This window comes from Mesonia algae (assembly GCF_003253545.1).
Taxonomy (GTDB): domain Bacteria; phylum Bacteroidota; class Bacteroidia; order Flavobacteriales; family Flavobacteriaceae; genus Mesonia; species Mesonia algae.
The window spans coordinates 556,931-614,601 of the sequence record NZ_QKYV01000001.1 but is presented as its reverse complement, the minus strand read 5'-3'; the positions used below and the strand labels follow the sequence as shown (position 1 = coordinate 614,601).

The 57,671-nt window shown below is 32.7% G+C and carries 61 protein-coding genes and 1 pseudogene (2 of these 62 running past the window's edge); 8 read left to right on the top strand and 54 right to left on the bottom strand.

Features of this window, described 5'->3' with window-relative positions:
* From dut to LX95_RS02815, 19 genes are all read right to left on the bottom strand, one after another.
* A protein-coding gene (dut, locus tag LX95_RS02905; RefSeq protein ID WP_111539911.1) for a dUTP diphosphatase crosses the window boundary here: on the bottom strand, nucleotides 1-248 show its 5' portion. 184 nt of this gene lie to the left of the window's left edge; only the first 248 of its 432 coding nucleotides appear in the window; its start codon is at nucleotides 246-248; its stop codon lies off the left edge, out of view.
* Nucleotides 249-254: 6 nt separating this feature from the next.
* A complete protein-coding gene (locus LX95_RS02900) occupies nucleotides 255-1,685 on the bottom strand; it encodes a lipopolysaccharide biosynthesis protein (protein WP_111539910.1) in 1,431 nt (476 codons plus the stop codon).
* Between the two features lie 148 nt (nucleotides 1,686-1,833).
* Nucleotides 1,834-2,697: an ATP synthase F1 subunit gamma gene (atpG, locus tag LX95_RS02895; protein WP_111539909.1), complete on the bottom strand. Its 864-nt coding sequence runs from the start codon at nucleotides 2,695-2,697 to the stop codon at nucleotides 1,834-1,836.
* A 125-nt stretch (nucleotides 2,698-2,822) separates the two neighbouring features.
* The gene (gene atpA / locus LX95_RS02890; protein WP_111539908.1) at nucleotides 2,823-4,403 is read right to left on the bottom strand and encodes a F0F1 ATP synthase subunit alpha; all 1,581 of its coding nucleotides are present in this window, start codon (nucleotides 4,401-4,403) and stop codon (nucleotides 2,823-2,825) included.
* Between the two features lie 51 nt (nucleotides 4,404-4,454).
* On the bottom strand, nucleotides 4,455-5,000 hold the full coding sequence (gene atpH / locus LX95_RS02885) for an ATP synthase F1 subunit delta (RefSeq protein WP_111539907.1): 546 nt from the start codon (nucleotides 4,998-5,000) through the stop codon (nucleotides 4,455-4,457).
* A 16-nt stretch (nucleotides 5,001-5,016) separates the two neighbouring features.
* A complete protein-coding gene (locus LX95_RS02880; protein WP_111539906.1) occupies nucleotides 5,017-5,511 on the bottom strand; it encodes a F0F1 ATP synthase subunit B in 495 nt (164 codons plus the stop codon).
* Between the two features lie 88 nt (nucleotides 5,512-5,599).
* The gene (gene atpE, locus LX95_RS02875; protein ID WP_111539905.1) at nucleotides 5,600-5,821 is read right to left on the bottom strand and encodes an ATP synthase F0 subunit C; all 222 of its coding nucleotides are present in this window, start codon (nucleotides 5,819-5,821) and stop codon (nucleotides 5,600-5,602) included.
* Nucleotides 5,822-5,848: 27 nt separating this feature from the next.
* Nucleotides 5,849-6,931, bottom strand: a complete 1,083-nt coding sequence (atpB, locus tag LX95_RS02870) for a F0F1 ATP synthase subunit A (protein WP_111539904.1) — start codon at nucleotides 6,929-6,931, stop codon at nucleotides 5,849-5,851.
* A 121-nt stretch (nucleotides 6,932-7,052) separates the two neighbouring features.
* Complete coding sequence (locus LX95_RS02865; RefSeq protein ID WP_111539903.1) at nucleotides 7,053-7,451, bottom strand: hypothetical protein; 399 nt, start codon at nucleotides 7,449-7,451, stop codon at nucleotides 7,053-7,055.
* Nucleotides 7,438-7,677, bottom strand: coding sequence for an AtpZ/AtpI family protein (locus LX95_RS02860; protein WP_111539902.1), 240 nt, complete (start codon nucleotides 7,675-7,677; stop codon nucleotides 7,438-7,440). The genes LX95_RS02865 and LX95_RS02860 overlap by 14 nt, the downstream gene beginning before the upstream one ends.
* A complete protein-coding gene (locus LX95_RS02855; protein ID WP_111539901.1) occupies nucleotides 7,637-8,056 on the bottom strand; it encodes a bactofilin family protein in 420 nt (139 codons plus the stop codon). The genes LX95_RS02860 and LX95_RS02855 overlap by 41 nt, the downstream gene beginning before the upstream one ends.
* A 13-nt stretch (nucleotides 8,057-8,069) precedes the next feature.
* Nucleotides 8,070-10,700, bottom strand: coding sequence for a type IX secretion system periplasmic lipoprotein PorW/SprE (gene porW, locus LX95_RS02850; RefSeq protein WP_111539900.1), 2,631 nt, complete (start codon nucleotides 10,698-10,700; stop codon nucleotides 8,070-8,072).
* A gap of 152 nt (nucleotides 10,701-10,852) precedes the next feature.
* The gene (locus LX95_RS02845; protein WP_111539899.1) at nucleotides 10,853-11,554 is read right to left on the bottom strand and encodes a hypothetical protein; all 702 of its coding nucleotides are present in this window, start codon (nucleotides 11,552-11,554) and stop codon (nucleotides 10,853-10,855) included.
* A 52-nt stretch (nucleotides 11,555-11,606) separates the two neighbouring features.
* Nucleotides 11,607-12,302, bottom strand: coding sequence for an ABC transporter ATP-binding protein (locus LX95_RS02840; RefSeq protein ID WP_111539898.1), 696 nt, complete (start codon nucleotides 12,300-12,302; stop codon nucleotides 11,607-11,609).
* Between the two features lie 22 nt (nucleotides 12,303-12,324).
* Nucleotides 12,325-13,797 (bottom strand): DUF5687 family protein, encoded by a 1,473-nt coding sequence (locus LX95_RS02835; RefSeq protein ID WP_111539897.1) that lies wholly within the window; start codon nucleotides 13,795-13,797, stop codon nucleotides 12,325-12,327.
* 73 nt (nucleotides 13,798-13,870) lie between these two features.
* Nucleotides 13,871-14,575 carry a hypothetical protein gene (locus LX95_RS02830; RefSeq protein ID WP_111539896.1) on the bottom strand — a complete coding sequence of 235 codons (705 nt, stop codon included), beginning with the start codon at nucleotides 14,573-14,575 and terminating at the stop codon, nucleotides 13,871-13,873.
* Nucleotides 14,572-15,177 carry a hypothetical protein gene (locus LX95_RS02825; protein WP_111539895.1) on the bottom strand — a complete coding sequence of 202 codons (606 nt, stop codon included), beginning with the start codon at nucleotides 15,175-15,177 and terminating at the stop codon, nucleotides 14,572-14,574. The genes LX95_RS02830 and LX95_RS02825 overlap by 4 nt, the downstream gene beginning before the upstream one ends.
* Nucleotides 15,174-15,782, bottom strand: a complete 609-nt coding sequence (locus LX95_RS02820) for a hypothetical protein (protein WP_111539894.1) — start codon at nucleotides 15,780-15,782, stop codon at nucleotides 15,174-15,176. Before LX95_RS02820 ends, LX95_RS02825 begins: the two co-directional genes overlap by 4 nt.
* Entirely contained in the window at nucleotides 15,779-16,117 is a 339-nt protein-coding gene (locus tag LX95_RS02815; RefSeq protein WP_111539893.1) for a PadR family transcriptional regulator, read from the bottom strand. The genes LX95_RS02820 and LX95_RS02815 overlap by 4 nt, the downstream gene beginning before the upstream one ends.
* 131 nt (nucleotides 16,118-16,248) lie before the next feature.
* On the opposite strand from LX95_RS02815, the gene LX95_RS02810 reads away from it, so the two are divergent.
* Nucleotides 16,249-17,301, top strand: a complete 1,053-nt coding sequence (locus LX95_RS02810; RefSeq protein ID WP_111539892.1) for a ferredoxin--NADP reductase — start codon at nucleotides 16,249-16,251, stop codon at nucleotides 17,299-17,301.
* A gap of 180 nt (nucleotides 17,302-17,481) precedes the next feature.
* On the opposite strand, the gene LX95_RS02805 is transcribed toward LX95_RS02810, so the two are convergent.
* Genes LX95_RS02805 through LX95_RS02775 form a run of 8 tightly spaced genes read right to left on the bottom strand, consistent with a single transcriptional unit; the run spans nucleotide 17,482 to nucleotide 23,054 of the window.
* The gene (locus tag LX95_RS02805; protein ID WP_111539891.1) at nucleotides 17,482-17,700 is read right to left on the bottom strand and encodes a PLD nuclease N-terminal domain-containing protein; all 219 of its coding nucleotides are present in this window, start codon (nucleotides 17,698-17,700) and stop codon (nucleotides 17,482-17,484) included.
* Between the two features lie 49 nt (nucleotides 17,701-17,749).
* Nucleotides 17,750-17,929 carry a hypothetical protein gene (locus LX95_RS14525; RefSeq protein WP_146240731.1) on the bottom strand — a complete coding sequence of 60 codons (180 nt, stop codon included), beginning with the start codon at nucleotides 17,927-17,929 and terminating at the stop codon, nucleotides 17,750-17,752.
* Between the two features lie 3 nt (nucleotides 17,930-17,932).
* Nucleotides 17,933-18,826 (bottom strand): MFS transporter, encoded by an 894-nt coding sequence (locus LX95_RS02800; RefSeq protein WP_111539890.1) that lies wholly within the window; start codon nucleotides 18,824-18,826, stop codon nucleotides 17,933-17,935.
* Nucleotides 18,827-19,864 carry a glycosyltransferase family 9 protein gene (locus LX95_RS02795; RefSeq protein ID WP_245924711.1) on the bottom strand — a complete coding sequence of 346 codons (1,038 nt, stop codon included), beginning with the start codon at nucleotides 19,862-19,864 and terminating at the stop codon, nucleotides 18,827-18,829. It lies immediately after the preceding gene.
* A 10-nt stretch (nucleotides 19,865-19,874) separates the two neighbouring features.
* Complete coding sequence (locus LX95_RS02790) at nucleotides 19,875-20,483, bottom strand: DUF4254 domain-containing protein (RefSeq protein ID WP_111539889.1); 609 nt, start codon at nucleotides 20,481-20,483, stop codon at nucleotides 19,875-19,877.
* 11 nt (nucleotides 20,484-20,494) lie between these two features.
* Nucleotides 20,495-21,493, bottom strand: coding sequence for a DNA adenine methylase (locus tag LX95_RS02785; protein WP_111539888.1), 999 nt, complete (start codon nucleotides 21,491-21,493; stop codon nucleotides 20,495-20,497).
* Nucleotides 21,490-22,131, bottom strand: coding sequence for a hypothetical protein (locus tag LX95_RS02780; RefSeq protein ID WP_111539887.1), 642 nt, complete (start codon nucleotides 22,129-22,131; stop codon nucleotides 21,490-21,492). The genes LX95_RS02785 and LX95_RS02780 overlap by 4 nt, the downstream gene beginning before the upstream one ends.
* Nucleotides 22,125-23,054, bottom strand: coding sequence for a DUF6427 family protein (locus tag LX95_RS02775; RefSeq protein ID WP_111539886.1), 930 nt, complete (start codon nucleotides 23,052-23,054; stop codon nucleotides 22,125-22,127). Before LX95_RS02775 ends, LX95_RS02780 begins: the two co-directional genes overlap by 7 nt.
* 47 nt (nucleotides 23,055-23,101) lie before the next feature.
* Between LX95_RS02775 and LX95_RS02770 the strand changes: the two genes are divergently transcribed.
* Complete coding sequence (locus LX95_RS02770) at nucleotides 23,102-23,347, top strand: DUF6341 family protein (protein ID WP_111539885.1); 246 nt, start codon at nucleotides 23,102-23,104, stop codon at nucleotides 23,345-23,347.
* Here LX95_RS02770 and purD read toward each other — a convergent pair.
* Nucleotides 23,344-24,615, bottom strand: a complete 1,272-nt coding sequence (gene purD, locus LX95_RS02765; protein WP_111539884.1) for a phosphoribosylamine--glycine ligase — start codon at nucleotides 24,613-24,615, stop codon at nucleotides 23,344-23,346. The two genes, LX95_RS02770 and purD, sit on opposite strands and share 4 nt — an antisense overlap.
* 78 nt (nucleotides 24,616-24,693) lie before the next feature.
* On the opposite strand from purD, the gene LX95_RS02760 reads away from it, so the two are divergent.
* On the top strand, nucleotides 24,694-26,001 hold the full coding sequence (locus LX95_RS02760; protein ID WP_111539883.1) for a phenylacetate--CoA ligase family protein: 1,308 nt from the start codon (nucleotides 24,694-24,696) through the stop codon (nucleotides 25,999-26,001).
* Nucleotides 25,998-27,164, top strand: coding sequence for a glycosyltransferase family 4 protein (locus LX95_RS02755; protein WP_111539882.1), 1,167 nt, complete (start codon nucleotides 25,998-26,000; stop codon nucleotides 27,162-27,164). The genes LX95_RS02760 and LX95_RS02755 overlap by 4 nt, the downstream gene beginning before the upstream one ends.
* Here the strand turns inward: LX95_RS02755 and LX95_RS02750 are convergent.
* The 6 genes and pseudogenes from LX95_RS02750 to LX95_RS14855 all read right to left on the bottom strand — a co-directional run.
* The gene (locus LX95_RS02750; protein WP_111539881.1) at nucleotides 27,161-28,513 is read right to left on the bottom strand and encodes an undecaprenyl-phosphate glucose phosphotransferase; all 1,353 of its coding nucleotides are present in this window, start codon (nucleotides 28,511-28,513) and stop codon (nucleotides 27,161-27,163) included. The two genes, LX95_RS02755 and LX95_RS02750, sit on opposite strands and share 4 nt — an antisense overlap.
* Before the next feature lie 3 nt (nucleotides 28,514-28,516).
* The gene (locus LX95_RS02745; RefSeq protein WP_111539880.1) at nucleotides 28,517-29,503 is read right to left on the bottom strand and encodes a UDP-glucuronic acid decarboxylase family protein; all 987 of its coding nucleotides are present in this window, start codon (nucleotides 29,501-29,503) and stop codon (nucleotides 28,517-28,519) included.
* A 22-nt stretch (nucleotides 29,504-29,525) separates the two neighbouring features.
* Nucleotides 29,526-30,263, bottom strand: a complete 738-nt coding sequence (locus tag LX95_RS02740; protein ID WP_111539879.1) for a WecB/TagA/CpsF family glycosyltransferase — start codon at nucleotides 30,261-30,263, stop codon at nucleotides 29,526-29,528.
* Nucleotides 30,264-30,290: 27 nt separating this feature from the next.
* Nucleotides 30,291-31,136, bottom strand: coding sequence for a hypothetical protein (locus tag LX95_RS02735; RefSeq protein WP_170116571.1), 846 nt, complete (start codon nucleotides 31,134-31,136; stop codon nucleotides 30,291-30,293).
* A gap of 292 nt (nucleotides 31,137-31,428) precedes the next feature.
* Nucleotides 31,429-32,715, bottom strand: a complete 1,287-nt coding sequence (locus LX95_RS02730) for an O-antigen ligase family protein (protein ID WP_111539877.1) — start codon at nucleotides 32,713-32,715, stop codon at nucleotides 31,429-31,431.
* Nucleotides 32,716-32,781: 66 nt separating this feature from the next.
* Nucleotides 32,782-32,940: pseudogene (locus LX95_RS14855) on the bottom strand (DapH/DapD/GlmU-related protein); the annotation flags it as partial.
* A gap of 460 nt (nucleotides 32,941-33,400) precedes the next feature.
* Here LX95_RS14855 and LX95_RS02720 point away from each other — a divergent pair.
* Nucleotides 33,401-34,483: a glycosyltransferase family 4 protein gene (locus tag LX95_RS02720; protein ID WP_111539875.1), complete on the top strand. Its 1,083-nt coding sequence runs from the start codon at nucleotides 33,401-33,403 to the stop codon at nucleotides 34,481-34,483.
* Nucleotides 34,484-34,625: 142 nt separating this feature from the next.
* Entirely contained in the window at nucleotides 34,626-35,819 is a 1,194-nt protein-coding gene (locus LX95_RS02715) for an O-antigen ligase family protein (protein ID WP_170116570.1), read from the top strand.
* Here LX95_RS02715 and LX95_RS02710 read toward each other — a convergent pair.
* The 15 genes from LX95_RS02710 to LX95_RS02640 all read right to left on the bottom strand — a co-directional run bounded on the left by LX95_RS02710 (nucleotide 35,797) and on the right by LX95_RS02640 (nucleotide 51,216).
* Nucleotides 35,797-37,524 carry an asparagine synthase-related protein gene (locus LX95_RS02710; RefSeq protein WP_111539873.1) on the bottom strand — a complete coding sequence of 576 codons (1,728 nt, stop codon included), beginning with the start codon at nucleotides 37,522-37,524 and terminating at the stop codon, nucleotides 35,797-35,799. The genes LX95_RS02715 and LX95_RS02710 overlap by 23 nt on opposite strands.
* 9 nt (nucleotides 37,525-37,533) lie before the next feature.
* Nucleotides 37,534-38,832 carry a flippase gene (locus tag LX95_RS02705; RefSeq protein ID WP_111539872.1) on the bottom strand — a complete coding sequence of 433 codons (1,299 nt, stop codon included), beginning with the start codon at nucleotides 38,830-38,832 and terminating at the stop codon, nucleotides 37,534-37,536.
* Between the two features lie 93 nt (nucleotides 38,833-38,925).
* A complete protein-coding gene (cysQ, locus tag LX95_RS02700; RefSeq protein ID WP_111539871.1) occupies nucleotides 38,926-39,684 on the bottom strand; it encodes a 3'(2'),5'-bisphosphate nucleotidase CysQ in 759 nt (252 codons plus the stop codon).
* 2 nt (nucleotides 39,685-39,686) lie between these two features.
* The gene (locus tag LX95_RS02695; protein ID WP_111539870.1) at nucleotides 39,687-40,943 is read right to left on the bottom strand and encodes a sulfate adenylyltransferase subunit 1; all 1,257 of its coding nucleotides are present in this window, start codon (nucleotides 40,941-40,943) and stop codon (nucleotides 39,687-39,689) included.
* 62 nt (nucleotides 40,944-41,005) lie between these two features.
* On the bottom strand, nucleotides 41,006-41,911 hold the full coding sequence (gene cysD / locus LX95_RS02690) for a sulfate adenylyltransferase subunit CysD (protein WP_111539869.1): 906 nt from the start codon (nucleotides 41,909-41,911) through the stop codon (nucleotides 41,006-41,008).
* Nucleotides 41,912-41,917: 6 nt separating this feature from the next.
* Nucleotides 41,918-42,508 carry an adenylyl-sulfate kinase gene (gene cysC / locus LX95_RS02685; RefSeq protein WP_111539868.1) on the bottom strand — a complete coding sequence of 197 codons (591 nt, stop codon included), beginning with the start codon at nucleotides 42,506-42,508 and terminating at the stop codon, nucleotides 41,918-41,920.
* Nucleotides 42,501-42,941, bottom strand: coding sequence for a DUF2061 domain-containing protein (locus LX95_RS02680; RefSeq protein ID WP_111539867.1), 441 nt, complete (start codon nucleotides 42,939-42,941; stop codon nucleotides 42,501-42,503). The genes cysC and LX95_RS02680 overlap by 8 nt, the downstream gene beginning before the upstream one ends.
* 3 nt (nucleotides 42,942-42,944) lie before the next feature.
* Nucleotides 42,945-43,796 carry a dTDP-4-dehydrorhamnose reductase gene (gene rfbD / locus LX95_RS02675; RefSeq protein WP_111539866.1) on the bottom strand — a complete coding sequence of 284 codons (852 nt, stop codon included), beginning with the start codon at nucleotides 43,794-43,796 and terminating at the stop codon, nucleotides 42,945-42,947.
* Nucleotides 43,793-44,338 carry a dTDP-4-dehydrorhamnose 3,5-epimerase gene (gene rfbC, locus LX95_RS02670; RefSeq protein ID WP_111539865.1) on the bottom strand — a complete coding sequence of 182 codons (546 nt, stop codon included), beginning with the start codon at nucleotides 44,336-44,338 and terminating at the stop codon, nucleotides 43,793-43,795. The genes rfbD and rfbC overlap by 4 nt, the downstream gene beginning before the upstream one ends.
* The gene (gene rfbA, locus LX95_RS02665) at nucleotides 44,339-45,187 is read right to left on the bottom strand and encodes a glucose-1-phosphate thymidylyltransferase RfbA (protein ID WP_111539864.1); all 849 of its coding nucleotides are present in this window, start codon (nucleotides 45,185-45,187) and stop codon (nucleotides 44,339-44,341) included. It abuts the gene before it with no gap.
* Complete coding sequence (gene rfbB / locus LX95_RS02660; RefSeq protein ID WP_111539863.1) at nucleotides 45,184-46,200, bottom strand: dTDP-glucose 4,6-dehydratase; 1,017 nt, start codon at nucleotides 46,198-46,200, stop codon at nucleotides 45,184-45,186. The genes rfbA and rfbB overlap by 4 nt, the downstream gene beginning before the upstream one ends.
* A gap of 2 nt (nucleotides 46,201-46,202) precedes the next feature.
* Complete coding sequence (locus LX95_RS02655) at nucleotides 46,203-47,162, bottom strand: hypothetical protein (protein ID WP_111539862.1); 960 nt, start codon at nucleotides 47,160-47,162, stop codon at nucleotides 46,203-46,205.
* Nucleotides 47,162-48,838 (bottom strand): DUF6909 family protein, encoded by a 1,677-nt coding sequence (locus LX95_RS02650; protein WP_111539861.1) that lies wholly within the window; start codon nucleotides 48,836-48,838, stop codon nucleotides 47,162-47,164. The genes LX95_RS02655 and LX95_RS02650 overlap by 1 nt, the downstream gene beginning before the upstream one ends.
* Nucleotides 48,839-48,849: 11 nt before the next feature.
* The gene (locus tag LX95_RS02645) at nucleotides 48,850-50,340 is read right to left on the bottom strand and encodes a GH3 family domain-containing protein (RefSeq protein WP_111539860.1); all 1,491 of its coding nucleotides are present in this window, start codon (nucleotides 50,338-50,340) and stop codon (nucleotides 48,850-48,852) included.
* 6 nt (nucleotides 50,341-50,346) lie between these two features.
* On the bottom strand, nucleotides 50,347-51,216 hold the full coding sequence (locus tag LX95_RS02640; RefSeq protein WP_111539859.1) for a M23 family metallopeptidase: 870 nt from the start codon (nucleotides 51,214-51,216) through the stop codon (nucleotides 50,347-50,349).
* A 245-nt stretch (nucleotides 51,217-51,461) separates the two neighbouring features.
* Between LX95_RS02640 and LX95_RS02635 the strand changes: the two genes are divergently transcribed.
* Nucleotides 51,462-51,677 (top strand): twin-arginine translocase TatA/TatE family subunit, encoded by a 216-nt coding sequence (locus LX95_RS02635; protein WP_111539994.1) that lies wholly within the window; start codon nucleotides 51,462-51,464, stop codon nucleotides 51,675-51,677.
* A gap of 70 nt (nucleotides 51,678-51,747) precedes the next feature.
* On the opposite strand, the gene LX95_RS02630 is transcribed toward LX95_RS02635, so the two are convergent.
* The 3 genes from LX95_RS02630 to LX95_RS02620 are packed head-to-tail and all read right to left on the bottom strand — an operon-like array spanning nucleotide 51,748 to nucleotide 55,563.
* Nucleotides 51,748-52,722: a DUF4837 family protein gene (locus LX95_RS02630; protein WP_111539993.1), complete on the bottom strand. Its 975-nt coding sequence runs from the start codon at nucleotides 52,720-52,722 to the stop codon at nucleotides 51,748-51,750.
* A 32-nt stretch (nucleotides 52,723-52,754) separates the two neighbouring features.
* A complete protein-coding gene (locus LX95_RS02625; protein WP_111539858.1) occupies nucleotides 52,755-54,338 on the bottom strand; it encodes a lytic transglycosylase domain-containing protein in 1,584 nt (527 codons plus the stop codon).
* Nucleotides 54,339-54,375: 37 nt separating this feature from the next.
* On the bottom strand, nucleotides 54,376-55,563 hold the full coding sequence (locus LX95_RS02620; RefSeq protein WP_111539857.1) for a phosphoglycerate kinase: 1,188 nt from the start codon (nucleotides 55,561-55,563) through the stop codon (nucleotides 54,376-54,378).
* An 88-nt stretch (nucleotides 55,564-55,651) separates the two neighbouring features.
* Between LX95_RS02620 and LX95_RS02615 the strand changes: the two genes are divergently transcribed.
* Nucleotides 55,652-56,785: a DNA polymerase III subunit gene (locus tag LX95_RS02615; protein WP_111539856.1), complete on the top strand. Its 1,134-nt coding sequence runs from the start codon at nucleotides 55,652-55,654 to the stop codon at nucleotides 56,783-56,785.
* A gap of 66 nt (nucleotides 56,786-56,851) precedes the next feature.
* Here the strand turns inward: LX95_RS02615 and LX95_RS02610 are convergent, their stop codons facing one another.
* Both LX95_RS02610 and LX95_RS02605 read right to left on the bottom strand, forming a co-directional pair.
* The gene (locus tag LX95_RS02610) at nucleotides 56,852-57,364 is read right to left on the bottom strand and encodes an OmpH family outer membrane protein (protein ID WP_317047002.1); all 513 of its coding nucleotides are present in this window, start codon (nucleotides 57,362-57,364) and stop codon (nucleotides 56,852-56,854) included.
* A 199-nt stretch (nucleotides 57,365-57,563) separates the two neighbouring features.
* Nucleotides 57,564-57,671, bottom strand: partial view of a class I SAM-dependent methyltransferase gene (locus LX95_RS02605; protein ID WP_111539855.1) — the end only. 741 nt of this gene lie beyond the right edge of the window; only the last 108 of its 849 coding nucleotides appear in the window; its start codon lies beyond the right edge, outside the window; the stop codon is at nucleotides 57,564-57,566.

Sequence of the window (57,671 nt, the reverse complement as noted above, 5' to 3'; positions counted from 1 at the left end):
GCATCTATGGTTCCTGGTGCATTTAATACCGTAATTCCTTTTTTTGCCGCTAAGCCACTTCTTGGTCTTACTTGAGCTTCATAACCCACAGGTAACTCTATGAATAATCCCGTTTTTACAATGATTCTCTCTAACGGACCTAGTATGATTTTATCTTCTAGATGTGCTCTTAAATCCATTCCAGCAGAAGCTTCAGTTTCGTAGTGAGGTAAATCGTGACTTGATTTGTTGATGATCTTTATGGTCATAATGTATTAACGTTGTAATAATTGAGTAAGGTATTTTCTTTCTTTAAAATAGATGATTCCCAAAAATAAGAAAACTAATAAGGTTCCGATAATTAAATTGTTATCAAAAATATAAAATGAACTAAAGGCAAAGCTAATACCCAAAGCAAGATAGATTCCGATATTTTTTAAATCGTAGGGAATGTTATAGTGTTTTTTTCCGATAAGGTAAGAGATTACCACCATAGCAGTATAAGCCATCAAAGTTGCATAGGCAGCTCCCATAAAGCCTATTATTGGTAATAGAATATAATTAAGACCGATTGTTAATACCGCTCCGATGATGGAAAAGTACATCCCAAAACGGGTTTTATCGGTTAATTTATACCAGTATGCTAAGTTAAAGTAAATACCTAACATCAAATTAGCAAGAAGTACAACAGGAACAATTTCTATGGCTATCCAATAAGATGATCGTACCACAATCATTTCTTTAAACACATGTAGGTAAGCCACAATGAACACTAGCATTAAACTTCCCAACACTACAAAATATTTCATAATAAGAGCATAGGTGTTTTTTGCATTTTTTTCTTGTGCATGATTAAAGAAAAAAGGTTCTGCTCCCAGGCGAAATCCCTGAATAAATATTGTCATAAAAACAGCTATTTTATAACAAGCGGCATAAGCTCCATTAATCTCTTTCCCTAATAATTGTGGTATTAACCATTTATCAAAATTTTCATTAATTACATAAGCCAAACCTGCGACCATAATAGGCCAGCCATAATGAAGTAATTGGTTTAAAATTTTCCAATCAAATACAAGTTGAGTTTTAAAGAAATATGGGGAGAGCAAGAAAAAGGTAAATAAGCTAGCTATTAGATTAGCTATAAAAACATATGTAACCAAATCATGACTATAATCTAGAATCCCTAACGGTATATTAAACTCGGGAACTATCCATAAGAAGAAATAATTTAAAGCTACATATAAAGCAATATTCAGCACTTTTATGATAGAAAATTTAATTGGTTTTCCTGTAGCCCTTAATAGAGCAAAAGGAATCACTACCAACGTATCTAAAGCAATTACACTTATCAAAAGATTGAAATATCTCAATTTGAGGTTTACATAGTTAGCTAACTCTACATTGTAAGACCATACCAAAGCAAAAAATAAAATGGTGGTGAGTGTTAAGCTAATGAACGCTGTAGAAAAAACTTTATTTTTTTCTTTGTGCCGACTAAAGAATCGAAAAAAAGAGGTTTCCATCCCATAAGTAAGCAACACATTGAAAAATGCCGCATAGATATAAAAAGTCGTATTGTCTGAGTAGCCCGCATTTTCAAGAGAACCTGTTAAAAGTGGTAAAAGCAAAAAGTTCATCAACCGTGGTAAAACCGTTGCTAATCCGTAGATAAAAGTGTCTTGAAAAAATCGTTTTAAAGTACTCAAATGCGCTAATAATTAAGGGAATAAATGTATAGAATTAAGCGGAGCTTTTCAATAGAATTGGATAAAAAGAAAAAGCCCTGAAAAAATCAGGGCTTTTAAATTTCTATATGTTTTAGTTTACTAAGAAATAAACCTAAAAACTATAAGTCTAACTATTTGCTGCCGCTTCTGCTCCACCAACAATCTCTAAAATTTCATTGGTAATCGATGCTTGACGCGCTTTGTTATAAGATAATTTTAATGAATCTCTTAATTCCGTAGCGTTATCGGTTGCTTTATGCATTGCTGTCATACGTGCTCCGTGTTCTGATGCAAAAGAGTCTCTTAGTGCTTTAAACAATTGCATTTTAAGAGACTTAGGAATTAATTCTTCAATAATCTCTTCTTTATTTGGCTCAAATACATAATCTAAAGTAACCTTCTCTTCAGTTTCAATAGGAACGATTGGTAAAAACTGTTCGTTCATTACGATTTGAGTCGCTGCATTTTTAAATTTGTTGTATACTAAGACTACTTTATCGTAATTTCCTTTTACAAACTCATCCATAATATGCTCTGCAATTTCGGCTACAGGCTCATATTCTAAATGATCAAAAATGGTATTGTCATTTTTGTCTACGGTAAAGGTTTTCTTTAAAATATCATCTGCTTTTTTCCCTAAGGTAAACAAATGTATATTCTTATCTGCAAATTCTTCAGCAGCAATCTTTTTAACCCCTTTAATGATATTACTGTTAAACGCTCCCGCTAAACCTCTGTTAGAAGAAATAGGAACAATAAGTACATTTTGTACTTCACGTTCTTCTGCAAACTTACTACTTGCACCTTCACTCAACGTAGCACTTAAACCTTGTAAAAGCTCTGTAAGTTTATCTGCGTAAGGACGCATTGCTGTAATAGCATCTTGCGCTTTACTCAACTTAGCAGCAGAAACCATTTTCATGGCACTGGTAATCTGCATGGTTGAAGAAACCGAGGTAATCCTACTACGTAATTCTTTTAAATTTGCCATTTGTTCTTAGTATTGAGTATTGAGCATTTAGAAAAACTAAATACTCAATACTTGTAATTTATATTGTACTTTACTATTCTTTAATTTGAGTATTTTACTACCCAAACCTCAGTACTCAATACTTTTTATTTTTTATACTTTGCTGAAATTTCTTTAGCTGCATTCGTTAATACATCTAAAGCTTCATCAGTTAATTTACCTGATTTTAAAGTATCTAAGGTATCTCTATGTTTAGCATCTAAGAACGCTAAATAATCTGCCTCAAATTCTTTTACTTTTTCTACAGGAACATCTCTCAATAAATTCTTAGAACCAGCGTAAACAATAGCGATTTGATTCTCTACTGGATAAGGGTCATTTTGAGCTTGCTTTAAGATCTCTACGTTACGCTTTCCTTTTTCAATTGTGCTTAAAGTAGATGCATCTAAATCTGATCCAAATTTAGCAAAAGCTTCTAATTCTCTATATTGAGCTTGATCTAATTTTAAAGTTCCAGATACTTTCTTCATCGACTTAATCTGTGCGTTACCTCCTACACGCGATACAGAAATACCAACGTTAATTGCAGGACGAACTCCAGAGTTAAATAAATCTGAGGTTAAGAAAATTTGACCATCGGTAATCGAAATTACGTTGGTTGGAATATATGCAGATACATCTCCTGCTTGAGTTTCAATAATAGGTAAAGCTGTTAAAGAACCTCCTCCTTTTACTTTGTCTTTTAAAGAATCTGGAAGATCGTTCATATCTTTAGCGATACTATCATCATTGATCACTTTTGCAGAACGCTCTAATAATCTAGAGTGTAAGAAGAATACATCTCCAGGATACGCCTCACGTCCCGGTGGACGACGTAATAAAAGAGAAACTTCACGGTAAGCTACCGCTTGTTTAGATAAATCATCATAAATAATTAATGCTGGCCTACCTGTATCTCTAAAATATTCTCCAATTGCTGCTCCAGCAAACGGTGCATAAACCTGCATAGTTGCAGGATCTGATGCGTTTGCAGCAACAATCGTAGTATAAGCTAATGCTCCTTTATCTTCTAATGTTTGTGCAATTCCGGCAACGGTAGAAGCTTTTTGCCCTATCGCTACATATATACAGTATACTGGTTCCCCAGCATCGTAAAATTCTTTTTGATTAAGAATGGTATCAATACAAACAGTAGTTTTTCCTGTTTGACGATCACCAATTACCAATTCTCTTTGTCCTCTTCCTACAGGAACAAGTGCATCAATAGATTTGATACCTGTTTGTAAAGGTTCGGTTACAGGCTCACGGTAAATTACACCAGGAGCTTTTCTTTCTAATGGCATCTGGATAGTGTCTCCAGAAATAGGACCTTTTCCATCAATAGGCTTACCTAAAGTATCAACAACACGTCCTACAATTCCTTCTCCTACATTGATAGAAGCAATTTTCTGAGTACGTTTTACCGTATCGCCTTCGCTAATTTCTTTTGAAGGACCAAGTAATACTACCCCAACATTATCTTCTGCTAGGTTAAGCACCATTCCTTGCAGTCCACTTTCAAACTCTACAAGCTCTCCATATTCTGCATTTTCAAGACCGTATACATTCGCAATACCATCTCCTACGGTTAATACTGTACCTACCTCGTCTAAAGAAGCTTTTGCTTCGAAACCAGATAGTTGCTCTTTTAAAATTGCTGAAACTTCAGCAGGATTTACGTCTGCCATAATTATTTATTATAACTGGATACTCAATCGTATCCTTTTTATTAATATTTTTTATGCGTATGCTTGATTATTAAACTTCTTTCTTAATGTATTTAATTTACCTAATACACTTGCATCATATTGTAAATCTCCTACACGTAGAATAAAGCCTCCTATAATAGAAGTATCTATTTTATTGATTAAAGTAACTTGACTACCTGTAAGCTCTTTTACCTTACTCAAAACTCTTTGCTCCATCTCTGGAGTTAAAGCTTCTACAGTAGTTACTTTAGCTACTTTAATGTTGTTGAGCTCATCGTAAAGGTAGATAAAACGATCTACGACAATAGATAATATATTAATTCTATTGTTTTCTAACAATACATCAAAGGCCTTAGAGCTAATTTCATTTACCTCTTTAAAGATTTCCTTAAGTATGCTTTGCTTTACGGATGGCTTAACCACCGGACTTTGTAACACATTCCTAAGCTCTTTGTTTTGCTCTAATGTATTTGCGATTAAACGCATATCATTATTTACCTCTGCAAGCATAGATTTCTCTTTAGAAAGATCTAAAATTGCTTTTGCGTAACGTTGAGCTGCTCTTGTATTAGCCATCTTTTAACTAATTTGATTAGTTTAACTTCACATCATCTAACATTGAATCTACCAATTTCATATGGTCTTCTTTGCTAGTTAATTCTTTACTTACTACTTTCTCTGCAATTTCTATAGAAAGACTAGCTACCTGAGTTTTTATCTCATTTAATGCTGCTTGTTTTTCCATCTTGATAGCTTCTTGAGCAGAAGCGATCATACTTTTTGCTTTTATTTCTGCCTCCCCAGAAGCATCGGCGATCATTTTCTCTTTAATTTGACGCGCTTCTTTAATCATGATGTCGCGCTCTTCTCTTGCTTCCTTTAAAAGCTTTTCATTGTTGGCTTTTAAATTCTTCATTTCAAGACGTGCATTCTCTGCAGATGCTAATGCATCATTAATAGAATCTTCACGATCTTTTACAGAGTTTAAAATAGGTTTCCAAGCAAATTTTGCCATTAAAAACAACAATACCAAAAAAACGATGGTTTGCCAGAAAAATAACCCAAATTCAGGTTTAATTAAATCCATAATTTATTCTATAATAGTTAACTCACATCAATTTTTAAGAAAACCCCTTCACAACCAACCGTTGTGAAGGAATCTCTCTTTCTAATTCTTAACGTAACACACCTAATAAAGCTGCTACTACTCCGAATAATGCTACACCTTCTACAAGTGCCGCTGCAATAATCATTGCTGTTTGGATTTTCCCTGATGCTTCTGGCTGACGAGCGATAGCTTCCATCGCTGATCCACCAATTTTACCAACACCAATTGCTGCTCCAACAACTGCTAATCCAGCTCCTAAAGCTGCCAATCCTACATATAATAATTCCATAGTAAAAAAAATTAAAAAAATTAAAAATTAATGATGTTCATGTTCTTGTACTGCCATTCCAATGAATAGCGCTGATAGCATTGTAAAAATAAACGCTTGAAGAAACGCTACCAATAACTCCAATACAGTAATAAATAATGCAAATGGAACAGAAACTCCTGCAACACCTGCACTTTCTAATATAAATATTAATCCTAATAAACTTAAAATAATAATGTGTCCAGCTGTAATGTTAGCAAATAAACGTATCATTAATGCCACTGGCTTAATTATTAAACCTAAAACTTCTACTACAGCCAAAATAGGTTTAACAAATGTAGGGATACCTGGCATCCACAATGTGTGCTTCCAGAAATCTGAATTTCCGTTTACGATAATTAAAACTAAAGTAAATAAACCTAAAGAAACTGTTACAGAAATATTACCTGTTACGTTTGCTGCACCTGGTAATAAACCTAATAAGTTCGTGATCCAGATAAAAAAGAAAACGGTCAATAAGAATGGCATAAATTTCTTATACTTCTTATCTCCTATTTGTGGTTTTGCGATATCATCTCTCACAAAAAGAACTAAAGCTTCCAATGCGTTATTTAATCCTTTTGGAGCGTGCGCGTGTTTCTTGTGATGTTTAGCTAAGCTAAAAAAGAACAACAACATCAAGACAACAGTCAAAAGCATTGCTGCAACATTTTTTGTAATAGAAAGATCAAGAGGCTTCTCTGCATTTAAAGGGTGATGATCTGCATCAAACTCAACTTCACTTGCATCCGCTTCTAATTGGTAAATTTTTTCGTGAAAGTTCACAAAACGCATTCCGTTTTTCTCAACAACGTGATGACCTTCTGTATCGTGATGAAACTCACTAGACATAAAAGTAACCAATCCATTATCTGTATACAATATTACAGGTAATGGTAATGTAAATGAACTATCTCCGCTTCCAAAAAAATGCCATCCGTGAGAATCACCAATGTGATGCATAATCATATCGGTTGGATTAAACTCTTCTTCCGCTTCAGCGATATCTTTTTTAGCAAATGACATTAAAGGCAACATAGCAAAGGCTATTGTTAATATCATTATCTTCTTTAAAGATTGGTGTGCTTTCATAGTACCCGAATTATGCTCTCTAAATTTTGCTGCAAAGATATACTTTTAATCTTTATCTGAAAGACTTGCTGTAAAAAATTTGACTCTACGTAAAATATCCTAACAAATTACTGAAAAGCAGCTATTTAGATCGTAATAATCTTACCACAAAAATAGTCTCAAAAAGAAGAAACAAAAAGTAAGGTATAAAAAAAGTAAAAATATCTAAGACCATATTAGCCTTACCTCCTTCTGCAAGTATAATAGGAAGAAGAAAGAGGATAGATAAAAACATTTTAAAGAAACTTAAGCCCATAAAGGCAAAGCCAGTTTTATCTTCAAAACCTTTGTGAATAAAAAGGAGAATAGCATAAATACCCATGGTTACCATAAAAAGGAAACCATAAATGATAAAGGTGGAATAATAGACTTCTTTTTGCAAGAACTGTTCAACCACAAAATATTGAAGCAGCCCCAGGACTAAGGTAAAAGAAAGTAAGTATTTTGAGAATTGAAAAAAGGAAAGTTTATTTTTTGTCATTATCTAAGTCTTTAACGGTTTTATACACTTGATAAAGCGCTACAAAAACCCCCAGCAAGGAACATGAAATTGTAAAGGCAGAATATTTATTTTCGATCTTTTTGTCTAGCCAAATACCCAAAAGCACGCCTCCTGTAATGACCACGGCCATTTGAAAAGCTATACCTGTAAAAACAGCCCAATTATTAAGCGGTTTTTCCTTCTTTTTTTTTGGTTCTTCGGTCATCGTTTAAATTTTTTACTGAGCTTTTCATTGCACACGTAGCATTAAAATCGGCTCCTGGCTCTATGGCTAATTTGCCTGTAATAACCTCTCCCTCTATTTGGGCTGTAGATCTTAAAGAAAGTGTATTATTCACTTTTAATTTTCCAGAAAATTTACCTTCTAAGTCAGCATTTTCACACTGCATCTCTCCTTTTATAAAACCAGACTTACCTAATACTACTTTCCCTGTAGTAGTTAAAGTTCCTTCTAAAGTTCCTTCTATTCTAAAACTTCCTTGAGCTTCAATATCTCCTTTGATAGTAGTTCCTTGAGCTATTTTATTTTGGTCCTTATTAGGGTTAGACGTTTCTTTTCTCGATTTTTTATTGTCTGAAAACATGACGTGGTTTTTTTTATTTTGTTGCTTGAGAGATGTAATCGCTTAAATTTTTATGAACTTGTACCGTTTTATAATCTTCTGATGCAATTCCTATATTTTGATAATCAATTTTATAATCCTTTTCTTTTAAAAGTTTTTCTCCAAAACCTTCTGCTCCCAATTTACTTTTAAGACCATGAACAATCAATAAAGTTTTATTAGGAGAATAAATATCTATAGAGGTATATAAATCCGTAAAGCCAAACTCTACTATAGCTTCATCAATTTTTTCCTTTAAAGCCACAACATCATCTATTGTAAATTCTTCTTTATCTGCTATTTTTTCTTTTTCCTTATCGGAATTTACTTGGTTAGTATCTACTTGTTGGATAGCTAACTCAAACGGATAAACCAACTTATATTCCTTAGCATTTTTCGGAAATTTAAACGTCTTATTTTTTAATACTGGTAAAGATTTAGAAACAATCTCTTCGGCCCTTTTCCCTTCTTCACTTTGAGGATAGGTAAGCGCAACATAGTTTAAGCCTTTCTTATATTCTTCAAAACCATAATACCTTCCAGAAGCAGTTGCTTTTAATAACTCGAATTTTGGGACAATATCATTTCCCGTAAACACTTCTATATTTTTATTGGCCTCTTCTATAACAGTTTTATATTCTTGATTCTCAAACTTACGATAAACACTAGCATAAACAGCTTCAGGACTATTTTGATCGTCTAACAAACCTCTTGGGTTCCTTAAAATAGTAGCATAACGAGAATCTGAATGATTGGTTAATATGTTTTGCTTCCATCTATTAGCATTGGCATCATCTCCCATGGCCTCATAGATTTTGTACAAGTTGTATTTAGAAGGTAAAATAAGACGCTCTTCTGGTTTATTTTCTAATAATGCTTCTAGCTTATTAGCTGCCAATTGATATTCTTTAAATTTCTCTTTATAAATAACTCCTAATTGGTAATAAGCGAAATTTCTCTCTTTACCCAAACTATCGATGAGCTTTTCATCTTTAGGAATGCTCTCTACATAGGTGACTGGCTGATATTGAGGATCGCTTTCTATCTCGGCTAAAATTGCTTCTTCAGGGTCGATTTCATCTTCCTGACTCTCGTTTTTACCTCCTTTTTCATAACGCCAATTATCGGCTAAAGCACGATTTCCCCAGGTTCTGTTAAATTTCATAACTCCTTTTGCGACTTGCTTGCTATCATAGAAATAAAAATCTCCACCGCTGCTTGCTCCACCAGCAGTACTTCTTTGTTTTCCGAAAAGGTTACTAGGGGTTTGATTTTTATTTTTCGCTTCTTCTTTGGCTTCCGCTATTGCAGTTTCTTTTAAGCTATTAGTATATTCCGTAAAGAAAGTCAAACGGTCTGCTTCAGACATATTTACCAAATTGAGAATACTGTCATTTTTAGCAGCAATATCTTCATAAAGAATCACATCGTCTAAATTGACACGTTTCTTTCTAATTGCTCTATATTCTCTGGTATTTTCAGGTAAGTTGGTTAAGGTGCTATCGTAATAAGCTCCTGCGTCTTTGTACTGTGCCGCATCAAAATTGATATTCCCTAAAGTGAGGTAATTTCTAGATTTTAAATACGTGTCTCGTGTGTCGGTTCTTAATGATTTATTGTAAAAAGTGACCGATCCCGGAATGGTATCATTAGCGCGATAATATTCTGCAATTTGATAGTAAATCTTATCTAAGAAAGGTCGGTTTTCTCTATCTTCTTCCAACTCCTGAAGCAGTTCTAATAAAGCCAAACGGTCTTGCTCATCAAAATCGTAGTTTCTTGCTTTCTCCATATATGCATTAATCATATATACTCGTGGAGATTTTCTATTGAGCGCAATAACCTCATCAAAAGTTTTATTAGCACTATCTATTTGCGCTAACCTGTCATATAACTGACCTTTAATATATAAATACCTTCCTCTTTTTTCATTAGAAGGCGTTACTCTAATCGCTTCGGTTAACGGAGCGATAGCGCTATCATTTTGCTCTAAATTAATATAAGCTTGGGCTAAAGTCGCCGAAGCATCGGCTAAATCTTCTTCCTCAAATTCTAAATCTTGAGCTAATAATTCTTTTAAATTTTTAAGCGCCGTTTCGTTATTTCCCATACGCATATTGGTCTTCTCACGCCAAATCTTTGCGGTAGCAATACGGTCACTTTCTGGATAATCGGTAATGATATAATTAAAGGCTTCTATGGCTGGGAAAAAACGCTGATCGTAATAGCGAGCTTTTCCTAAAAGCAAAAAAGCTTCATCCATTTGAGGATTATACTCTGTGCCTCCTATGTTGATGTTGTGTTTTTGAATGGCCTTTGCAGCTTTATCTTCGGCTCGTTCAAAATTTTCATTTTTGCTTTCTCCAGGCAAACGAGCTTCTTCTACAACCTGCATGCGTTCTATAGGAAGTATTTCCCAGTAGTTGTCTATATAAGTTTGCTCTACCTCATCTTTTCCTAACTCTAAAGCCAAGTTGCCATTGTAGATGATATTATAATAAGCGCCCATAGCATGGAAGTTTCTATTAAGCCATTTGTTCTTTTTTCTCGAACACGAAGCTATAGAAACCGTAGCAAGCAGGATAATTAAGATTCTTGTATATGTAGGTAAGTAATTACGTTTCATTAAGTTAAAATAGGTATAAAGAATAACTTATTCTTCCCGTTTTTAGTATGGGAGTGCGTAAAAATACATTTCTTTTAAGAAAAACAAATGTAAACCCATAATAAATTTGAGTTTGGACTTGAAGCGTAAAAATCACCTATACTGGTTTATTTCTAAAAATTTAGCACCGATATTTTATCCTCACTTACCTTGATATTCTTAATAATTTGTAGATAAGGTTTAAAGTTAAACTCTATTTGCTCCACACTTATAAGCGTTGCTACAGTAGTTGCTGGTGATGGGCTTACTAAGTTGGTACGTTCAAATTTATAAACTCCTCCTTTGGGAGCTTTATCGCCAAGTGAATCGACATAAGGCATAATACCTTTTGGTAAAGTAGGGTCAAAATAATAATTGATGACAGTATCCCCAGAGAGGCTTTTCACTTTTAAAAAATGATAGGTTTTTCCTTTAATGATTGTATCTTTTTCTTCTACCACCTCAAATTTTGGTTGTATTTTTTTTAATCCTACTATTTTATCTTTCCTTGATTTTGTAGTATCAATTTCAAAAAGTATTTGTTCTTGTTTAAGTAGAAAATTAATAGAAGCATCTTCGGTTGTTGAAGATGTCATCTTCATATTTACGCTACCCCCAGGAGTTTTAAATGATTTTTCTTCTTTAATGTCAAAATTTGCTGAATAATAAAAAGCGTAATCGCTATTTGCTATTACCACTTTATTATTATCAAACTGAGAAAAGGTTAAGTTTATTAAGCTATCTTCCGCTTTTAAGCTTACATCATAAACTGCTTTGTAGGTTTGTGCGTTTGTAAAAAAAGGAAACGTTAATAGAAAAAAAATAATTTTTTTCATGGCTTGAACTTTTAAAGTTTAATAACTAAAGTTATAAAAAAATATTTTAAAACTACCTCGCAAAATAGGTTTCTAATTCTTGAAGTGTAGCTTCGCTTGTCATCATATCTCTTACCACTTCGCCTTTGTCTAACAATACTATACGTTCGCAAACTTCGGTTACGTGAATGAGGTCGTGACTAGAAACCAACACCGTTACACCTTTGGTTTGTGCCAAATCTTTAATGATCTGTTTTAATCTAATTTGTGTGGTCGGATCTAGATTAGCAAAAGGTTCATCGAGAATCACCACTTCTGGATTACCAATAAATGAAGCTACAATACCTGCTTTTTTCTGGTTTCCTTTAGATAGATCTCTTAAGTATTTTTTTTGCTGAAGTATTTCTCCGTGAAAGAAATCTTCAAATCCGTTAAGGAGAGTATCTACATCGGCTTTGGTTTGTCCGCGTAATTCTCCTATAAAGTAAAAATATTCTTCTGCCGTAAGGTAACCTATGAGGAAACTTTCGTCGATAAAAGAAGACGTAAAAGGTTTCCAATCTTCACTTTCGTTTACTACGACTTGTTTATTTTTTATGTTCCCTGTAGTGGGCTGAATTAAATCTAGCAACAGACTAAAAAACGTGGTTTTTCCTGCTCCGTTATTTCCTACCAAACCAAAACTTTGTCCTTTAGGAATGTCTAAGGATGGAATGTTCAACACTTGGGTGCTGTTATAAGATTTGCTTAAATTATGTACTTCTATCATGATCTAAAATTGAGAGTCTTAATTATTTTTTTTCGTCGAATGCGGCTATGGTTTTGTATTTTCCTTTTTGGTACACTTTTTCAATTTGATTGAGAAAGAAATTTTTAAATACCAAACCTAAAATTCCGCTTAAAGCGAGCGCTAAAATCCCAGCTTCAAAATTGATAAACTTATACGGAAGGTAAAAAATAAGCATCGGCCCAGCCATTTTAGGTAAGGCAATTAACAATTGCGTTGGGTTAAAACCTTGTGTATTGCTAAAGGCTTTTGCTTTTACGTTAAGTTCTACCGGAACACGATTTAGAACGCCTCCATACAAAGTAATAAAAGAGTTTAAGCCGATATTAAATAAGGCTCCAGCAGCAATCATACTATAAATCTTGTAGCCAAAATATAAATATGGGGTACTTAAAATAAAGGAAGCTACTACAGCTACGACCATTAAATACCATTTAGACTCTAAATATTTCCGATAAGGAATATTCTGACTCATCAACATTTTATAATATTCGCTATCCCAAGAAGGAACTAATTGTCCGAAGGAAAGTAAAAATCCGCCCGTGACAAAAATCGAAGCAAAAGCTAAAAATGCAGGCATATCTCTATACATATCTTGCGTGTAAAATATGAGTCCATAAAATAAAAAAAGAAAAGACATCATTAAAACTTGCTTAGGTCTTGCGTTACGAATAATGAGTTTTACATCGTTTTTTAAGAATGGTGCAATCGAGCCAAAACGGTTTAGAAAACCTAAATCTGTAGAACTTACTTCTTTACTTTCTTTACGGATGGCATCGTCTAAATAAAAACCCTCTCTTATAAATTTATAATTCCTACGATACAACAAAATCATTAACAATAACGGAATACTTACCGCATACCACTTGTTATAAATTTCATTAAAAAACAAACCAGCATATTCTGCAATAGGATAAATATGATAAAACTCTAATAAGATTAAAGCTCCTAAAACCGCTACGATTGCATAGAAAACTTTGTTGTTTTTATTTAGTAAAAAATTGAGGTAGTTTAGGGAAATGGTAAAAAACACCATCGAGAAGAACCAACAAATGACTTGAAACGGATTATAACCTTGCGCTAACAAGACGATACTAAAAGGAAGAAAAAAGAAAAGCGGTAAAATATTAAAAAAAGAAAGGGTTGTTTTCCCTAATAAATAATGAATCACCGTTTCTCGTTTTATGGGAATAATCATATAGGGTTTAATATTCATCACTGGTAATTGCTGCATAAAAAACCGGAAACCTAAATCGATCAGAAACCAAAACACCAAATAATTATTTACCACCTCTAAAGGATCTTCATTTGGGAAACCATCTTCTATAAGAAAGAATGAAAATACACCTAAAACCCCAAAGCAAACGATAAAATAAAGTGCTGCTAAAATGAGTAATATTTTAATGGCTAAGCCTTTTTGAAAATAGGAAGAACGAGAAAATTGCTTCCACTCTAGTGATAGAAATCGTTTAAACATAAAGTTTCTTCTTTTTTATTTCTTAGAGTAAGTTAGTACCTACCATTTGATTAGTGCTAAAATGTTGAAAATGTTACAAAGTCTGCATCTTTAATTCGGGGTATGCCTCTTGCAGTATTTCATCTCGCTTCCGCGGAAGTAAAAACAGGGTAATGTAAAATACTAAGGTAACTCCTGTAAGTAGTAAGCCATATATAATGCCTATCCAAATATTTATCTCCACTTCTTTTGTTATTAAAACTAGAAGTTGGATAGGTAAATTTAAAAAAGCTCCAAATTGCCCAGTATGATTAAGTAAGGTTTCTAATAAATAGGGTTTCTGCTTACTCTGTTTTCTTAATCTTTTTATTTCTTTATTATTTTTATAAAACCTCAAACTAAATAAGATTACGAGACAAAGTAAAATTCCTATTAAAATGTAAACGCCATAAGTAATTTGTGTTATCAAGGTAAAACTTACCAAAAACGCAGTAGCTAAAATTACCACCTTAGGCAGTTTTAAAAATTCTTTAGCTTCTTTCCACATGAGTTGATGATAGCGTTTTTGCATTGCAGCTTGTCTCGCTTCTACCACTTCTAGAAAACCAAAGACACCAAACTTTTTAAATTCTTCTTGCAAAGCAGTTTCAAAATCTTTGTCTGGATTTTCTTGCCACTGCTCTTCAATAGCATTGGCAAGGTGATCTACCAATTCTAATTGTACATCGTAATAATCTACAAAATGCTGATCGGTAAACTGAAAAAGACGCTCTATTTGAAGTGAGGTTACTTTTTTCATGTCAATGACATTTTATTTTTATACATTTTGATAAAATGATAAGCTGAAAAAGCAATACTAAGGTTTAACCAAAAAACAAAAATCAACACATAAAAATTAGAACTATTTCCTTCTAAAGATCTAAGAAAAAAATTATTTGTAATTGAGTTTATTAATACAGCATATAAAGCGAAACGATGTAAAAAGGAATATTTAAACTTTCTATAAATGATTGCAGGAACACCTATGTATAAAATTGGAGAAAATACGAGAACCGAGTAAAGCCAATAAATTTTATTTACTTCACTTAAATAAGTAGTGACGCCTAATAAAAATAGGCTTATAACCACAGGAAAAGAAAATAAGTTTTTGCAAACCAAAACAAGTAATTTTTTATCTACACTCCAAGAATATTTTGTGCTACTTTTTAAAAGCTCCTTTTTATTAACCACCATATAAGCTTTAAAAGCTTCATAAAATTCAGTTTGCTCTGCTTGCATTTTAGCTTCTACCGCACTGGCTACGTGGTCTAGCATTTCTAAACGAACATCTATATATTCTACCCCAGAGTTTTTAAGGTAATTGTCTATAAACTCTAATTCTCTCTTGCCTAACTTTCTCATACTAAATCAAACTGTTTTTTATATTCATTAAAAAGTTGATAAAGTGATAGGAAGAATGAAATATTAATAAGAATAAATAAAGCTAAAATCCATTCATAATAGGGTATTTCTCTTTCTAACACATACATGTGCATGATATAATCAAAAGACATAATGATAGAAACCAACTTCTGAAGATGGAGGTATTTTTGTTTTTTATAAGTCTTTGTAATTAATACAATGGCTACAAATTCTAAAAAGAACAAGCCCAAACTAAAAAGTATCAAATGTTGTTTTAAGAAATCAAATAAAACAACAGTTATTATTACAACAGCAGCAGTAATTACTAATGACAAAGGATGAAATAGATTTTTGCCTACCATTTGTAAAACTTTCTTTAAAGATTCTTTAGCAAAAGAATCTGTTTGTTTTAAAAGCTCCTTTTTATTCATTACCATATAAGCTTTAAAAGTCTCATAAAAATCGGTTTGCTTCTCTTTCATTTTAGCTTCTACCGCGCTTGCTACATGGTCTAACATTTCTAAGCGAACATCTATATATTCTACCCCAGAATTTTTTAGGTAATTGTCTATAAACTCCAATTCTTCCTGACCTAACTTTATCATCCTAAACTCGGTTTTGGATTCATAAGTCCGTTCATGGTTTCCATAAAGCGCTCTAGCTCTTCGAGTTTAGATACTGTTTCGGTAGTTCCTTTTTGGGTAAGTTTATAATATTTACGCAAACGATTATCTACTTTTTGCATTTCTACTTCTAGTAAACCATCGGCTTCTAACTTATGCAAAGCGGGATAAAGTGCACCTTCGGTAATTTTTAATTCTCCCTTTGTAAGTTCTTTTACTCGTTGGGTTATTTCGTAGCCATACATTTTATCTTCCTTAGAAAGCAATTTTAAAATGATGGTCGAAAGACTTCCCTTATATAACTTTGAATTCGACATAAATTTTGGTTTCAACTAGAATCCAAACATACATAAATTTCTTATGCATAAAAAACTTAGGTATTAGTTTTTATCTTATTTGCTTTAAAAGAACGGCGGACTTTGTATTTTTGCCAAAAATTTTGAAGAAAATGAAAAATTTTCATCCGTTAACGGTAAAAGAAATCATAAGAGAAACTCCAAAAGCAATTAGTATTGTTTTTGAGATTCCGCAAGAATTAAAAGAAGTATTTCACTTCGATGCGGGACAATATATCACGATCAAGAAAAAATTTGATGGTAAAGAAGTAAGACGTTCTTATTCTATTTCATCTACTCCTGGTAGTAATAATTTAAAAGTGAGCGTTAAGCAGGTAGAAGGTGGTTTATTTTCATCCTACGCCAACAATCAACTAAAAGAGGGAGAGATATTAGAAGTTTTTCCGCCAGAAGGCAAATTTACCTATCAAGCTCCAAGCGATGGAAAATCTCATGATTATGCAGCTTTTGCAGCAGGTAGCGGAATAACTCCTATACTTTCTATCTTAAAAAGTGTTTTAAAGAAAGAACAGCACAGCAGGTTTGTCTTAGTTTACGGAAATAAAACTCCGCAAGAAACCATCTACTTTAAAGAGTTGTTAGAAATTCAGCAAGAGTTTCCAGACCGTGTATTTATTGAGTTTGTATACAGTCAAGCAAAAGATAAAGATTCTTTCTTTGGCAGAATTGAACGCAGCACCGTTAATTTTGTACTGAAAAATAAATTCAAAGGTCATCATTTTGAAGCGGTTTACCTTTGCGGACCTGAACAAATGATCGATTTAGTCTCTGAAGTGTTACAAGAAAATGAGGTTGAAAAAGAACGCATACATTTTGAATTGTTTACCTCAACAGAAACAGGAGAAGTAGATGCCAACCTTGACGGAAAAACCACGATTACGGTGATGGTAGATGATGAGGAAACTACCTTTGAAATGGACCAAAAAGCGACAATTTTAGATGCGGTTCTTGATAAAGATCTAGACGCTCCTTATTCTTGCCAAGGCGGAATTTGCAGTAGCTGCATTGCTCGCATCACCGAAGGAAAAGCCGAAATGATGAAAAACCAAATCTTAACCGACGAAGAGATCGAAGAAGGTTTAACACTTACGTGCCAAGCACATCCTACGACATCGACGATTAAAGTTGATTTTGATGATGTTTAATTAGTAATAAGAAGTGAGAGTTTAGTAGTGAGAGACGAGACGATATGAGCCTCAGGCTTTTCATGCTGAATAAGTTCAGCATCTCATCAGTATAAAAAATTTAAAAACCTCTCTTATACAGAGAGGTTTTTTTATGAATTTAATAGGTGTAATATTTATTTTTTCTTCATTAAATTTTAATTAATAAGCAGGTTGTTGTTTTGCTCTTTGGTATTGCATAAGTGCATTTACATAATAAACAGCTGCACCAACGAGAGGAAAAGCCAACACGATGAGTACCCAAAGAACTTTTGGTAAGCTTTCTTTTTCGTTTTTAAGAATTAAAAATAAGCTGCCACCAATAAAAAAGATGGAAAAAATTAAAAGAATTAGCAAAAATAACGGAGTTTGTAGTGTCATAATTCAAGTATTTAAAAATAAATTTAAAGAAAATCTTTTACACGAAAAACTATTCCTGAGTTATCCTCCATATTTTAGCAATCACGTAAAGCACAAAAACTCCGATAAGTATATACAATCTTCTTCTCTTATTTTGATCGAGTTCTTTAAAACGATACAAGTTTACCGAAATATATAAAGCACATATTCCTATAATGATATACGTAAAAATTGGGGTGTTAAAATCCATAGTTTAATTAATAAGTTCTTCTTGTTTTAGTAATTGCTCTAGCTCTTTGCTGTATTGATATACCTCTTCTTGATTGTTGGTGTAGATTTTAAAATCATATTTCATAAAAGGAATATTTTCTACCCAAATACTTCCTTCTTCAACATTATTTGTTTGTTCGAGCATGGGTTTTGCTTTTCCAATAGACATATTATGAATATACAAAGTATCTTTATTTGCACTCGATGAAAACGAGCTTGTATTACTATCTAAAATAGCTCGTTCTTTATATTCTACGACTAAATTTTCACTTTCTATGCGGTGATTTTTAGAAGAAGGATATTGTAATGCCATAAATAGCAATAACATTAATAACCCGTTGTAAAAAGCATGAAATAACATCGCTTTTATAAGTCCGAAGTTAATGGTGATCCACAATAAAATTAATCCCATCCCAAATTGTGCTAAAATGGCTATCGTACCTAATGAGGTCATAAAATCTTCTGCGGTATAATGAATCCCTGCAAAGAGTACCGCATTCATAATAAGTAATGTATTAATGTGTTTTTTGCCACTTCTATCATTCACAAATATCGTCGCGATATATAACACTAGTAATGCTAAAGCAAAATAGCTAAACGACAATCCTATAAAAACAAGCAGAACTATAAAAGATATAATCCTAAGCCATCTTTTAGCGGTAAAAAAACCTCTAAAAGCGACTTCTTCTAAAAGCGGAGCAAGAATAACTGCCATCACAACAAACCACTCAAATGAAAGCTTATCTCCTATCATATCTCTAGAAATAGGTGGATATTCTATTCCTAAAGCTGAAAATATCGCGTATAAAAAGATCAATAAAGTAAAGCTAGCTACACCAAGTTTTAAGAGCCAGTTTTTGAGGGTATTTTTAAACATTTATACAAATGATTTAATTTTATCTATAATCTTCCTTGGCGGAATACTTTCCATCACCGTTTCATAGCCTTCTACTTGCTTATTTCCATAGATGGAAGTAGGTAAGAAAGGATATTTCTTTAAACTCGGAAGCACTTGATTTTCTATTGGTTGCTTAAATGGTGCAAATCCTGCATAAGGATGTGTGGCTCCCCACACCGTGATTACCGGAATTTGATACATAGCAGCCATATGCCCGTTTCCACTATCCATAGAAAGCATTACGTCTAGATTGGCGATGATATGCAATTCTTCCGCGAAAGCATAAACACCTACCAAGCTGGTGACATTTTGATATTTTGAAGCTAAAGCAGATAATAATTGCTTTTCATTTTCACCGCCGCCAAACAAGAAAACTTGAAGATTCTCTTCTGCATTTAACTCGGCAATTACCTCTTCCATTAAAGAAAGCGGATACATTTTTGATTTGTGGGCAGCAAACGGAGCTATCCCTATCCATTTTTTGGTATTCGGTTGTAGCTGCTGCTGAAATTGCTTAGGTAAATTTGGATTTTTAAACTTAACCTCTTGTGATAGATCTACAGGAAAACCTAATTGTGCCAACACCTTTTCATAACGCTCGTGAGTCGTTTGTAAAGGGCGAATGCTTTTAAGTTTTAAAGCTGTAAGTTGTTTTTTCTCTGTTCTGCCTTTGTCTATCGCTGCAGATTTAATTCCGTAAAGGAAAAAGAAAAACCGAAGAATCTTAGAACGCAAGACGTTATGAACATCGGCTACCGCGTCTACCTCTAGACTTTTTATCTCTTTCGCTAATTTCCACAGACCAAAAATACCTTTGTGCTTTGTTTTTACATCTGCAGCAAGCACGTTGACTTCTGGTAAATCTTTAAAAAGCTTACCAAAAAAAGGTTTGGTCACCATCGTCACTTTTACGTGTGGATGCTGCTTTAAAAATCTTCTTAATATGGGAACCAGCATCGCCACATCGCCCAAGGCTGAGAGTCTTATAATGGCGATGTGTTGAACTGTTGTTTTCACTTAGCGTGAATTATTTTTGACCTCTTAAAACAGGATTAAGCTCGTCATCATTGTACATTTTCATTTGCTTGTACACTTTCATGTACTTGTCACCATTTTCAATATCGGTAAGCAATTGATTAATCGCTGTAGACAAATCTACACGTTGCTCTAACAACACATCTAATTTTGCTTGGCAAGCCATTTGGTGTTCTTGAGAAGCATCTTTACGTGTTGCCTCTTCATGCATATGATAAATTTTTAAAGCTAAAATCGATAAACGATCTACCCCCCAAGCTGGACTCTCGGTATTAATGGTAGCATCTGCCTTTGGAGTTGCATCTTTATACTTCTCTAAGAAATAAGAATCTATATACTCTACCATATCGGTACGATCTTGGTTAGAAGCATCAATTTGACGTTTTAATTTTAACGCAGAAACAGGATCAATTTGTGGATCGCGTATAATATCTTCATAATGCCATTGCACCGTATCTATCCAAGATTTTCTATAAAGCAAATGCGCTAGTAAGTCATCTTTTTCTCCATAAGGATTCTCAAAAGGTTGATCTACTGTATTTACCTCGTGGTATTTTTCTATTACTTCTTGAAATATTTTATTTGCCTTGTCTGAAAACATAATTTCTTTTTTTATTTCTTTAAAATATGTAAATATTCTTGTGTGGCATTCGCCTTGTGATTTCTATTTTCGGTTTTATCTGCTTTAAAACGTTGGTAATCTTTTACCTTTAAGCTATAACTTCCATACTTTTCCATAATTTCTTTTATGGTTTCGGGAGGCATCAAACCTTCATTATTGTAACTTAAAAATACGGTTGAAAATTGAGCATCTTTAATCAAATTTTCAAATTGCTTGACTACTTCTCCTTTTCTACAATAAGCAGATTTATAGTAATCGCGCAAACCGGTTTTACCTTTAGGTACAAAGGTATCATATTTTGCGATAGTAGTAAGTAAATGATAGTTTGCACCGTATTGCCTTGCATTATAAGGCGGATCTAAATATAAAATATCTCCGCTTATTTTTTTTATCAATTCATTACCGTCTTCTTGATAGACTTGATGAGCATTTTTGGTTTTATCAAAATCTGCTCCAACAATTTCGATAGCTTTAGCGGCAGATTTTTTTATCTTTTTTAAGTAAGCTCCATATACCGAAGCGGTATTAGCTACCTTATCGGCGCTTTCTAAGAGTGATGTTAGCAAAAAGTAATAAAGCGCATCATCAATTTCTTCTTGATTTTTCCACGTTTCAATTTGCTGTCTAACCGCATCTATTTTTTGTGCATTTTCTTGAGAGAAAAAAAGACGATCGGCATTTCCGTTTTCACCATAATGCTCGGCAATAAAACCTAATTGAGGGTTAAGCTCATTCAGTTTTTTTATGTAGTCTTGCTTCCGCGGAAGCGAACTGTGGTTGCCAATATAATTTTGAAGCAGGACGTAACTGTAAAACTCTACATCATTAGCAATAACTTGTTTTACTAAAGGTTTAAAAGTTCGCCCAACCCTGCCTGTTCCTGCAAATAAATCGCAAAATACAGCATCTTTTAAGGGTATAGAAATTTCTTGAGATACTACTTCTAAGATCCAAGAGGAGAGTTTTTTTTTAGAGCCTATGTAATTCATTTAACTGCCCAAATTATATCGGATAAAGCCGATTTTTCTTTCCATTGTAATGGAGTTAATAAAGAAGCATCAAAGGTACTTACATATTTTTGAATGATAGATTGCAACCACGTGATTTCTGCTTTTAACTTCCAATGCTCACCATTTTCTGCATACACCATTAAAAAAAGTCGGTTTTCTAAATGTTTTCGCTGCTGCTGACTTTGATTCTTGTATAACCAATACAGTAGTTCTTCTTTGTGGTTTTGAGCATAATATATGGTTTGCTTAAATCCCTTAGGAAAAACTGAGGTTTTGTGGTCAAAATTAATTCCGTTAAGGTTAAAATCAACTAATCTATCTTTGTTGTTTACTGCAGGAGTTACTCCTTCAATTTGGGTGAAAATTTTCTCCACCGCTACCGCACTCCAGAAGTTATACCAACGATTGGCGGCGTATTGAAATAACTCTTTTTTGTCTAAATTATAGGCTTCTATTGTAATTTTCATCACCTCTACCACCTCATCCCAAAAAGGAGTTTTATAGATAAAATTGGTGTAACCGTCCCAAATATCATTTTGTTTTCTTCCCCATTCATAAGCATAAGGATGTCTTTTTTTTAACTCTTGCTCTATGTCGTATAAAGAAAGATTTACCATAACACAAAAGGAATAATGAGTACAGCTAAACCTAATATTCCTAATGTTATTTCCTTTAAAATTTTGCCTCCTTTATGCTCTAAGAAAATTGTCCCAATAACACTCACGCCTATAAAGGGAAAAATAAGTTCGCTTCCTGTTTTTTGAGGAGATAATAACACTAGTAACAAGCCTATAATAAAAAACAAAAAAATAAGAAAAAGCATAGGTTTTCTTTTTCTTATGGTTAACTGTAATTCTTTTAAAAAGAAAAATAGACTTAGTATAGTAAACAAGCCTATGATAATTAAAGGAATAAAAACATCTGCCTCTTGATAAACCTCCAAATTAAGACTGGGAAACACAAAATACTGACTTAAATAAAAAGGAGTGTCTAAAACCAAGAAATAACCCGTTGTAACCAAAAAGTAAACACAAAAAACGGCAACGAGGGGAATAAAAAGATTTTTGAAGTCTTGTATTGCATAATAGAATATTCCTACAAAAGGTAGTATTAAAAATAGAATGCTTAATGGATAGAATAAACTCGCCACTACTACCCATAAAGATGCATCGAAAATTTTCTTTTTTATTTCTAAACCCGATCTTAAACTTATTACTCTTCTTAAAGCTAGCAACACAAAAAATGCCGCGATAAATAACTCATTTGCTTGTAAGACAGGTAAACATAAAGTGGTTAAAAACCCGAATAATAAAATAGTATAAGTATTCTTTTTACTGATTGTATTGCGTTTAACAATAAAATTTAATACCACCATAAGCAAAATATAGGTAATAAGGTAGCCTATTTTTTTGGTAAGAAACTGCCAAGAATACGCTGTATTTTGATCAAGAAAGTTAGCTACAATAAAATATATAGCCATAAAAAGCCCTACAATTAAAAAATTGATTGGTTTAGATTTTTTAAAAAAGCTTGCTAACATAGAGTAATTTCTTACTTTTGTAGAAATTTATAACAAAGTTCCTAACGATGAAAGATTTTCTTGATCTTATTGCATCTCTTTTTGAAGATGTTTTGTTTTTACCTTTTGACGCTCTTCGTGAGTTAGAATTGTCTGCCTGGTTTGCTGCTAATGGTTTAAACTGGATATTTATGATTATTGCAGCCGTAGCTTTTGTTTACTGGATGCTTCAATTGAAAAAATTCAATGAAAACAACGAAGAAGACCGTTCTACTAAAGCACATACATTTTTAGGAAAAAACGCTCAGTATTAACTGAGGTCTTTTCCTAAATCTTTTCTATAATACATCTTATCAAAATGTAGTTTCTCTACGTTTTGATAAGATTTTTTTAGTGCTTCTTTATAATCTTTCCCAAAAGAAGTCACTGCAATTACTCGACCTCCATTGGTTAATACTTTACCATTTTCCTCTTTTGTACCTGCGTGAAAAACAATAGAATCTTCTATAGTTTCTATACCTGTAATTTCTTTTCCTTTTTCATAAGCCTCTGGATATCCTCCTGAAACTGTCATTACTGTAGTCGCCGATCTTTCATCTATCTCTAAACTAGCCGTAGATAATTCTTCTTGCGCTACTTTTTGAAATAACTCTACTAAGTCTGTTTTTACTCTAGGTAAAACCACTTCGGTTTCGGGATCTCCCATACGCACATTATACTCTATTACGTAAGGTTCATCACCCACTTTAATTAAACCAATAAATACAAAACCTTTATATTCTATCTCTTCTTTTTGAAGTCCGTTTACGGTTGGTTTTACGATACGTTCTTCAATTTTTTGCATCAACTCGTCGTCGGCAAAAGGAACTGGAGAAATAGCTCCCATTCCACCCGTATTTAATCCTGTATCTCCTTCTCCAATACGTTTATAATCTTTAGCAGTTGGCAGTATTTTATAGTTTTTACCGTCGGTTAATACAAATACGCTTAATTCTATACCATCTAAAAACTCTTCGATTACCACAGTTTGGCTTGCATTTCCAAACTTACCGCTTAACATTTCTTCTAATTCTGTTTTAGCTTCCTCTAAATTTTCTAAAATTAAAACTCCTTTTCCTGCTGCTAAACCGTCGGCTTTTAATACATACGGAGGTTTTAAAGTTTCTAAGAAAGCCTTCCCTGCTTCTACGCTTTCTTCCGTAAAGCTTTCATAAGCCGCTGTAGGAATACTATGCATGGCCATAAACTCTTTGGCTCTTTCTTTACTACCTTCCAACAATGCACCTCTTTTTGAAGGTCCTATAACCATCACATTCTTTAGTGCATCATCTTCCGTAAAGAAATCATAAATACCATTGACTAGAGGATCTTCTGGCCCCACTACCAACATTTCTATATTCTTTTCTAAAACTGTGGTTTTAATCGCTTCAAAATCATTAACATTTAAAGCTATATTGGTAGCAATTTGTGAAGTCCCTGCGTTTCCTGGAGCTACAAATAATTGTTTACAATGTTCACTTTGAGCTATTTTGTAAGCAAAAGTATGTTCTCTACCGCCAGATCCTAGAATAAGAATGTTCATTTTGTATGGTTTTGTTTGTGGCTTCAAAAATAATTGTTTGTAAATTGACCCACTAATATTTTCCTATAAAATAGTCTTGTGAATTGGTTTGATTTTACTTTAAAGCTCAAAAAATTTCCGTTAACGGAAGCTAAACAGCATTTAAAACAAATACAAGAAATTTCTAACGATGATTATGCTGCATATTTAACGAAGCAAAAACAAGAAATTTTAAACCATCATCAAACCCATAATAATTTTTACAAAGCCCTCTTACAAGGAAAAAAAGTTACCAAGTGGGAAGATCTACCCATTGTTACCAAGAAAGATTTACAACAACCTTTAGAAGAAAGATTAAGTGATGGTTATTCTATTACAAAAGTTTATGTAAACAAAACTTCTGGCTCTAGCGGTCACCCTTTTATTTTTGCTAAAGACAAATACGCACATGCCTTAACCTGGTCGGTAATTATGAATCGGTTTGGCTGGTTTGGTATTGACTTTAACTTGTCCTACCAAGCACGATTTTATGGAATTCCGTTAGATAAAATTGGTTACTACACCGAAAGATTAAAAGACTGGTTAGCCACTCGTTATCGTTTTCCTATTTTTAATTTAAACGAAGCCAAATTAGAAGAGTTTTTGGGTCATTTTAAAAAGAAAAAGTTTGACTACATAAATGGTTATACTAGCTCAATTGTCCTTTTCGCTAAATACCTTCAGCAAAAAGATCTTATTTTAAAAGACATTTGCCCAAGCCTAAAAGTGTGTATGGTAACTAGTGAAATGTTGTTTGAAGAAGACAAAGTTTTGCTTGAAAAACACCTAGGAATTCCTATTGTGAACGAATATGGTGCAAGTGAATTAGACCTCATCGCTTTTCAAAACCCAAATGGAAATTGGTCACTTAATCACGAGACTTTATTTATTGAAGTAGTAGATAAAAATGGGCAAGCCTTACCACTTGGAAAAGAAGGTAGATTAGTAATTACTTCACTATATAACAAGGCTCACCCTTTTATACGATATGAAATAGGTGATATTGGCGTATTAGATGAAAAGAGCACTCCTAAAAATCCTATTTTAAAAAAATTGATTGGTAGAACCAGCGATGTGGCACACCTTCCGAGCGGAAAAGTGGTTCCCGGACTTACTTTTTACTACGTTACTAAAAGCATTATTGAAGAAAATAGTATAGTAAACGAGTTTGTAATCCATCAATTAGCAAAAGATAAATTTAAAATTCTTTATGTCGCTGAAGCGGATTTATCTCAGCATAAATTTCAGGAAATAATTAAAGCCGTAGAAACTTATTTAGAACCAAATCTACAGGTAGAATTAGAGCGCGTTACTATTCTTAAACGTACCAAAGGAGGGAAATTAAAACAGTTTGAAAGTTTTATATGAAAGATATTTGCATCATTACCAATTATTTTCCACCAGAAACTGGAGCTGCTTCTAATAGAATTGTGAAGCTTGCTCTAGGCTTAAAAGAAAGAGGTTTTGCTGTAAAAGTAATTTGCCCCTTACCTAATTATCCCAAAGGAAAAATTTTTGAAAATTATCAAGGTAAATGGAAGTTAACAGAAAACTATAAAGGTGTAGAGGTAACTCGCCTTTGGGTTTATGCCAATAACTCTTCCCATAAAGTAAAGCGTTTACTTTCTATGGTTTCATTTTCTTTAAGCTTAATCATCCATAAATTATTACAACCAAAAGATTTTCCAAATAAAATTTTAATTCAAAGTCCGCCACTTATCATCGCCAATACGGCATTGCGATTGTTTAGTAATCAAAAAAGGCAGCTTATCTTGAATGTGTCAGATTTATGGCCTTCGGCAGGATATGAATTAGGAGCACTAAAGAAAGGTCGGTTTTATGAGCTTTTAGAAAAAATGGAAGTTTACAACTATAAAAAAGCAAATCTGGTCTTGGGACAATCGCAAGAAATTCTTGAACGTGTTACAAGTATTTTTCCGCAGCAGCAAATATTTTTATATCGCAACTACCCTGCTGTATCGCCCCAGAATGATTTCCGTTTAACGGAAGAAAATAATACGGTAAAATTAGTTTATGCAGGTTTACTAGGTATAGCTCAAGGAATTGTAAAACTGTGCCAGCATATAGAATTAGGAGAAAAAGAATTACATATTTATGGTGCAGGAGCTGAAAAGGAAGCTTTAGAAGATTACTTAAAAACATCTTCTAAAAACATTTATTATCACGGGGAAGTTACTAGGGAAAAGCTATTAAAAGAGCTCTCTAAATATCATATCGCATTAGTACCACTTGTTCATGCTATTTATGGTTCTACACCTTCAAAAATCTACGAAATGACCCATAACGCTCTCCCAATACTTTATTTTGCTGGCGGAGAGGGAGAAAATGTAATTAAAGAATTTAAATTGGGATATGTAATAACGCCTGGGGATTTTAAAAGCTTAAATACTTGTATCGCGCATTTAGAATTTAAAGACTTAGAAAATATAAAACCCAAAATCTTAGAAATTGCGAGAACTCATTTTAATATTGAAAAGCAATTAGATGACTTAGCAAAGACAATTGTTTAATAAGCCTTATCTTCTCCTTTGACAGCATTTTGCACTGTCTGGAAGATTATTTTTAAATCTAATAAAAGTGACCAGTTTTCTAAGTAGAAAATATCATAACGTACACGGTTAATAATATCATTTTCTGTTTCTATCTCTCCTCTAAAACCACTGGTTTGCGCTAAGCCGGTAATTCCTGGCTTTATAAAATGACGCACCATAAATTTATCGATACGTTCGGCATACATATGAGTGTGGCTTACCATATGCGGTCTTGGCCCCACTACCGACATATCTCCTAAAAGTACATTGTAAAATTGTGGCATTTCATCTAAACTTGTTTTCCGAATAAATTTTCCAATCTTAGTGATCCTTTTATCGCCACGTTTTACTTGATGTAAATGTGCTTGTGGATTTTCTCGCATAGAGCGAAACTTATAACAGTAAAACTCTTTGTAATCTAATCCGTTTCTTTTTTGTCTAAAAAAGACTGGACCTTTTGATTCCATCCTGATTAAAATAGCCAAAATTGGGGTAAGCCAAGAGAGTATAAACACAATGACAAAAACAGACATAAGAATATCAAATGTTCTTTTGATTAGTTTATTTAAAGCATCGTCTATAGGGATATTTCGTAAAGAAAGAATAGGTAAATAACCGTAATACTCCATTTTTAACTGACGGGTATAAATATCTTTATTATCTGGAAGAAACTTTAAAGGCTTTAGGTTGTTGTCTGCAAAATCAATTACTTGGTTGATTTGTTCATTGTCTAATTCGGCTACAGAGCAATAAATTTCGTCAATTTCATTTTCTAAAATCCATTTAAAAACCTCATCTAAATCAAAGTTTTTCTGAGAAAAATCTACTAGTTTTTTAGATTGATATCCGTACTCTGGATTAGATTTAAAAAATCTTTCGAGATTTTGAGTTCTATGATTAGCACCTAAGATAATTGTTCTTCTATAGTTACCGCCTAAATCTTTTCGGTAACTTTTCAGTAAATAAAATATAAGGAGTTTTATGGCAAGAATGGTAAAAAACACCTTAGTGATGTAAAGAAATATTTTTTCTTTAGGCCTACTTAGTTCTTCAAAAAAACCAAAAAAGGAGAAAACAAACAAGGCAAAAATAGCAGCCTGCAAAAAGTTAAGCGAAATAATTTTGGTGACTTTGGTAAAACGATAAACCTCATAAAAGTCTGTTTTAATAGACATCACTAACCAACCTGCAGTAATAAATACCGTGTAGTTAATGTAGTCTGTCATTTCTAATTTAAACTGAAACGCAAACAACAAAATCACTGCTAAATCTATAAGATAAACCAGTGGTCGTAAATAAGCAGAATATCTCCCTTGCTTAATTTGCATACTTTATTTTCTTATGTGTTTACTGAAATCTTTATGTTCTTTCTTAGATAATTCTTCTTGAGAAAGATTTTTAAAGTATTCATAGGTAAGTTTCATTCCTTCTTCTCTTGTTACTGTCGGCTCCCAACTTAATATTTTTTTAGCTAATGAGATGTCTGGCTGTCGTTGCATAGGATCATCTTGAGGAAGTGGTTGATAAATAATCTTTTGATCGGTTCCTGTTAGTTTGATGATTTCCTCTGCAAAATCCTTAATTGTAATTTCGTATGGATTTCCAATATTTACGGGTTCTCTGTAATCGCTAAGTAAAAGTTTATAAATCCCTTCAATTTGATCGGTTACATAACAAAAAGAACGAGTTTGAGCTCCGTCTCCAAAAACAGTTAAGTCTTCCCCTCTTAATGCCTGACCTATAAATGCCGGAATTACTCGACCATCATTAAGTCGCATTCTTGGACCATAAGTATTAAAAATTCTTACAATACGCGTATCTAATCCGTGAAAACGGTGGTAAGCCATTGTAATTGATTCTTGAAAACGCTTAGCTTCATCATAAACACCACGCGGACCTATAGTATTTACATTACCATAGTAATCTTCACTTTGAGGATGTACTAAAGGATCTCCGTATACTTCAGATGTACTTGCAATTAAAATCCGGGCATTTTTTTCTTTTGCTAGACCTAATAAATTATGAGTTCCTAGAGATCCAACTTTTAAAGTTTGTATAGGGATTTTTAGGTAATCTATTGGACTTGCTGGGCTTGCAAAGTGTAATATATAATCTAAATTTTCTGGAACGTGTACAAATTTGGTTACATCGTGATGATAAAACTCAAAGTGTTCTAAATGAAAAAGATGCTCTATGTTTTTTAAATCGCCCGTAATTAGATTATCCATAGCAATTACATGGTAGCCTTCTGTGATAAATTTATCGCATAAGTGTGATCCCAAAAAACCTGCGGCTCCTGTAATTAAAACTCTTTTCATTCTTATTTCCTTAACTAAGGGTTTACTTTAACTTCTCTTTTAATACTAAAAGTATGAATTTAGTATTTCCAACTAAATAACGTTTCCACATACGCTTAGGTTCTTGTGCAAAACGATAAAACCATTCTAGTCCGCTATTTTGCATCCATAACGGAGCTCTTTTAGTTTTTCCAGAAAGCACATCGAAGCTACCGCCAACGCCCATTATAAAGTTAACAGCCTTTAGCGCTTCTCGATGTTTGTGCAAAAATATCTCTTTTTTAGGAGAGCTCATGGCCACAAACAACATATTTGCTTTAGAAGCAACGATTTTTTCGACAATTTGTTTTTCTTCAGCAGCAGAAAAATATCCGTTTCTATAACCAGCAATGATATTGGAGTTATGAGTTTGCTTGAAATTATTAGCTACAGTTTCTACCACATCTTGTTTTGCTCCTAATAAGTAAACAGAATATTCTTTTTGATTCGCTAATTTTACCAGGTTTTCGAACAAGTCTATTCCAGCAACACGTTCTTTTAATGGCTTATTTAAAATTTTTGAAGCCCAAATTACCGCTTGGCCATCTGCGTTAATAAGATCTGCTTCATTTACGCTCTCCCGTAAAGCTTCATCCTTTTGCATGGCAACAATTTTTCCAGCATTCACCACCGTATGATGCAACTGTTCTTTTTGCTGAATTGATTTATCTACTATTTGCAAGGTTTCTTGCATGGTATAGTTATCAATTTTTGTATTTAGAATATGAATTCTTTGCGGCATATATACTCTGTCTAAGAATTTTCAAAATTAGGAGTATTCTACACCATTTGAAAGTTTCTCTTGCGATTTTATAATAGCTAATTTTAAAACCACAAGATAAATGGGCACTGAAGCGTTGTAAAAGAAGTTTCCTGTTATAAAAGGTACAATAAATAGGATTGCCAATAAACACTTTGAATAAACTGCTAATGAAAAATTAAAATAGCTTTTAGCAAAGACAAAGAGATAAAGAATCATTCCTAAAAAACCAAAGTACAGCCACAAATCTATTAATTCTAATTGAGGTCTTACATACGGATTAGATAAACCTCCTATAAAGTAGTGAATGGTTTCCCAATGTTCTTGAATGTAAGGAATTGTATCTTTAATGAATAATTGATCTCTATAAGATAATATTGCTGTAAGCCAACCTTCTTGTTTTATAATTTCTGAAAACAAATCGGTTGAAAAGAAGATATAACCCAACGCGGCTGAAAACAATAAAAAAAAGCTTGCAATTATTACTTTCAATTTCAGTTTTTTCACTAATCTAATCGTTAACACTAAGCCTATTAAAATGATTGCTAAGTATATAGATTTAGTCCCTATTAGTAAACTTGCCAAGACAGTGAACCAAAATAAAGCGTTTTTATAGTAAGTTTTAGAATTATAAATAACAAAATAGAGAATGGCTATAATATAAAAATATGTACTATTAGATGAGGCCATAAATAAACCGTTGTATCCCCAGCGATCACCTGGGTAAGACTCAAAAATCTCTAAACCAAATAAGGCCGATATTAAAATGATAGCGTTATTAACCCATAAGATGATTTCAAATAATTTAAAGACTTTTATTTTTCCCTTAGTGGAGTTGATTTCAGCAAAAAACAAAATTAGACTTAAGAAGAAAAAGTATTTCAAAAACCCTATAACCGCTGGCAAAGTAAATGATTCACTTAAAAAATATTGACCTAAACAAAATAAGATTATGAAAACAGTCAGGGCAAATAGCTTGATTCTATCTTTAAATAAAAAGTAAAGCAATATCCCCACGAGACACAAACCTTTTAAGTATTTCTGAATTTCAAAATGGAGTCCGAAATAATAGTCTTGTACTTTATTTAATGCCTCTATGCCAAAAAAAATCAGTAAAAAAAGAAAGATGAGATGTGATTTTTCAATTTTACTGAGCCAATTCATCGTTTTCTAATTTTGATTCTTTAGCTAAAAATTCAGCATAAAAAAGCGTTCCGAAAAGGGCTACGAAATTAATTCCCATATTGCGATCTAAAACATTTTCAATCATAAAGGACCAAAATAAAATCGTTAGGAAGCTTAGGAATAACAAGTTTTGATATTTGAAAGCAGTGATAGAATTTCTTACAAAATAGACCAGCATAAGTAGAAAACTAAATATTCCAAACCTTAAAGTTGCCCCTAAAAATTGGTTATGGGCATTATATTCTCGGTTTATAGAGTTTTGCATTTTATTCGTCTTATATTTTTCTAAGAGAATTTCATTTTCTGTACCTCCTCCAAAGCCTAAAATGGGTTTTTCTTTGATCGCTTCTAAAGCTACTTTCCACCTAGAATAGCGGGAATCGACTTTAAATGTATTATCTGTATTATACGTACCTATATTATCTCGAAGCTCCCACTCTGTTCCCTCTACCGTTTTCTTGTAAATATAGGTTTGCTTTAAAAATGAAAAACTAAGCACACCTATTATTATCGTGATGGTAGCTATTATTGAAAATATTTTAAATGATAGGTTATGAATTAAGTAAAGTCCTATTAATAACACAGTAATAAAATAGGAAATTCTTGAAGCGATAAAGATTATTCCTAACACCAGAATCGTGAAAATTAAAACCCGCCACAATATTCTTAATTTTAGATTTCCGAATAGAAGAATAGCGACAGCCATCACATAGTAAATTCCCATATATATGGTATGCATTCCAGAAAAAGGTTCTACAAAGTTTATCCCAGTAAAGTCATTGTTTAATAGCCAGTGTAGCTGTAGATCGGTTTTACTGTAATTATATAAATTAATGGTAATCAATATTACAGCACTTAAAACAGCTCCTGTCAATAGCCCCATAGATGCATATTTTCTAAAGGTAGTAGCTTGAATATCTTTACGGAAAAGAAGTAATGGGACTAAACCTAAAAAAACATACTTACTTATTTCCTTGAACGCTTCAGGCTGTATAGGAGAATAGATCCAACCCCAAATGAGAGGTAGAAAAAAAACCATGGGAGAAAATAAAAGAAAAAAGCTCAATTTCCCTTTCTTCTGAAACCCACTAACACCAAAAGCTATAAATGTAGTAATCACCAACCCAATAAGTCCAAAGTTACTCAATGACGTCTTTAAGGGCAGGAAAAAAGTAGCTATAAGAATACAGGCTAAGGTTAATACGTTTAATATGTGGTATTTATCTTTAATGGTTTCCTGTTTATTCATCTTATAATGTCTAAAAATAATTTACTTTTTTAACTATATATAAGTTTTAGCTTTCAATTAAAATCACCTCTTTTTAATAAATTTTGCAGGTACGCCTCCTACGATTGTAAATGGCTCTACATTTTTTGTAACTACCGCTCCTGCACCTACAATTGCACCTTCGCCAATAGTAACTCCTGGCATGACGACGACATTACGACCTAACCAGGCTCCTCTTTTAATCATTGGAGGTTGTAACTCCTCATCTCCCTGTTCTATTATGGGGATATCTACTCTATCATGTTTATGAGGTAAACATAATATAGCTACATTAGGAGCAATAAGCACCTCATCTTCTATAGTAGCTTGTTGTATAAAAACGTTTTCGTTGATTCTGCAATTTAGTCCAATTGTAGTACCTATACCATTTGATAAATAAACATTAGGTTCTAACTTGGTTCTGCTATCGTATGGCATAACCTTTAGTACTTTGGAAACGTAAGCTACCCTAATTTTATTACACAAGCCTATTAGCCTAGAATGAGGTAAATGCTGTATTACAGCATAATAAAAAACCAACTTTAATTTATGAAGCATACGTAAATAATAGTAAACTTAATTGTTTAAATAAACTTAGATTGTAAATTAGCATTTTGCACAAAATTACTAATATAGTTTAGTTTAAAATATCAAAATACATCCTTATATGAAAATCTTTTTAATTTCAAATATGTTTCCCTCCACTAAGGATCCATTATTTGGTGTCTTTGTGAAAAATTTTAAAGATGAATTAGAGAAAAATAATGTTTTATTCGAACCTATTTCTCTTATTAAAGGCTTGGCAGGAAAGCCTATTAAGAAAGTTTTCAACTATAGCATTCACTACTTTAATATTCTTATCGGGATCTTTAAAAAATTTGATCTAGTATATGTACACTATGTGAGTCATCATATTCCAATTTTATTTCTTCTTTTACCTTTCAAAAGAAAACCTTGGGTGATGAATGCTCACGGAACAGATATAATAGATTTACAAAAGAATAAATACCTTAATATTTTTGCTGAAAAGGTTTTAAAAAAAACCGATTTACTAGTTGTTCCTACAAGCTACTTCAAAAGTAAGGTTCTTCAAAGCTATTCCTTTTTAGAAGAGCAAGATGTTTTTGTATCGCCTTCTGGCGGAATTGATTCTACGAAGTTTTTTATGAAAGAGAAAGATGCTGATATATCCAAATTGCATTTAGGCTTTGTTTCTCGTTTTATTGAAGAAAAAGGATGGAAAACATTTCTAGATGCTCTTTTGGGACTTAAAGAAAAACGTGTTCCATTTGTGGCTTCTATAGCGGGAAAAGGCCCAGATGAACAGAAAATTCTAAATACAATAAAGCAGTATGGATTAGAAGAAGATGTGCAATTTTTAGGTTTAGTACCACAAGACAAATTAGTTGATATCTATAATGAAATAGATTTATATGTGTTTCCTACCTATCGGGAAGCCGAGAGTTTAGGTTTAACAGGTTTAGAGGCTATGGCTTGTGGTACACCCGTTATTGCGTGCAATATTGCTGGGCCCGCTACCTATATTCAGTCACATAAAAATGGGTTTCTATTTGAACCAAAAAATTCTGAAGCTTTAATTGAATCTATCATACAATATCAACGCCTCCAACCCGAACAAAAAGATAAGTTTAAATTGGAAGCTTTAAATACTTCAAAAAACTTTAGAAAAGATATTGTAGCTCAAAAGCTTTTAAAGCGTTTAACTGAAGTTATGAGAAAACAAGATTAGATCTTTCTTAACCTATTATTTATTAAAGATTATTTTTGATTACACAATTTTAATAATCTTTAGAATATTACTTTTGCCACCTCATTGAATTTTAATGAAAAACTCTATTCTTAAACTTCCTCTAGATAAACTCATAATCTGTATGATGTTTCTCCTATTGCCCGTAGATATGGTAAATGGAGTTTTATTAACAAATGGAATAATTTTACCTATTAGTGTAAGTCAAGCTTTAAAACTGGTTATTGTTCTACTTATTTTTTTTAGTCTTATACGCTATCCTAAACAACTTTTTCTATTATTTTTTCTTATTATTGTTTTACTGATTCCCTCTTTTTTTCAGATTTTAAAAAGTTTCAATGTAGTTTTTTTAGTTAATGATTTGATTAAAATAAATAGATACATTATACCTTTTTACGGTTTTTTCTTCTTTCAAAACTACTTTAAAAATAATGATGGAAGCTTAGTATTTAAGATGCTTCATTTTTCTTATTTCGTTCTAGTTGTAAATATTTTATTAAAACATGTAGGCTTAGGCTATCCCATGTATGAATTTGGTGATATAGGAAGTAAAGGTTTTTTTTATGCTGGAAATGAAATCTCTGCTTTATTACTAATTTTGAGTAGTATTATTTCTTTTAATCTATGGAGCCGGAATAGGATTTTCTACGTGGTAATTGCATTATTCAACATTCTTGTCGCATTGAGTATTGCCTCAAAAACGAGTGTTTTCGGAATTCTATTGATACATATTTTAATTCCAATAAAAAGACCTACTGTAAAAAAAATAAACCTCAAAGCTCTATCTAATGTTTCTATAATATCTATGCTTTCTCTTCCAGCAATTATTTATTTTGGTTGGGCATTCGTAAAATCATCTAATCTTTACAATAGGATTTCTTACTTCTATGATAAATTTGATTTTCTAACTTTTATGTTATCCAATAGAAATGTTTTTTTTAAAGATTCTTTTGAGGTATACACTCAAGATTATAATTTTTTAGAAAAAATTATTGGCGTAGGACAAACAACTTATGAACAGTTAAATGACTATAGGTTGGTAGAAATTGACATTGTAGATATATTTTTCACCTACTCTTTTATAGGGTTATCTATATTTATTATGGCTCTATTATTTATATGGCTGCAAGCCATTATGTTTTCAAAAAATATAAATAAATATCCTTATGCAAATTTTGTATTGATGATGCTTATAATGCTTATAGCCATTTCATCTACCGCTGGACATGTTTTCAGTTCAGGAATGGCAGGTATTTATGTAGGCCTTCTATTTAGTTTATTTTATATTATTAACTCTAACTATAAAAATGAAGCTTAATCGCAAGAATAACTGTAATTACAGCAAACTTGTTACGGTATTCAAAAATATCATCATTATAAATCTCTTTTAAATCTGCTTTAAGCTCCTTGTTATCAATATTTACAATATTTTCTTCAAAGATGAGGTTAAATTGTTTTAGAAGATTAGGGTTTGTTTTAAACCAATTGGTAATAGGGTTCATACTGTCGTAATTAAGCCCAAAATATTTTTTTCCTCCATTCACATATTTCTTAATTAACCTACCATAATTAATATTAAAATCTGAATTAGGTTTTAATCCTATTTTTTCCCACTTATAATCAAGTGTTTTAGGATGTTTTGCTTTTAACCAGTCAAAATAAATCTTTTGATTAAATTTAAATTTGTTGGGAATACTGGAGCAATAATCTAATAACTGAGTATTGTAGAATGGTGAAGCTTGATCTATAAAGTTATTAAAGACCTTATCCCCCATTAAAGTGCCGTGTACTTGTCGTTGCTCAAAGGTATATACTTCGTAGTCAGATTGGTCATAATAGGTCGTTAGATCATCTAAAAAGTGCATTTTCTCAAGCATTACCTTGTTTTTCACAAAACCTGTTAATCCAATGGAAGCTTTATTTGTTTTAAAATCATAATTGGGCTTTAAAAAGGAGCCAAATAAAACATCTCCTATTTGTCCTGAATGAATCAACCCAAAATTACGCCTTTCTATTTTACTCAACGCATTGTAAATAATTGCGTTCGCAGTAAAGTGGGTTAAACCATCGGTAGCTTTTACGTAATTATCTAGTACGTTTTCAACTAAAAAATCTCCTTTATGAATATTAAATTGTAAATGAGAATAAAAGTTTTTCTCGGCGATATGATTGGCGTATTTAACGTCGCTGGAGTTGGGATTCCCGTAGGTATATGTATTGATTTTATTAAACCCAAGTTCTTGAGCAATCATAGCATTAATTCTAGAGTCCATTCCTCCACTCAATAAACTTAAATGCTGTTGATAATTATTACTTCTATCTTTTTGCCACTCTTCTTCAATGGCATTTACCATAAACTTCTCTATAGATTCTATTACGTCGTTTAAAGATTGAGAAGTTTCTTTTTTTGATATTTTATAATATTGTTTGGTTTTTATCGAATTTTCTGAAATATTGAAAGTTAAAGAGGAACCATAATTTAATTTTTTTATCTCTTTGACTAAGGTAAAGTCATTAAACATTTGTCCGTAAAGAGCTAAAGAATATATTCCATCATAATCGTAACTAATTGAAATGTGGTTCTCACGAAGTAATTTAGATAATACGTGCATTTCAGAAGAGAAAGCAAAACCTAATTCTTTATCGTAAAAATAAAATAGGCTCTTTGTAGATAAGGGATCATTGAACATGATTAACTTTTCTTCTTTTTTTGAAAAAATAAATCCGGCAAAAGTTCCTTTTAATAACGAGATAAAATCGCTTCCCTTCTCTTGATAAGCTTTAATTATCTTCTGCGGAGTATTAATCGTAGAATAATTGATTCCTTCAAAACAAATGATATAGTTATCATCTTCAAATAGAAAACGATCATCTTTAAATTTATCTAATACAGATCTTCCAAAACAAAAATCATTGCTAACAATTTCTTCCTGAATAGAGTTTTCAAATTTACTGTTGTAAAAATTGTTATATATTTTTCTTTGCTGATTTTTCTTTAATAAAACACCGTAAATCCCTGCCATTCAATAGTATTATAAATAGGTTTTAATATTTTCTTTCCTCTTTAAGTAAACACATCCAGATACATTCCATACCGATAAACTAACTGCTGTAGCAATTGCAGCTCCATTAATTCCATATTTAGGAATTAAAATAAAATTAAGCAATAAGTTGATACATAGAGATATAATTGCAATGTATTGATATTGTTTTTGCTTGCCTGTCATTTGCATTATGATCCCTACAGAGCCTACAGAACTATTGATTAGATGTATAGAGCATAAAATGATTAACGCTATACTACCCGCTTTAAATTCTTCACCAAATATGCCTAAAAACCACTGATTAAAAATGACTAACACAGTAACAATTAAAAGCGTTAGGATAAAATTTAGTCGAGTAGAAAATTTAACCAAATTTAGAAATTTTTCTCTAAGGTCATTTAAATAAAGGTTAGCAATTTTAGGTGCTAAACTAGAATTAATAGCTTCTATTGAAAAACTTGTCACTAATGCGAGTTTTAAAGCTACATTATAAATACCTATACTTTCATCGGTTTCATAAATTCCTAAAATAAAAGTATCCATCCACCCTAAAAAGATCATAATAGTGGAAGATAACATCATTGGGAAAGATTCTTTCAAAAATGCCCAGGAATTGATTTCTGACTTAAAGGAAACTCTCTTAAACTTCTTTACCGTTACAATTAAAGCGATAAGCGTAAGTACGTAAATTCCATACAAATGTGCTATCATCACATTTATAGGGTTCATTTCGATCCAACCCAATATACAAACAAATATAAATGCTAGTGAAAATCTTCCCGTATTAATAAAAAATGCAAACCAGTTATTGTAGCCTTTTGCCCTTAAAACTCCAGCACATAACATAGTGATCACCCAGCCTGGAATGGAGAGAACTGCCCAAAAATAATAGGGTTTTAATTGAGGCTTATCAAAAAGATTGATAATTACAAAATCTCTTGACAAGTATAGAATAGCGACTAAAAAGGAACTGAATAAAAATGACTTTAAAAGAACCCTATAAAATAAACCAGGATTTTCCTCCCAGTTTTTTTCAGTAGAATAAAATTTTATAAGGTTAACATCTATACCTAATCTCCCTATTATGGTAGCAAACATAAAAATTGAGAAACTTAAAACCACCAATCCGTTTAACGAAGCTCCGTAATTATTGGTGATATATAATGTAAAGAGATAACCACCTAAAATTCCTGTAGCTCTAAAACCCATAAAGAAAATACCCTTTTTGATAATTTCCTTTTGATCTTGATCAGATTTTTTTAAAATTTTTGAAATTTTATCTCTCAAAATAGATTGTATATTACTTACTTAAAAATGTACTTAAAGCCTATAGAAGCAATTGAACAAAACTCTTCTATATCTCTAAACTAATGGTATATTTTACCTACTTACCTTAAAATGTGGATTTAATAAATTCTCTTTATTATAACGTAAAGGCTTATTATCTTCCATACTTATAACTTCAATATTTAAACCTCTTAAAATAGCATTTGCAGCTGCTGTATCCCATTCCATAGTTGGAGCGAAACGAGGATAAATATCAGCCTCGCTATCTGCAATGAGCATAAACTTGAGAGAACTCCCCATAGAAACCGTTTCTGCATCTTTGTACTTTTCAATATACTTCTTTGTCTCTTCGTTTAAATGCGATCTAGAAGCTACAATTCTTTTAGCTCCGTTTTCATTTTCAATGATTTTAAGCTCCACTTGAGGATCCATGTTTTCAGACTTAAAAGCTCCTATTCCTTCTCCTCCAAAATAAAGCTTATCGAGAACAGGTGCATAAACTACGCCTAGAATTGGCTTTTGATTATGAATTAGAGCTATATTAACCGTAAACTCTCCATTTTTTTTGATAAATTCTTTAGTTCCATCAAGCGGATCTACCATCCAAAAATATTCCCATTCTTTTCTTTCTTCATAAGGAATTTTTGCACCTTCTTCAGAAAGGATTGGTAATTCTGTTTCTTTTAATTTTTCAACAATAGTTTCATGCGCTAGTTGATCTGCTTTGGTTAACGGACTATGATCTCCTTTTTCTTCTACACCAAAATCTTCAGAATTATAAACTTCTAAAATTTTGATACCTGCATCTCTAGCCGCATCAATAATAAGCGGTATATATTTTTTTATCTCCATAGTTAAATTATCATTCCTGCAGCCACTGTTTCATTGGTGCTTTCATCTATTAATATAATACTTCCTGTTATTCTGTTTTCTCGATAATCATCTTTCATTAAAGGTTTGGTCGTTCTTATTTTTACCCGACCAATATCATTCATCTTTAGATCCTTGTCTTCATTATTTCTATCGTAAGTATTGATATCTATTTTATAAACTACTTCTTTAATTAACGCCTTTTGTTCGTTAGAAGTATGCATTAACGTGTATTTAGCTCTTGGTTTTGCGGCATCGTTATTTAACCAGCAAATCATCGCTTCTATATCTTGGGAGGGTTCTGGCTGATTGTTTTTCTTCACCAACATATCTCCTCTGCTAATATCAATATCATCTTCTAGAGTTACCGCAATACTCATAGGCGCAAAAGCTTCTTCAATCTCTTTATCTCCCGCATTAATACTTTTTATTCTAGACGTAAACCCTGATGGAAGAACCGAGATCTCATCTCCTTTTCTTAAAATTCCACTAGCCAACCTTCCTGCGTATCCTCTATAATCTATAAAACCTTCTCGTTGAGGTCTCAATACGGTTTGCACCGGAAAACGGGTATCTATTTTATTAATATCACTACTAATATGAAGAGTTTCTAACTCGTATAAAAGCGGAGCGCCTTGATACCAGTCCATATGCTTTGATCGGTTCACCACATTATCTCCATACAAAGCACTTATTGGAATAAAGCGTACATCCTTGATCATCAATTTGGAAGAGAATTCTTCAAATTGAGCAATGATGTTTTCGTAAGTCTCTTGCTTATATTCTACCAAATCCATCTTATTGATACATACAATAATGTGTGGGATTTGTAACAAAGAAGCTATAAACGTGTGACGTTTGGTTTGTTCTATCACTCCGTGGCGGGCATCGATCAATATAATAGCAGCATTGGCCGTAGAAGCTCCTGTCACCATATTACGCGTATATTGAATATGTCCTGGTGTATCGGCAATGATAAATTTACGTTTGGGAGTAGTAAAATAACGATAAGCTACATCGATGGTAATTCCCTGCTCGCGCTCATCTTTTAACCCGTCTGTAAACAAGGCTAGATCTACTCCTTCTTGTCCTTTTTTTCTACTGGTGTTCTCTACTGCTTCTAATTGATCTTCAAAAATAGATTTTGAATCATATAGAAGTCTTCCTATTAATGTGCTCTTTCCATCATCTACACTTCCAGCTGTGGTAAATCGTAAAAGTTGATTTTTATCTATTTCCATTTTAAATGCTTTGGTTTTAGGCTTTAGGCTGTTAGCTGTTAGCTTTGTGCTGTGGGCTAAATTTAAAAATACCCTTCTCTTTTTCTGTCTTCCATTGCCGTTTCTGAACGTTTGTCATCCGAACGGTTTCCTCGCTCAGTTTGACGCATAGCGGAGACTTCTAATGCTACTTTTTCTATCGTATCGGCATCGCTTTCTATACCTCCCGTAATGGTGATATCTCCTAAAGTCCTAAAACGTATTTTCTTGGTCACTATTTCTTCATTCTCTTCCAATTTTAAGAAATCTGAGTTGGGTATCCAAGAATCCTGACGTCTTACTACTTCCCTCTCGTGGGCTAAGTATAATGAAGGAATTTCTATGTTTTCTCGCTGAATATAGTTCCACACATCCATCTCTGTCCAATTGCTTATCGGAAAAGCTCTAAAGTGCTCCCCTTCAAAATATTTTCCGTTAAGGATATTCCAAAGTTCGGGACGTTGATTTTTAGGATCCCATTGTCCAAAATCATCTCTATGAGAAAAGAAACGTTCTTTCGCTCTTGCCTTTTCTTCATCTCGTCTTCCTCCTCCAATAGCACAATCTACTTTATTGTGCTCAATTGCATCTAATAGCGTGGTGATCTGTAAAGCGTTTCTAGTGGCATTTTTCCCTTTTTCTTCGGCTACTCTTCCAGTGTCGATAGATTCTTGTACAGAACCTACAATAAGTCGCGCATCTAACTCTTTAATAAGCTTATCGCGGAATTCGATCGTTTCTGGAAAATTATGTCCCGTATCTACGTGCATTAATGCAAACGGAATTTTTGATGGGTAAAAGGCTTTCTTTGCCAAGTGTGTTACCAAAATAGAATCTTTCCCTCCAGAAAATAAGATTACTGGGTTTTGAAACTGCGCCCATACTTCTCTCAAAATATAGATAGCTTCAGATTCTAATTCATCTAGATAGTTTAAATAATACTTGCTCATAACTGACTAGCTTAGTTTTTGGGTAACTTTATTGATAATGATAGTTAACGATTCTTCTATCGTTTGATTGCTGGTGTTCACTTTTATTTCAGGATTTGCAGGAGCTTCATATGGAGCGCTAATTCCTGTAAAATTCTTTATTTCTCCTTGTCTTGCTTTTTGGTAAAGTCCTTTTACATCTCTATGTTCACAATCTTCAATTTTTGCATCCACATAAATTTCTATAAAGTTCTCTTCACCAACAATTTGCTTAATCATTTCTCGGTCTTCTCGCATAGGGGAAATAAAGGCAGCTAAGGTAACAACTCCTGCATCGATAAACAACTTTGAGGCCTCTGCTATTCTTCGCAAGTTTTCTTTGCGATCCTCTGGCGTAAACGATAAATCGGTATTAATTCCTCGCCTTATATTATCGCCATCTAGCACATAGGTTTGCATTCCTTGTGCAAACAATTGTTTTTCTACTTCATTGGCTAAGGTAGATTTCCCTGAACCCGATAGTCCCGTAAACCACAAAAGCTTAGCTTGATGTTGATTTCTAGCGGTTCTATCCTGTTGAGTAATGCTATAATCTTGATGAATAACGTTTTTATTCATAAGTAGGCTTTATTTCTTTTTTAATTCCGTAGTTACTTCTATACCAAACACGCTCGTGCAGATAGTATAAAATAGGTTTAGTAGCCAACTCGGCTCCCCCTATTTTAAGGCCTGTAATTATATCTCCAGAGATTAACCAGCTTAATAGAATAGTATCGATCGTTCCTATTAATCGCCACGTAATGGTTTTTATGATATGACGAAGTCTGCTTTCTTTAAGCTCTTTATTTTTATCTAAATTAACCCGTATCCAAACTCGTTCATGGGCATAATACAATAACATCTTGGTGATCGTTTCTGAAAAACCAATCTTTAAACCCGTAAACGGATTGCCTGTCATTACCCAAGAAAGAACTATAGTATCTATAGTTCCCACACAACGCCATGTAATTGCCTTGGCTATATGTCGTTTATGGGAAATTTTTTGTGCCACTTACTATTTAATATAGGTTTGATATAAGTTTTCTAAACTATTACGCCAAGACAAAATAGAAACTCCAAAAGTACTAATAACTTTTTTCTTATCTAGGCAACTATTCAAAGGTCTTTTCGCTTTTGTTTTATATGAGTTTGACGCATGTAAAACCGCTTTAGTGTGGGGTTGTAAGCTTACAATAGATTTAGCAAAATCATACCAGGTTGCCTCTTCTAAATTGCTAAAATGGTATATGCCATAAGCTTCAGATTTTTTTTCAATTATTTTTAAAATAAGAGCTGCTAAATCGTTCGCATTGGTGGGGTTTCCTTTTTGTTCGGTTGTAATATTTAACGTAGCACCTTCTTTTGCTTTTTGAAGAATAGTTTTAAAAAAGTTATGTCCGAATTGCGAGTACAACCAAGAAGTACGAATGATAAAAAACGTCTCTAAGGTTTCTTGTATGTATTTTTCTCCTTTTAATTTTGAAGCACCGTAAACATTAATTGGGTTGACTTTATCTTCTTCTGAATAAGACTCTTCTTTTTCTCCGTCAAATACATAATCTGTTGACACATGGATAAGCTTTGTCTGATATTTTTTGCAGGTTTTAGCTAGATTTTTTACTGCTTCTGCATTAATAAGAAATGCTCTTTCCGGTTTAGATTCTGCTTTTTCTACATTGGTGTAAGCTGCTGCATTAATGCAAAAGTCATACTTTTTTTGAGAAAAAATACTCTCAATCGCTTCCGCGGAAGCGATATCTAAATCGGTTGAATTCTTAAAATTAAAATGATAATTAGGGTAAGCTTTTGCAGCAATTTGCAAACATTGTCCTAGTTGTCCTGCAGCTCCTGTAACAAGAATGTTCATGATTTAAATTCTTCTAAAGTGGGATGTTCTTGATCTTTTGGAGATAAAATAAATTCTTTTTTAGGTAATTGCCAGTCAATATTTAACGTAGGATCGTTGTAAATAACTCCTGCTTCTGAAGTTTTATGATAATAATTATCGCATTTATAGGCGAAAATAGCTGTTTTAGAAAGTGTTATAAAGCCGTGTCCAAAATCTTTAGGAATAAAAAGCTGAAAGTTATTTTCTTCATTTAGAATTATGCTGTAGGTTTTCCCAAAAGTAGGTGAGCCTTTTCTAAGATCTACCGCTACATCTAATACTTCACCTTGTACTACTCTTACTAATTTCGCTTGTGCATTATCTCCCATTTGTAAGTGAATTCCGCGTAAAGCGCCACGCTGAGAAATAGATTGATTATCTTGAATGAAATTAACATTTAAACCCGTCTTTTCTTGAAATAACTTATGATTATAACTTTCAAAAAAACTTCCTCTATCATCTTTAAAAACTTGAGGTTTTATAAGTAAACATCCTTCTAATGGTGTTTTTTCTACTGTCATTTATTGTAAATTTTTACTGTATCCGCTTTTAAGAAGTGGTTTCAATAATTTTTGATATTGTTGTTTAGAAATATAACCCATAGTATAGGCTGCTTCTTCTATAGCTCCTACTTTTAAACCTTGTCGCTCTTCAATAGCTTCTACAAAATTTGAAGCTTGCATAAGTGATTTGAAAGTACCTGTATCTAACCAAGCTGTACCTTTATCTAGGATACCTACTTGAAGCTTTCCTTTATTTAAATAGGCATTATTAACATCGGTAATCTCTAATTCACCGCGATGACTTGGTTTAATACTTTTTGCTATTTCTATGACTTCATTGTCGTAAAAATAGATTCCGGGAACAGCATATTTTGATTTTGGATTTTCGGGTTTTTCTTCAATAGAAATTGCTTTTCCTTCATCATTAAATTCGACCACCCCGTAACGTTCGGGATCGTGAACGTGGTATGCATAGACTACACCTCCATCGGGATCATTATTCTCTTGAAGTAGTTTTTCTAATCCAGAACCATAAAAAATATTATCTCCTAAAATAAGAGCTACTTTATCGTCTCCAATAAAATCTTCTCCTATGATAAAAGCTTCTGCAAGACCATTAGGTTGAGCTTGTACTTTATATTCAAAGCGGCAGCCTAATTGCTCTCCATTTCCTAATAAATTTTCAAATAAAGGTAAATCGTGAGGTGTGCTTATGATTAATATTTCTTTTATCCCAGCTAACATCAATGTAGACAGCGGATAATAAATCATAGGTTTATCATATACAGGAAGTAATTGCTTACTTACCGCTAAAGTAAGAGGATGTAACCTTGTTCCTGAACCTCCTGCTAAAATAATTCCTTTCATTGGGTATATTTATTTAGGTACCATTGGATGGTTTTCTTAATTCCTGACTCAAAATTTTCTTCTGCTTTCCAATTTAATTGATTTTCTATTTTAGAAGCATCGATAGCATACCTAAAATCATGACCTGGTCTATCTTTTACAAAGGCAATTAAATTTTTATAAGAGTCATTGTTTTTTCTTGGATAAGTATCGTCTAAGATCTCACAAATAGTTTGAGCTATATATAAGTTTTGACGTTCATTTTTACCTCCTATATTATAGGTTTCTCCTAATTTTCCTTCCGCTAAGGCTAATTGTATTCCTTTACAATGATCCAGCACATACAGCCAGTCTCTAATGTTGGTGCCTTCGCCATAAATGGGAATATTTTCTTCTTGTATAGCTTTACGGATAATGGTGGGAATTAACTTTTCATCGTGTTGATGCGGACCGTAATTATTAGAACAATTGGTGGTTATCACAGGCATCCCATAGGTATGAAAATAACTTCTTACCAACATATCTGATGCTGCTTTTGAAGCACTATAAGGACTGTTAGGAGCGTAAGGAGTTTCTTCTGTAAATAAACCTGTCTCGCCTAGCGTACCATAAACCTCATCGGTTGAAACATGAAGAAAACGAGCGTTAGAAAACTTTTCATTTATCTGAAAAGGTTCTTTCATCCATAGTTTATAGGCAGTTTGGAGTAAATTAAAAGTTCCGTTAATATTAGTTTCAATAAATACCGACGGATTTGAAATAGAATTGTCTACGTGAGATTCGGCTGCAAAATGTACCACCTCCTCAAATTGATATTGATCAAAGAGTTCTTTGATTAATTTTAAGTTACAAATATCTCCTTCTACAAATTTATAATTTTGATGTTCTGGTTGTTCAATATTATTTAAATCTCCTGCATAGGTTAGCTTATCCAAATTAATAACCTTTATATCATCGTTTTGGGAATTTAAAAGATAATTAATATAGTTAGAGCCTATAAAGCCTGCTCCACCAGTAATCAAAATGGTTTTCATATTTATTTTCTTTCAAGGTTTCTAGCTTTAACAAGAATCCCTTTTATAAATAAGATTACAAAAAATAATAAGATTAAAAATATAGGCGTCAAAATCATCTTATTTTTACTCATGAAAGGCTTTTCATCTAATTTTTTAGGGGACCCTTCGTCTAAAACTTTTAAGAATTCTTGATTTTTTATTCTTTGTTGAATAAGGTCACTTGTTTCTTTTTGAAGTTCTGACCTTCTTGAAATAAGACCGTTAAAATCAAAGTTTGCACCATTTACAACAATACTATTTGATCCGTCTGGTTTGTTCTGACTATAGTTTTCTATTAATAGATTAAGAGATTTTATAAAATCCTTATTGTGAGAAATTTGAGAAGTTATATAAGCCGTTTGATCTTTATAAAGTTCATTGAAATACTCATTATTTCTAAGGTACTTTAAAACCTTTTTTAGAAGCATTTTAGAATCATAATCGCTTGGATGTTGAAGTGTTAATTTATGAGTCTTAACCGAATTTTTAAGGAACTCCTCTCTTTCATTATCTTCTAAAGATTTAGATTCTTCCAAATATTCCATATAAGCTTCTTCCTCGTTTGATATTTCTCTAAAGAAATAAACGGGTTTTACTTTTAAGCTAATTTTAGACAAGCCTTCTTGCTGAAATTCTTTTTTAATCCCCTCATCTGCAACAGATAATTTAAAATTTAGCTCTTCCACCTTTTTGTAAAGATATGCTGCTCCTTCAAAATCAGTAGAAACAATAGTATCAGTTTGCAAATAGTTTACCGTATTTTTATTCCAGAAATACCCTAAAATTAACCCTATAATTATTATTACAGTTAAAATGATACCATAGCTTAAAAAGAAATTAATCATTCTAAGAAATGAGTTTCCTATAGATCTAAATCCGTTTTTTATAATTTGTAAAAGATCCAAAAGATCTATTTCCTCTTTATGATTTGTTTTGCTCATTATGATTTAAAAATTTGTTCTAGTATTTTTTCTGTAATTAAATATGTTGGTTTTACTCCTGAAGTTCCTAAACCTCCTGAAGCTAACGTGCTTCCCGTCTCTAAGGGATTATCACTTGCATAATAAGCATATCTTACTTTGACATCTGACTGAATATTACTTCGTAATTTTGCCGCTGCTTGAATGGCTTTTTGGTAATGCGCTCCTTCCATCTCTAAACCAATAACATTCCAAGTAGAATCGTGGAAAAAACGTAATATATCTTTATTTTGCAAAGATGTTCCTAATACAGTAACCATAGCTCCGTCAAAAACATCTATGCCGTTACCTTCTAAATCTTCTTTACTCAATTCATTAATAAAAGGATAATTATCTGCTGTGCCTTCAAATAAATGAGCATTAGGTATCATTATATCGCTTTTACCACCTTCTAAAATCCCTGCTTTTCCCATGATAGATATAGAATCTACATGGAGATGAAATTCTTCATCTTCAATAGCGTAAGGTTTAAGCAATTCATCCATCGTTTCATAGGCTTGCTCTCCGAAAGCATAATCCATCACAATAATAACTGGAGCCTCTTCTTCTTCCGCTTTAAAGCGATCTTCGTGATGGTTAATTTTACCAGTATCAAAAATTTGAACATCAATATTGGTACCGCTATGATCTTCTAAAAAAGTCATTCCTTTTTCTAAAGCAACTTTCATCACTTTAGTTCTTAATTTACCATTTGCAGAGTTACTTAATGCTTCATAAACCTCCTGTGTAGATTTTTTCTTTAATTCAGTTTGCAAAGCCAAAGGTGCATAAAGCGTATTCATTACACTATGCATATTCGCACTAATGATATGTAACTTTCTATTGAGTAAACCTTTTTCAACAAGCGTTTTCTTTATATGATCTGCCCAAATTTCTCCGTGAATGTGATGTCCCAATCGCTCTCTCAAAACCGGACTAAAAGTTACAATACGTTTATTATTATTAATTACTTCATCTATAGCAAGCTTACCTAAATGGTAAATAATATGTAAAAATCTTTCTTCATTTTTAGGCTGACTAAATAAAGGATGTACTAACCTTACTTCATTAAAAGTTCTTCCTAAAATATTGGCAGTATGTGTCAAAGCAATTTCTCTTTCTGCTTCTGTTAAAGACGGTTGTTGAACTGCAATTTCTAATTTTTTCCAGTCTCGTGTAACGTTTCCCTCTTCATCAATCATTACTCTTCGCATAATCTTATGCGATTCAATAAATAAGAAAGTAAGATGAGTTAGAATATCATAGATCTCAGATCTTCCTCTGGTAATTTCTATATTCATTTGTTCCTCATCTATGCGATAGCAATTTCTTCTACGCTTAGGCGGAACTATAGGTTTAAAATGTGAATTTGCATAACCTTCATCACTGGTTAGGTTAATGAATCTACATTCTTCAATTCCTATAGGTAAACGGTCTATCACGTATAATAAACCATTTAATTCTAATTTATCTTCTCCTACAGATCCATAAATTTCTGGTCTTAAGGTAAGCAGTGCTTCTCGTAGAGTTTCTCCCGATACTCCCATAGGTTTATAAAAACCACGATTAAACAAGTGGCGCATTGTAATATACAAACGCTCAATAGCATTAGAGCTTTCTTGCGCTCTATTTCGTCCTTGTGTTTTAAATTTATTCACACGCTTATATTTTATAGTTGTTGATGTAAAGCATCGGCAATTTTTCTTTCATTCGATAATCTAGGAATCTTATTTTGACCTCCCAATTTCCCAATAGACTTCATATATTCTTGAAATCCATTTTTCTTTACGGAAGTGATTACCAAGGGTTTTAAAATTTTCCCCGATATTAAATCTAAATAATAACTATTTTGTTCTTGTAAGTATTTATCTAAACTTTGGGCAAATATATCTAAATTTTTAGGTTCTCCTTCAAACTCTATCAACCATTCGTGATAAGGTAAGCCTTCTGGCGGATTGGTTTGTGGAGCGACCGTAAATTCGCTAATTTCTATGCCATGTTCTTTTACCGCTTTTTTCATAGCATACTCCACTTCTTTTGCAATAACATGTTCTCCAAATGCCGAAGTAAAGTGTTTTATTCTTCCCGATACAATTACTCGATATGGTTTAACAGAAGTAAACATTACTGTATCTCCCAAATTATACGCCCAAAGTCCTGCATTGGTAGAAATAATCATCACGTAATTAACGTCTTTTTCTACTTCTCCAATCGTTAATCTTATTGGGTTCTCTTCAAAAAATTCCTCAGTTTTAATAAATTCATAGAAAATTCCCGCATCAAGTCTAAGTAACATCCCTGGTTGGTTTTGCTTGTCTTGGTAAGCAAAAAATCCTTCAGAGGCAGGAAAAAGTTCTATACTGTCTATTTTTCTTCCGATAAGGGAATCAAACTTAGTACGGTAAGGTTCAAAATTTACTCCTCCATAAATGAGTAAATCAAAATCAGGGAAAATCTCTCCCACTTTTTTTCCAGTTTTTTCTACTAGACGTTCAAAATACATTTGCAACCAAGAAGGGATTCCGCTAAAAACACTCATGTTTTCAGGTAATGTTTCTTCTACGATTGCATCTACTTTGGTTTCCCAGTCTTCAATGCAATTGGTTTCCCAACTCGGTAACCTGTTTTTTTGAAGGTAACTAGGAACATAATGAGCTACAATACCCGATAATCGTCCCAGTTTAATCCCGTTCTTTTCTTCCATCTCTGGACTCCCTTGCAAAAAAATCATTTTTCCTGAAACGAAATTTGCTTTTCCCGTTTCTGCAATGTAATTAAGTATGGCATTTCTAGCTCCCGAAATATGGGTAGGCATAGATTCTTTAGTAAGCGGAATGTATTTAGCACCACTTGTAGTCCCCGAGGTTTTAGCAAAATAAAGGGGTTTTCCTGGCCAAAGTATATTTTCTTCTCCCTTTGTCACTTCATCTACATAAGGTTTTAAAGCTTCATAATCCCTAATAGGAACTTGGTCTATAAAATCTTTATGATTACTTATTTTATTAAACTGATGATCTTTTCCAAATTTTGTTTCTTTAGCTGTATTGACTAATTGCTTAAAGACTTTTTGTTGTGTCTCTACAGGATTATTAGCCCATTTATTAATTTGGGATTTAATCACTTTAGCAAATAGTTTAGCTCCAAAAGTTTTTACTGACATAGGCGTTTATTGAAACTCTAAAAAATCGGCGGGGTTCACAGGATAACCGTCACTCCATAATTCAAAATGTAAATGCGGTCCTGTTGAGAAATCTCCCGTAGATCCCGACATCGCAATTACTTCTCCTGCTTTTACCAATTCCCCTTGCTCTTTAGTTAAAGAAGAATTGTGTTTATATACAGAAATCAATCCGTAGCTATGCTCTATAATCATTACATAGCCAGTATCTGCAGTCCATTCGGCAAAGATCACTGTTCCATCTGCGGTAGATTTAACCGGAGAGTTTTCTTTAGCAATAATATCTACGGCATAGTGTTTTTCTTTAGCATTATAACCTTCAGAAATTTTTCCGTTTAACGGAGGAAAAAGCTTTACTGCTGTCTTAGCAACGGCTTCGTCTACTACATTATATTTATCCTCTTGCTCGACTTCTTTTCGCAATATAGAATCGGTAACCGAAGGTTGAAAGTTAACAGAGTCTGAGCTAATGGAAGTACTCGTATCTAAAGTATCTTCTTTAAAGTCTAACGGACTTATCTCTCCATTTAAAACTCGTTTTATAGAAGTAAAATATTGATTTTGTTTATGTATCACCTGCTGTAAAGAATCTGTTTTATAAACCAACTGGGTAGCGGTTTCTTTAAGCTTAGGTGAAGAATATCCTGGAATGTATTCTCTTAAAGGAGTAAAAGCTATTAATAATGTGGTTAATACAATTAATACAATCGCAGAAATCCCAATGGTGACAAACACATTAAGTTGGGTAAGCCGATATGAAAAACGTTCTTCAAAAGTGTCTTCATTGAGGATTACCAATCGGTATTTATGCAATAATTTTTTTGCAAATTTTTTTTTATCCTTTCTTTTTTTGGTCATACACTAAAATTAGTTATAAATACCTGTTGTGCATTTTAAAAAATTTATAAATTCTATTAAATTTCACTCTTTCTTATAAATGAAGTTTGAATCTCAAAAACCGCTCCGTTTCCTATTTCGTATATTATATGTAATAAAACGTGTAACGAGTTACAAATATAAGATAATATATTGTGAGGATTTATGCTCTTGTTAACGTAAGGATTAAATATTAATTACTAAATTTGTTTAGTTTTAAATTAGAAATTATGTCATTAAGTATATTTTTAGGAATGATTGGGGCTCCTCAAATTATTCTAATTGTAATCGTAATTTTATTGATTTTTGGAGGAAAGAAAATTCCAGAATTAATGAGAGGACTTGGTAGTGGTATCAAAGAGTTTAAAGATGCTTCTAAAGATGAAGAGGAAGAAGGTAGCGTAAAGCCCGATACAAGCAAACACGTAGAAGATAAAAAATAATTTATTTTAGTATAAAAACAAAAAAGCAGGATTTTAAAATCCTGCTTTTTTTATTCCGTAAAGTTATTTTTTATTTGAGTTTAGCTGATTTTAAAATAGCTTCTAGCTCAAAAATATTATCACGCTTAGTTGCTGAAGGCCTAAATACAAACCCTTCTAAAATTACATAACGATTGTTTTTCTCATCTTTTACAGCATAGTTAATAAAAGGACCTGCCATAAATGCATTTTTCACTTCCCATGTACCTCTTGTCTCGTATGCAAATTTACCATCTATTTTAGAGGTAAATAAATATGGAGCATAAGCTTCTTCTGTAATTAAAAAAGAGCCTTCTGTAGGTCCAGGAACACGCTCTTTTCCTATAGAGTCTCTCATTTTTATGATATTCCCGATCACGTTTGTATCTTTATCTATAACACGAAAAGGGACTTCGTAAACCAAAATCTCCATACTTCCATTAGGAATGTCCTTTCTTATCCAAAAGAAATCTTCATCGGTTTTAGCATAGCGATAGGCTGTAGGAAACTTTAAGCTTACTCCTAAATTTTCTTCTAATAATTTATCTGCTTTTAGCGATTTTGAAATTCTTCGCTGTTGTTCTTTAATTTCAGTATCCTTAAAACTTTTAATGATTTCATCATTATGAGCATTTAAAGTCTCTATGATCGCCTCTTTAGAAGGTCCAGAAACAAAAATACCTGTCTGCGGTTTAGCAAAAGTATCTTTAACTACTTCAAATTGTGGAGCTTTAGATTGACCTACTTTTAAGAACGTTCTATTATTCTGTACAAAGCCCGAAAATGCTTTTGGCGGAATTTGATTCATAGAAAACAAAGGCTCCTGTTGTGGTAAACCATCTACAGGGGATGCCAAGTTTTCTCTTAGAACTTCTCCTATTTCTCCTTCCCAAAGGTTGTTATCTACAATTATAGAAAGATTGTTGAGTCTTCCGCTAGAATTACTTAAGTTTTGCTTCTTATTCACTTCATCATCACAAGAAGTAAATAAAATTCCGATAAGGAAAAGGTATAAAAAGTTTTTCATCATGGTTAGCTTATGATTTTTGATATCTGCTTTTAACCGTTAGAAATTTTTAATTTCATTCCCGGTTTTAATTTGTTACCGCTAATATCATTCCACTTTTGAATATTCTTAACACTAACTCCAGGAAATTTTCTAGAAATACTCCATAAAGAGTCTCCTTGTTTTACAGTATACGTTTTGCCAGAAATTGTTCTTGCTTTTTTGGTACTACTTACACTCGCTGTAGCTACTGGCTTTCGAGGGTAAATTGTTAATCGCTGACCTATTTTTAAGCTATTGCTTCGTAAGCCATTCCAGCGTTTTATACTGCTAATTCCCACCCCGTATTTTTCAGCAATTTTTCCTAAATAATCTCCGCTTCTTACTCTATAACGTATTCTATCTTCTGCTTCAACTAAGTTGGGTAATCCTTTTTCTTCTTGTTCTTTGGCAATTTGCTCTTCTACAAAATTATAAATGAGATCTTCATTAGAGACAAATACTCCTGCTTCCCTTAACGGAAGTCTTACGTAATACTCTTCATCATCTATATAAGGAATAATATCTATTTTATAACTTGGATTTAAGAAACTCAACAACTCTTTATCTACTCCAGTAACCGTTGATATTTGATCAAATTTGATGAGTTTTTTAACCTTAATTGTATCGGTTTCAAAATACGTAATTTCTGGGCGGTAAGGTTTAAAACCGTGCTCATCTGCATATTCAAATAAATACATGGTAGCAATAAAAGCTGGTACGTAACCTGCGGTTTCTCTTGGTAAATAGTTTCTTAACTCCCAATAGTCTTTGTTTCCTCCGCTTCTTCTTATCGCTTTAGCTACATTTCCTGGACCCGAGTTGTAAGAGGCCAATGCTAAATCCCAATCGCCAAAAGTTCCGTAAAGATTAGATAAATACTGGCAAGCAGCTTCGGTGGCTAAAACAGGATCCATACGTTCATCTACATAGCTACTCACATCTAAGCCGTGCATTTTCCCCGTAGCAAACATAAACTGCCATAAACCTGTAGCTCCCACTCTAGACTTTGCTCTGGGATTTAAAGCCGACTCTACTATGGCTAAATATTTCATTTCTAAAGGAATGTCGTACTTATCTAATTTTTCCTCGAACATAGGAAAATAATACTGACTTAAGGATAACAGCTTTTCTACCGACTCTTTCCTTCTTTTAATGTAGTAATTGATAACACTTTCTAAAGATGGGTTATACTCTACCCTAAATGGCGTTTTAGCATTGATCTTGGCTAACCTTGCTTTTAAGGTATCGGTAGGAATCTCCTTATAGGTAACCGAATCTAAACTTCCCGCTACCAAAACAGACTCACTCATAGTTTCATAAAGATCTGAATTTAAAAGTTTAGATTTCCATAAAGAATCTATCTTTCTAGCTTCGTGATAATCTCCTAGAAAAATTTGCGTAGAATCCTTTTCAATACTTGGCATGGGAGTTACCGCAGAAAAATTTGGCACTACCTCTTTTACCAATTGTCTTGTACTATCTATTACAATAATCTCTCTCTTACTTACAGTATCTTTTACTTTCTTTTTGGGTTTGTCTTGAGCTAAACCCGTTAACGATGTAAGCAAAAATAGAATTGGCAAAAATTTATTCATCAAAAATGGTTTTCTGTTTTTTATCAAAAATTGTTCCTTAATTATCTTTAATAGCTTCAATGCCTGGTAAAGATTTTCCTTCTAGCATTTCTAGCATTGCTCCTCCTCCTGTAGAAACATAACTTACTTTATTTTCAAAACCAAATTGTTTCACAGCAGCCACACTGTCTCCTCCACCTACTAACGAAAAAGCTCCGTTTTTTGTTGCTTCTGCAATAGCATTTCCTAAAGCAACCGTTCCTGTAGAGAACTTAGGCATTTCAAATACACCTAGAGGTCCGTTCCACAATATAATTTTAGATTTAGCGATAACATTAGCGAAGTTTTTGTTGGTTTCTTCTCCTACATCTAACCCCATCCATCCGGCAGGGATTTCATTTATTTTTTCTGTTTTAATGTTTGCATCGTTAGAAAAAGCATCAGCGATTAGAGCGTCTACAGGTAGGTGAACTTCCACATTTTTTTCTTTGGCTTGTTTTAAAATTTCTAAAGCCAAATCTAATTTATCATCTTCTACAAGTGAATCTCCTACATTTCCGCCTTGAGCTTTAATGAAAGTAAAGGTCATTCCTCCACCTATAATTAGGTGGTCTATTTTATCTAAAATATTTTCAATAACCGTAATTTTTGAAGAAACTTTAGCTCCGCCTAAAATTGCGGTTACAGGCTTTTCGGAAGAATTGAATACTTTATCAATACTTTCAATTTCCTTAGCCAGTAAAGTACCAAAGCATTTATCTTTAAAATATTTAGCCACTACAGTTGTAGAAGCATGTGCCCTGTGTGCAGTACCAAAAGCGTCGTTTACATAAATATCACCATGTTGAGCTAGTTGTTCCGCGAAAGCGTCATTTCCTTTTTTCTCCTCCTCATGAAACCTTAAGTTTTCTAACAACAACACTTCCCCGTTTTGTAAATTTTTAGAAGCTTCTAGAGCATCTTTCCCAACGCAGTCATCAACAAATTTTATTTGCACTCCAATTACTTCAGTAACTTTATCTACAATATGTTTTAGAGAGTATTTTTCTTCTTTTCCTGAAGGTCTGCCCAAATGTGACATAAGCACTACGCTACCGCCGTCTTCTAAAACTTTAGTAATGGTTTCTTTAGCCGATTGTATTCTAGTCGCATCGGTTACCTCAAAATTATCGTTTAAGGGTACATTAAAATCTACGCGAATAAGAGCTTTTTTATCTTTAAAATTGAAATCGTTAAGTGTTTTCATGAAAAGTTTTTTTCAAAGTTAAATAATTATCACATTTGAGTGCATCAAGCGGTAAAATAAATTAAAATTTAGTTAATTTCGTCTTCCTATGTTGTTTTCAGAAATTTTAGGTTTAGACCACATTAAGAAGCATCTTACCACGAGTATAGATAGCGGAAGAATACCCCATGCTCAACTTTTTGTAGGTAAAAACGGGAGCGGAACTTTGCCTACTGCCATTGCTTATGCAAGGTATTTATTGTGCAATGACAGCGATAGAAAAGAGGCTTGTAATCTTGCGTTTAACAAACTTGCTCATCCAGATTTACATTTTACTTATCCTGTTGCAAACAATGATAAAGTTAAAAAGAACGCTGCTGCCGAAGATTTTACTGCCGAGTGGCGAGAGTTTGCTCTATCTTTTCCTTACGGAAGTGTATTTGATTGGTATCAAACCCTAGGAATAGAAAACAAACAAGGAAATATTAGTGTTAGAGATGCTCAAAATATTCTTAAGACTCTAAGTTTAAAATCTTATGAAGGAGGTTACAAGGTGATGATTATTTGGGAAGCCGATAAACTAAACACTTCTGCCTCTAACAAATTATTAAAACTGATTGAAGAACCGCCAGAGAAAACCATTTTCATTTTAGTTACAGAAAATGAAGAGCAAATTTTACAAACTATCCGTTCGCGTTGCCAGGCTTTACATTTTCCTCCGTTAGGGGAAAGCGTTATTGCAAAAGCATTAGAAGAAAAGGGGGTCGCTTCCGCAGAAGCGATAAAAATAGCGCACAAATCTGACGGAAGTTATACGTTAGCATTGCATATGCTAGAGCATCACGAGAGTGAAGACTTATTTGAAAGTTGGTTTATCACTTGGGTAAGATCTGCGTTTAGAGCAAAAGGTAATAAAGCTGCCATTAAAGATATTTTACAGTGGAGCGAAGATATTGCTGCTACAGGAAGAGAAACCCAAAAGAAATTTTTACACTATTGCCTCGATTTTTTTAGACAAGCTTTACTGTACAATTATAACAGTCAATCTCTAGTTTATTTAGAGCCAGAAACTCCCGGGTTTGAGCTTAAAAAATTCGCTCCGTTTATACATAGTAATAATATTTTGCAAATTACTGAAGAGGTAGAAAAGGCTATCTATCATATAGAACGCAATGTAAATTCTAAAATTACTTTGGCAGATTTATCTATAAAACTTACTCGTTTGTTACATCAAAAAGAATAAGTATTTAAAATACAAACAAAAAAAGCCTGCTAAATAGCAGGCTTTTTTTTTATAATAAGATTCAGTTTATTTTGCACTTTCATTTAATGCTTTCAAAACTTCTTCGGTAATATCTCTACCTTCTTTTGCATACATAATGTTAGCTGACTCGTTAGAACCAAAAATGTAAGTATATCCATTTTTCTCTCCATAGTCTGCCACAAAATCTTTTACTTTAGTAATCAATGAGTCAATTACCACGTCGCTTTCCTCTCTCAATTGATTGCTTTGCATTTGTTGCTGACGTTGTAACTGCTGTTGTTTTTGCATAAGCATAGATTCTTTTTCTTGCTTTTCTGCAGATGATAACGAAGCAGATTTTTGTTGATACTGCTGTACTTCTAATTGAAATTGTTGAGCTACAGAATCTAATTCTTTTTTAAGCTTTTCAGACTTTTTGGTAAATTTTGCTTCAGTAGATTTCATTTCTTTAAAATCTTGAATCAATTGTGTATTATCTACATAAGCAGTTTTTTCTTGATTACAAGAAGATAATACTACCGCACCAAAAACTAAAAGGATGACTTTCTTCATTTTCATTTTATTAAAATTTTTTGCTAAAGTAATAAGTATTCTATAAAAATCTGATTAAAATAGACATATATTTAAAATCAATCACAAAATACATTTCTATAGATATTATCTATATATAATTAGTAAATATAATGCTATTTAAACGTTTTATTTAAATTTAAACACTAAGTTGTTATATTACTACATGAACCGCTCTTAGAGCGGCTTATTTGGCTTTTTGAAAGGTATAGATATGAGAAGAATAGTTTTGAGTGGTTTTAGCTTTGAAATTACTCTTTAAACCCACTTTAAATGCTTTGAAATAATTTGGAGA

Coding starts and splice junctions, on each gene's coding strand:
- atpG (WP_111539909.1), bottom strand. CDS start 2,697: ATGGCAAATTTAAAAGAATTACGTAGTAGGATTACCTCGGTTTCTTCA.
- atpA (WP_111539908.1), bottom strand. CDS start 4,403: ATGGCAGACGTAAATCCTGCTGAAGTTTCAGCAATTTTAAAAGAGCAA.
- atpH (WP_111539907.1), bottom strand. CDS start 5,000: ATGGCTAATACAAGAGCAGCTCAACGTTACGCAAAAGCAATTTTAGAT.
- LX95_RS02880 (WP_111539906.1), bottom strand. CDS start 5,511: ATGGATTTAATTAAACCTGAATTTGGGTTATTTTTCTGGCAAACCATC.
- atpE (WP_111539905.1), bottom strand. CDS start 5,821: ATGGAATTATTATATGTAGGATTGGCAGCTTTAGGAGCTGGATTAGCA.
- atpB (WP_111539904.1), bottom strand. CDS start 6,931: ATGAAAGCACACCAATCTTTAAAGAAGATAATGATATTAACAATAGCC.
- LX95_RS02865 (WP_111539903.1), bottom strand. CDS start 7,451: ATGACAAAAAATAAACTTTCCTTTTTTCAATTCTCAAAATACTTACTT.
- LX95_RS02860 (WP_111539902.1), bottom strand. CDS start 7,677: ATGACCGAAGAACCAAAAAAAAAGAAGGAAAAACCGCTTAATAATTGG.
- LX95_RS02855 (WP_111539901.1), bottom strand. CDS start 8,056: ATGTTTTCAGACAATAAAAAATCGAGAAAAGAAACGTCTAACCCTAAT.
- porW (WP_111539900.1), bottom strand. CDS start 10,700: ATGAAACGTAATTACTTACCTACATATACAAGAATCTTAATTATCCTG.
- LX95_RS02845 (WP_111539899.1), bottom strand. CDS start 11,554: ATGAAAAAAATTATTTTTTTTCTATTAACGTTTCCTTTTTTTACAAAC.
- LX95_RS02840 (WP_111539898.1), bottom strand. CDS start 12,302: ATGATAGAAGTACATAATTTAAGCAAATCTTATAACAGCACCCAAGTG.
- LX95_RS02835 (WP_111539897.1), bottom strand. CDS start 13,797: ATGTTTAAACGATTTCTATCACTAGAGTGGAAGCAATTTTCTCGTTCT.
- LX95_RS02830 (WP_111539896.1), bottom strand. CDS start 14,575: ATGAAAAAAGTAACCTCACTTCAAATAGAGCGTCTTTTTCAGTTTACC.
- LX95_RS02825 (WP_111539895.1), bottom strand. CDS start 15,177: ATGAGAAAGTTAGGCAAGAGAGAATTAGAGTTTATAGACAATTACCTT.
- LX95_RS02820 (WP_111539894.1), bottom strand. CDS start 15,782: ATGATAAAGTTAGGTCAGGAAGAATTGGAGTTTATAGACAATTACCTA.
- LX95_RS02815 (WP_111539893.1), bottom strand. CDS start 16,117: ATGTCGAATTCAAAGTTATATAAGGGAAGTCTTTCGACCATCATTTTA.
- LX95_RS02810 (WP_111539892.1), top strand. CDS start 16,249: ATGAAAAATTTTCATCCGTTAACGGTAAAAGAAATCATAAGAGAAACT.
- LX95_RS02805 (WP_111539891.1), bottom strand. CDS start 17,700: ATGACACTACAAACTCCGTTATTTTTGCTAATTCTTTTAATTTTTTCC.
- LX95_RS14525 (WP_146240731.1), bottom strand. CDS start 17,929: ATGGATTTTAACACCCCAATTTTTACGTATATCATTATAGGAATATGT.
- LX95_RS02800 (WP_111539890.1), bottom strand. CDS start 18,826: ATGTTTAAAAATACCCTCAAAAACTGGCTCTTAAAACTTGGTGTAGCT.
- LX95_RS02790 (WP_111539889.1), bottom strand. CDS start 20,483: ATGTTTTCAGACAAGGCAAATAAAATATTTCAAGAAGTAATAGAAAAA.
- LX95_RS02785 (WP_111539888.1), bottom strand. CDS start 21,493: ATGAATTACATAGGCTCTAAAAAAAAACTCTCCTCTTGGATCTTAGAA.
- LX95_RS02780 (WP_111539887.1), bottom strand. CDS start 22,131: ATGGTAAATCTTTCTTTATACGACATAGAGCAAGAGTTAAAAAAAAGA.
- LX95_RS02775 (WP_111539886.1), bottom strand. CDS start 23,054: ATGTTAGCAAGCTTTTTTAAAAAATCTAAACCAATCAATTTTTTAATT.
- LX95_RS02770 (WP_111539885.1), top strand. CDS start 23,102: ATGAAAGATTTTCTTGATCTTATTGCATCTCTTTTTGAAGATGTTTTG.
- purD (WP_111539884.1), bottom strand. CDS start 24,615: ATGAACATTCTTATTCTAGGATCTGGCGGTAGAGAACATACTTTTGCT.
- LX95_RS02755 (WP_111539882.1), top strand. CDS start 25,998: ATGAAAGATATTTGCATCATTACCAATTATTTTCCACCAGAAACTGGA.
- LX95_RS02750 (WP_111539881.1), bottom strand. CDS start 28,513: ATGCAAATTAAGCAAGGGAGATATTCTGCTTATTTACGACCACTGGTT.
- LX95_RS02745 (WP_111539880.1), bottom strand. CDS start 29,503: ATGAAAAGAGTTTTAATTACAGGAGCCGCAGGTTTTTTGGGATCACAC.
- LX95_RS02740 (WP_111539879.1), bottom strand. CDS start 30,263: ATGCCGCAAAGAATTCATATTCTAAATACAAAAATTGATAACTATACC.
- LX95_RS02730 (WP_111539877.1), bottom strand. CDS start 32,715: ATGAATAAACAGGAAACCATTAAAGATAAATACCACATATTAAACGTA.
- LX95_RS02720 (WP_111539875.1), top strand. CDS start 33,401: ATGAAAATCTTTTTAATTTCAAATATGTTTCCCTCCACTAAGGATCCA.
- LX95_RS02715 (WP_170116570.1), top strand. CDS start 34,626: ATGATGTTTCTCCTATTGCCCGTAGATATGGTAAATGGAGTTTTATTA.
- LX95_RS02710 (WP_111539873.1), bottom strand. CDS start 37,524: ATGGCAGGGATTTACGGTGTTTTATTAAAGAAAAATCAGCAAAGAAAA.
- cysQ (WP_111539871.1), bottom strand. CDS start 39,684: ATGGAGATAAAAAAATATATACCGCTTATTATTGATGCGGCTAGAGAT.
- LX95_RS02695 (WP_111539870.1), bottom strand. CDS start 40,943: ATGGAAATAGATAAAAATCAACTTTTACGATTTACCACAGCTGGAAGT.
- cysD (WP_111539869.1), bottom strand. CDS start 41,911: ATGAGCAAGTATTATTTAAACTATCTAGATGAATTAGAATCTGAAGCT.
- cysC (WP_111539868.1), bottom strand. CDS start 42,508: ATGAATAAAAACGTTATTCATCAAGATTATAGCATTACTCAACAGGAT.
- rfbD (WP_111539866.1), bottom strand. CDS start 43,796: ATGAACATTCTTGTTACAGGAGCTGCAGGACAACTAGGACAATGTTTG.
- rfbC (WP_111539865.1), bottom strand. CDS start 44,338: ATGACAGTAGAAAAAACACCATTAGAAGGATGTTTACTTATAAAACCT.
- rfbA (WP_111539864.1), bottom strand. CDS start 45,187: ATGAAAGGAATTATTTTAGCAGGAGGTTCAGGAACAAGGTTACATCCT.
- rfbB (WP_111539863.1), bottom strand. CDS start 46,200: ATGAAAACCATTTTGATTACTGGTGGAGCAGGCTTTATAGGCTCTAAC.
- LX95_RS02655 (WP_111539862.1), bottom strand. CDS start 47,162: ATGAGCAAAACAAATCATAAAGAGGAAATAGATCTTTTGGATCTTTTA.
- LX95_RS02645 (WP_111539860.1), bottom strand. CDS start 50,340: ATGTCAGTAAAAACTTTTGGAGCTAAACTATTTGCTAAAGTGATTAAA.
- LX95_RS02640 (WP_111539859.1), bottom strand. CDS start 51,216: ATGACCAAAAAAAGAAAGGATAAAAAAAAATTTGCAAAAAAATTATTG.
- LX95_RS02630 (WP_111539993.1), bottom strand. CDS start 52,722: ATGAAAAACTTTTTATACCTTTTCCTTATCGGAATTTTATTTACTTCT.
- LX95_RS02625 (WP_111539858.1), bottom strand. CDS start 54,338: ATGAATAAATTTTTGCCAATTCTATTTTTGCTTACATCGTTAACGGGT.
- LX95_RS02620 (WP_111539857.1), bottom strand. CDS start 55,563: ATGAAAACACTTAACGATTTCAATTTTAAAGATAAAAAAGCTCTTATT.
- LX95_RS02615 (WP_111539856.1), top strand. CDS start 55,652: ATGTTGTTTTCAGAAATTTTAGGTTTAGACCACATTAAGAAGCATCTT.
- LX95_RS02610 (WP_317047002.1), bottom strand. CDS start 57,364: ATGAAAATGAAGAAAGTCATCCTTTTAGTTTTTGGTGCGGTAGTATTA.